Genomic DNA, 57,671 nt, shown 5'->3' with positions numbered 1-57,671 from the left:
GCTGGCCGGGTGCTGGGCGTGTACGCGATGCGGGTGATGACGCCGGTCGGTTCCACGGCCGTGACAGGGCTGGAGCTGATGACCGCGCTCAACCCGCCGACCCGCGCGAGCGAGCCGGACGAGGAGGGCAGGCGGCATTCCGAGCACCGGTCCGGCTCGCTGGCACGCAGCCGATGGACCCGGCGCCGTGCGAGGCGACCGACGGACACCCCGTCCTGGCGACCTGCCCCGGTTCCACGTGCGCGGCCCCGGCGAGAGGCTGTTCGAGGAGGCCTACGACTGGGCGCGGGATCTGACCGACGCCGAGTGCATTGCAGCGCTACCTGGTCGGCATCGACGTGAACCTGGCGTTCGGTGCTGCCGCCAACGGCGCGGTCGTCGGCCTGGCATCGCCCCCCGCGCACACCGCCAGCCCGGTCTTCGACCCAGCGGTGCCCGGTTCCTGGCTGGTCGACCTCTCCCACGTCGACCTGTCCCGGGTGAAGGTCGGCAAGCAGTGGCACCAGCTCGACGGCGATCTGCTGCCCAGCCCCTTCACGCCGACCGGCGAACGCCCGGAGGGTCCGGCCTGGTACGCCACCCCCACCGTGGCGTACGCCGTCGAGCTCGGTTACGACGTCGCCCCGCTTGAGGCATGGGTGCGCCCGGAGTGCGGCCGGTTCCTGGACGGCTGGTACAAGCGGCTGCGCAACGCCTACGTGGACACCATGGCGGACCTCGCCGTGGGCGAGAAGCTCGCCCCGCACCAGTTCCTGGAAGCGATGGACGGCTACAGGCAGCGGGATGCGGAGCTGGCCATCGTGGTGGACGCCATCAAGATGACCGTCAAGGGCAGCATCGGCAAGCTGCAGGAGAAGGCCCGCGCGGCGGCTGGAAGCCAGGGCAGCCCTGGCCCGCCCTCGCCCGCCCCACCTGGCGCCCGGACATCCGCGCGACCGTCATCTCCCGGGCCCGGATCAACATGCACCGCAAGATGCTCAACCTGGCGGCGGCCACCGGCCGCTACCCGGTCGCGGTCCTGTCGGACTGCGCCGTGTACGCCGCCAACGGGCCCAGCCCGCTGGACGTCCTGCCCTACGGAGCCGACGGCAAGACCGTGCCGGGCTCGTTCCGGCTGGGGGTCTCGCCGGGATGGTCAAGCACGAGGGCACCCAGAGCGTCCTGTGGGGCGCGGACGTGCTCGAGCAGCTCGGCACCGACGGCAAGACCGCCAACCTCGCCCGCTACATCAAGACCGGCGAGGTCACCGCCAAGGACACCGGGGAATAAGAGGACACGGGTCGATGGTCACGGTCGCAGAAGAACTCGACAAGGCGGTGCAGGGCGCGTTCACGCGTCCCGTTCCCAAGTCCGCCGGGGCGCGGATGCGGTACCTGGTCAAGCAGCACCAGCGCAGCACCCGGCGCGTCGCCGAACTGCTCGGTATCAGTCAGCGCACCGTCGAGCGGTACGTGAAGAACCAGATCAAAACCCCCCGGCCGGAAGCTCGCCGACCGCCTCGAACGCGAGGTCCGCGCCCGCTGGCAGCCGCAGATCAGGGCCAGGGCGAAGCAGGCCGCGGCCACCACGAACGGCATCATGATCGATGTCCAGGCCCGGTTCGGCTACACCGCCGCCCCCGGCAGCACCGACCAGGCCCGCGTGCGCCACCTCACCCTCGCCCTGCCGCCCCGCCACGCCGCCCGCCTCCTCGAAGCACAGGAAGCCGGTCTCGACGAGGATGACCTCCGTCAGGTCGCGGCCGAGGCACTGGGCGAGGTCTACTTCCGCGACAACGGCCGCCGCGCCCACGGCCTCGAAGTCGAACTCAAAGACCTCGTCGCCCTCGAGTTCGAGCTGTAACCCGGTCAGAGGCGCCGGGAGTAGCAGGAGACCAGGAACAGATGCCGGGGAGAGCTGTGGCAGCAGGGGTGTTACGGACAGCGCCACTGGCCGGGGAGCTGACCTCGTCACTGATCAACCGGGCCGCAGCCCGCTACGGTCTGCCTGCCGCCGGTGTGCTGCGGCTGTGGACCTGCCGCAACTCCCCCGCCCGGATGGACGGCGGCGGCATGCGGGCCGACGCGGAGGTCGTCCTCAACGAGGCCGGGCGGGCTGTGCTCGCCGAGCTGTGCGGGGTGGAACCGGCGGTGCTGGCGCGGGCTCTGCCCGCCTTCACCGTGGACGACCCCAAGATCAGCAAGGGCGGGAGGCCGGCCTGGCGCAGGGGCGCTGGCAGGCGGCGAGCGCGGTGGCGGGAGAAGCGGCGTTCGCCTGCCGGTCGTGCACCGCGCGGCGCACCGGGCAGGCGCTGCGGGCGGTGCGGTATGTGCCGCGCCGGCAGCGGGTGTGCGGGCGGCACGGGCGGTGGCTGCTGGACGCGGACGCCGACCAGCCGCTGGAACACCTCGACCTGCGCGGTGTCCCGAGGTGGTGGCCGCACAGCGGCGGTGGACGGGCGTGGCGCGGCGTGCGGTGCGGGCCGCGGCGGACCCCGGGGAGGTCTTCGCCTAGCGCACGCGGTCGTGGCCCGGTGGTGGGAGGAAGCCCTGCACTGGCATCAGGAGGAGATCTGGCCGCAGCGCCTGCACCGGGTAGCGGGCGGCAACGCGGGAACGGATCTTAAGCGGTGGCGGATCGTGGGCCGGGACGCGGTCGTCTTCCCGGAGGTGGTGGCCGTGGCCGACGCTCTGCTGGATCCGGCCATGGCCGAGCTGGTGTGGAGGGACAGCGGTGCCGGGCGGCCGCGGCCGCTGTCCGCTGACGGGGCGTTCTGCCGCCGGCTGGGCGAGCGGGTGGGACGCAACTGGCTGGGGCCGCTGTCGGCAGTGGACTACGGCGGGCCTCTACTCGCCTGGATGGGCGCTGTCATCCGCCGGCGGCGCGGTGAAGGCGGGCCGCCCGGGTGGAGGGACGATCCGTGGCGGCTGCGGCGCGAACAGCAGCCCGCCACCATGGCCGGAGGCTTGCGCGTCATGACCGCCGAGGCGCATTCGGGTGGCTCGGCGACCCGGTGGCGGGCCGCCGTGTCCGCCGAACACCGTCTCCACATCACCCAGTTGGTCAAGGAGGCCGGCGAGCAGCTGGTGGAGCTGCGCGGCGTGCACAGCGGCACCACCGCCGAAGTGGCCCGCACCCTGCTGGAGCACCTCAGTGAAAGTGCCGCCCTGATCGAGAAGGCCCTTGTGCACACCGCCACCGCGGCCGTCACCGCCGGGGTGGCGCTGGAGGAGGTCGCCGGATGGGCCCGCCTGTCCGCCCACGAGCTGGCGGAGATCGTGGCCGTGGGCAAGGACCACGGCTGACGTGCTCGGCGGCAGGTGTGGCGGGCTCTGCCCACTGCACGGCGCAGCCCGGCCCGCAGGGGCTCGGGCTGTTTTTCGCCTCCCGGGCCCGGATGCGCGTACGGCGCCGTTTCGGGAAGACCGGCGGCGCCTGGCCACTACGCTGTTGCGGAGCCTCGGCAGGCGGCGGGGCGAGGACAGGCACCGAGGGAGCACGTTGAGCAGTCGACCGGGCCCGGCGTCAGCGGGGGCGGACCTTGCCCGGCTGGCGCTCACCTTCCACCACACTCACCAGCTGCTGGACCCTGCCGCGCAGGGGGTGCAGACCTGGGAGGTGCGCATCACCGTGGCCGACACGCAGGTGGGCAGCCTCACGGCCGTACGCGGCCTGTACTGGAAGTCCGACAACCTGCGCGAGCGGATGGCCGACGAACAGTCCTTCCCGGCTCTGGTGGCCACCCAGCTCCTGGACGAGGAGGGCCGGTTCACCTACGAGTTCGAGGAGTTCATCGAGTCGGCCTCCAGCGTCCTCGTCGTCGACGGGCTGCAGCTGGAGGAGGCCTTCGCTGACCCGCTGATCGTCGCCGGGGTGGTGGCCGCCGTCATCGACCGGCTGACGGACAACTACTTCGCCGTGGTCCTGCCCGCCCAGAACGCCTGCCTGGGTGCGGGTTCCGCCCTGCTTGCCGAGGCCGGCGCGCTGCTGAGCGCCCAGGAGTTCTCCGACGAACTTCAGATCATCGACAACGCCCCGGCTGCTCCCGAAGAGGCCGCGCAGCGCGTGCGCAGCCGTCTGCTTTCCCTCGCCCGCCACGGCCAGCCGACGGCGTGGGACGAAGAAGACAGCGAGGGTGACGGCTGGGACGAGGACGGCGAGGAGGACGAGGAACTCACCGCGCGGACGGCTGCGGTGCTGCGGGTGGCGCTCGAGGAGCTGTCTGAGCAGATCTGGCTGGACATCGCCGCCGTGGGCGATGCGCCTCTTGGGCGCGGCGAGGGCCGTGTCCTTGGCTCGCTGCCGCCGATCACCTTTCACCAGGACCAGCAGTGGCGGCGGCAGATGGCCCGCTGTTTCGACGACCTGGCCGCCGACCTCGCCAAGAATGGCACCGTCCGCCCGGGCTGCACCGGCGAGGAGATGGCCCTGCACCTGGGCATCGACCGGGCCAGAGCGCTGACGCGGAACCGGCCGCGCCTGGTGGCGGAAGCAGTGGAGGGTCTGGGTGAGGACCGCCGCGACTTCGACTGGGACTGGTGCTCGACCGTCCTGTTCGAGGACCACGACGTACTGATGCTCTTCGACGCCTCCCTGGACGGGATCGAGGACAGCGGCAACGAGATCAACCAGGCCCTCGGACTCGCCAACCTGGCCGCCGCGGACTGGTTCGATCCCTTCCGCCCGGGCCAGGCCCGCGACCCCGACCGCGGCTTCCGCCATCCCTGACCCCGGCCGCCGCCGCCAGGCCCCGGGCCGCAGAGGGCCGGCAGGAAGGCCGCAGGCTGAGCCCTTCTCGCAAGTCCGGCTCTCCGGCTCGAGCCGGAGGGGGTTCAAGACGGCTACGCTCGGCTGCTGATGTGGCCGGGCGGGGGAGGTGGGGGCAGTGGCCAAACGCGATGTGTGGGTACGCGTCGGGGACGACCTGGTGCGCGGCGACACCATCGTGGGCGTCGCCGTGAGCGATCCGCCCTACGACTGGGAGACGTTCAAGATCATGCTGAAGGTCACGGGACACCGCGACCATCTGTGGCTCGACTCCGGTGTCTGCGACGACGGCCAGGGTGCTGGGCGCGAGCAGGTCAACGCGCTCGCGGATGCCTTCGTCGACACGCTCGCGCGCGGTGCGGCGATGCCGTCCGGCGCCTTGATCAGGTTCGGTTCCGGCGAGGACGACTCGGGATGGGTACTGTCGTCTCTGGGGTAGCGGCGGAACCGGTCCGGGCGCCCGCCCACTCCTGCGGCCCGGGTGGACCCGCGCCACGGTCCGCCCGCCGCGACACGGCGGGCGATTGGGTGGGAAAGTGCAGAGATCTGCACTGACACCGGGACGCCCCAGGCGGCATCCTGTCCCCCGCGCAAAGCAACCGGCCTGTGTGGAATGGCAGTTGCGGTTACCGGTCGGTTCGCCTGCGCGCCATGGCCGGTATGGCGTTGTGTGGAGTGCGTGATCATCGACAGCAGCCAGGACGGCTTATCTGCCGTCGCGGGCAGGGCGTGCCGAGTGCCGGAATCAGGGGCGGTGGAGGCGGAGTTCGCCGGGGCGGACGGCACACTCGTACAACGCCGCTGGGTCGAAGCCGCCGTGGCCGTCCGGTTCGAGCAGCTCCAGCCGGTGACGGCCTTCCCAGTGGTGCCCGGGCGCAGGTGGGGGCCGGGCTGGTGGTGGTCGGCCACCACGGCCGGGCATGTGATGCACGGCTCGCAGGCGATGTGCACGCAGCTGATGGTCCTGGACCGCGATCCGCAGGTGGTGGGGCTGTCGGCGCGGCCGGTGCGGCTGATCTGGCGTGATCCGGACAGCGGGCGGGTTTTGACGTGGGTGCCCCAGCTGTTCGCCCGTTACGCCGACGGGCGCGCCCTGCTCGCCGACTGTCCCGCCACGTCCGAGCCCGCCGGGGAGCGTGCCGCGCGGGCGGCCGCGGTGCTTGCTGCGGCGTGTGAGGCGGTGGGGTTCACCTACCGGCGCCTGGTGCCGCCGGAGAAGGTGGTGGCGGCGAATGTGCGGTGGCTGGCCGGCTACCGCCACCCCCGCCACCGTGACGCAGGCGGTCTGGAGCAGGCGGTGCTCGAGGCGTTCGCCGCCCCGCGGCCGCTGATGGCCGGGGCCGCGGCGGCGGGCGAGGTCCTCACGGCGCTGCCGGTGGTCTACCACGCGCTGTGGAGTGGGCGGCTGACCGCAGACCTGATGCGGCCGTTGGGCGAGCACACCCGTGTCTCCCCCGCCCCGGCCGCAGGCGACAAGCGGCAGGAGCAGCACGCGAGGTGAGCAGGAACGGTGCAACCGCCCCCGGTGGGCGGCATCTTGAGGTGGGCGCACAGGTCACGTTCGAAGACCGCACCTGGCAGGTGGCCGCCCTGGTCGGCGGCCGGGTGCACCTGGTTGCCGACGACGGGGCCACCGCCTGCGTCGTGGCTGCCTATCTGGTGGCCGCGCCTGGCTTCTCGGTGATCGGCATGGCCGCCGTGGCGCCTCCTGCCCCGGCCCTGTGGGAAGCGGTGCCGCTGGCCGCTCAGGAGCGTGCCCTGGCCTGGCAGCGGCACATCCGCGAGGTCGAAACCGGACTGCCTGACGCCCCGGAAAAGTGCGGTGTGCCCCGGCCGGAGTACGACCCGCAGCGCTTCACGCTTGCCGAGCGGGAAGGGGCCAAGGCGCGTGAGCTCACGGCGCTGGGCTGGGCCCGGGTCAGCCGGACCACGGTGCAGCGGATGCGGCTGGTCTACCGGCGGCAGGGGCTGTGGGGGCTGGTCGACAAGCGCCACCTGCGCGCCCCGTCCACTACCGGGCGTACTGACGAGCGGGTGGTGGCCGCTGTGCTGGAGGCCCTGCGCCGACGCCGCGGCCGCAGGAAGACCACCACCCGGCAGGTCATCGAGTTGGCTGAGCAGATCGTGGCGGACACCTACGGGCCGCACCGGGTGAAGCTGCCCGCCCGCTCGTCGCTGTACCGGCTGGTGAAAGCGCTGGCGGATCCGGCCGAGCCGCCGGGCAGTGCGGCGCGCACCGCCACCGGCCCGGCCCGTTGCGGTGGCCCGCCTGCTGTGTTGCGGCCCGCCGAGCGGGTCCACATCGCCACCGCCCGCCTGGGTCTTGAGGCGGTGGGCGAGGACGGGGGTGTGGTGGAGGTGGCGGTGACGGCCGCGCTGGACGGGGCGAGCGGCTGTGTGCTGGCCGCCGTGCTACACCCGTTACAGGCCCAGCCGGTTCAGTTGTCGGTGCTGCTGGCCGAGATGGCCGTGCCCAGGCCGCTGCGCCCGGGCTGGCCGGCCCTGCTGGAGCAGGCCTATGCGGGCGGGCCGCCCGGGCGGCTGATGTCCCTGCCCGCACGGATCGAAGCCGCCGCGGCGCATCCGGCGGCCGTGCCCGAGACGCTCGTCGTCGACCGGTCCCCGGCCGCCGTCACCTCCGCTGTGCTGGCCGTGTGCGAGAGCCTGGGCGTCAGCCTGGAGACGGTGCCGCCCCGGGCGGCGGACGCCCGGGGCGGCGCGGCGCGCACGCTGGGGGTTCTCGCCGGACTGTTCGCACGGCACGCCGCCGCGGCCCGGCCGCCTGCCGCCGTAACAGAAGAGAACGAAGACACCGAAGAGGACGGGGCGTACTGGAGCCTCCTGCAGCTGCAGGACCTGCTGGACGAATGGATCACCGCCTGCTGGCACCACCGCCCCCAGGAGCAGCTGCGCCATCCGCTGCTGCCCCGGGCGTCACTGGCCCCGCAGGAGATGTGGGAGGTGCTGCTGGGCGCGGCCGGGAACGTGCCGCTGCCGCTGGGCGGACAGCACTACGGCGAACTGCTCCCGGCACGCCGGTGCGCGCTCACCGAATCGGGCATCCGGCTGGGCGGGCGCCGCTACGACGATGCGTGCCTGGACGAACACCGCGGCCGCGGCCAGCGGTGGGAGGTCCACCACCACCCCTACGATCTGCGGCAGGTCTTCATCCGGCTGCCCGACGGCCTGCTCCATGCGGTCCCGTGGACGCAGGGCGAGCACACCCTGCGCCCGTTCGACGAGACGGTCCGGCGCCGAACCGGCAGCGTCCTCGCGCGCCGCGGCGCGGGCGCGCAGCCGGGCAGCGAGAGGGCCAGCTGTTTCGGTGAGGCAGGGCGCGTTGGAGACTTCATGGCTGTGCACGGGATCGTCGGTGACGTGGTGCACGATGCCGGGGGGGACGACGCCCGTGGCCAAGTGACCCCAAAGTCCAGCGGGTTCGGGGTGTATGACGCCGGGGCGGAGGCCGAGCAGTGGTGAGCACACCCGGCCGTACGGCACGGGCCGTGGCCGCCCCCGCAGTCCGGCAGGTGAAGCTGGGTGCGTATGTGACGTTCGAGGGCCGCGCCTGGCAGGTGACCGCCGTGGCCGGGGCGTCGGTGCGGCTGGTCGACGAGCACGGGCAGACCGCCTCGGTGCTCGCCTCGTTCCTGTTCGCCGACCCCACGTTCGCGGTAGTCGACTCCCCTACCGCCGGGGTACCGCCGTGGGGGCTGCTGGAGGCGGTGCCCGACCGTGAGCGGGAGCGGGCTCTGGCCTGGCAGCGGCACATCCGCGAGATCGAGACCGGGCTGCCCGGCGGCCCGGGCAGCGGCGGGATACCCCGGCCCGAATACGACCCTGAACGGCGGTCGATGGCCGAGCGGGAGCAGGCCAAGGCCGACGAACTCGCGGCGTTGGGCTGGCCGCGGGTCAGCCGCGCCACCGTGCGCCGCATGCGCGCCCGCTACCACGCGGGCGGCCTCATGGGACTGGTCCCCCGCCGCAAACCGACCCGCGCGACGGGCCGGGCCGATGAGCGGGTGGTGGCCGCCGTGCTGGAGGCGCTGCGCCGCCAGCGCGGCCGCTCCAGGGGCACGCTGAAGGGGCTTAGGGAGCTGACCGGACAGATCCTGGCCGACACCCACGGGCCGGGCGCGGTGGCGCTGCCGACGCCGTCGACGTTCAACCGGCTGGCGCGGGTACTGGCCGACCCGCTGGAGCATCCCGGCCGCCCGGCCCGCACCGCCACCACTACGCCGACGCGGCCCCTCAGGCCGACGGTGGCGCTGCGGCCGGGCGAGCTGGTCCAGGTCGACACCACCCGCCTGGACGTGATGGCTGTCGGCGAGGACGGCCGCCCGGTACGCCCGGAGCTGACCATCGCCCTGGATGTGGCCACGCGGTCGGTGGTGGCGGCCGTGCTGCGCGAGGAGAGCACGAGGGCCGTGGACGCGGCCCTGCTGCTCGCCGAGATGGCCGTGCCCCACCCCGCAAGGCCCGGCTGGCCCGGCCAGCTGCGCCTGGCCCACGCCGCCGTCCCCTACACCCGGCTGCTGGCCCTGGACTCGCGGCTTGAGCAGGCGGCGGCACGCCCTGTGGTGGTGCCCGAGACGATCGTCATCGACCGCGGCAGGGTCTTCGTCTCCGCCGCGTTCCTGGCCGCCTGCGAAACCCTCGGGGTGAGCGTGCAGCCCGCCCCGCCGCGTTCCCCGGCCGCCAAGGGCGCCGTCGAGCGGACGTTCGGAAGTATCAACACGCTGTTCGCACAGCACGTCGCCGGCTACACCGGCTCCCACGTCCTGCAGCGCGGCGGGTCGGTGGAGGACGAAGCACGCTTCACCGTGGCCCAGTTGCAGGAGCTGCTGGACGAGTGGGTCACCGCGTGCTGGCAGCACCGCCCCCACGACGGGCTGCGCCACCCGGTCCTGCCGAAGAAGGCGCTGGCCCCGAACGAGATGTGGGGCGCGCTGCTGGGCGCGTCCGGGTACGTGCCGCTGCCGCTGACCGGCGCCGACTACCTGGAACTGCTGCCCGTGCGCTTCCACCCCGTCACCGGCCGCGGCATCCGCATCAACTACCGCACCTACGACCACGCCTGCCTGAATGAGCACCGCGGCCGCCCCTCCCCCACCGGGCCCGGCGGCAGGTGGGAGGTCCACCTCAACCCGCACGATGTGCGGCAGATCTACATCCGTCTGCCCGACGGCTGCCTGCACGAGGTCCCGTGGATCCACCGCGACCACGTCCACGCCCCGATGGGCGAGACCGCCTGGCGCCACATCCGCGCAGCCGTCAACCGGCGCGCAGGCCGCGAGCGGCACGAAGCCGACCTGGCCGAAGCCGCCGACCAGGTCCTGCGCCATGCTCGCCCCCAGCCCGCTCCCGCCGCTCCCGTCGCAGCAGCAGCGGCGGGAGCGACGGGACCGCAGACGGCGGATGACCACGCGCAGGCCCAGGACAGTCTCGACGCCATCGAAGCGCACGCCCCTGACGCTGACGGCAGGCCCGCCGACAGCGATGAACTCTCCTTGCCGACAGGCCGATTCGCGCTGTACGACGCCTTCAAGGAGGCCGAACACTGGTGACCAGCCCCGACACCACCACACCCGCCGCCGAACAGACATCCCCGGCAACGGTCACCACCTTCGACGCCTTCGCCCACTTCGCCCACGCCGCCCCGCCCGCACCCCCGCAGCCGGGCCAGCCACCATGCTCGCTGGAGGAACGCCTGGCCTACCACTCCCAGTTCGTCACCGTGCGCACCCCCGCCATCGAGAACCTCTCGCGCAGCGTGCGCACCCTGATGATCCTCGGCCGCCACCAGCACGTCACCGCCCGCCCGTCCCTGATCGTCACCGGCCCGGCCACCACCGGCAAAACCACCGCCCTGCTCGAGGTCGGCCGGACCTGCCACCTGGCCCACACCCGCCGCGCCCACCCCCGCGACCACAGCGTGCCCGTCGCCTACGTACTGGTTCCGCCGGGCGCCACGGCCAAGACCCTGGCCGGCGAGTTCGCCCGCTACCTCGGCATCCCCGTCACCACCCGCATGACCACCGCGCAGATCACGACCGCCGTCTGCCACACCTACACCGCGGCCGGGGTAAAGCTGGTGCTGATCGACGAGATCCACCGGCTCAACCCCCGCACGTCCACCGGCGCGGAGGCGGCCGACTGGCTCAAGGACCTCACCGAACGCGTCGCCGCGACGTTCGTGTACGCGGGCATCGACGTCACCGCCAGCACGGTGTTCACCGGGGTGCGCGGGGCGCAGCTGGCCGGGCGGGCCTCTCTGATCGACTGCGGGGCGCTGCCCGCCCGCGCCGGCGGCCGTGAGCCCTTCCGCGAGCTGATCGCCGCTCTGGAACAGGCCCTCGACCTGCACGCACACCGGGCGGGCAGCCTGCCGAAACTGGCGCCGTACCTGCACGAGCGGACCGCCGGACGGATCGGCAGCCTGTCCCGCCTGCTCCGCCAGGCCGCGATCGAGGCCATCCTGGACGGCAGCGAGCGCATCACCAAACCGCTGCTGGACACCATCGCGCTGGACCACCTGGCCGAGGAGCACTACCGGCCCCGCGCCCCAGCGAGCCGCCGTACCCGGCCCAGCAGCCGGTGACCGCCCACGCCCCGAGCAGCCCTGCGGTGCGAGCCCGCACGATGTGGCCGTCCCCGCCCGGCGCGCTGCGCGTACAGCCGCTGCCCCGCGAGTCAACAGCCTCATACCTCACCCGCCTCGCAGCCACCTATCAGCTGACCGTCGACCAGCTCCTCGACGGCCTGCACATCGCCGCCACCGGCACCTTTGCGGCCCCGCCCGCCACCGACATCCACCTCAGCGCCGAAGCCACCCGCCGCCTGTCCGCCTTCACCCGTATCCCGCCCGCACACCTCAACCGCGCACTGCCCCGCCAGCCCCCGCCCGCCAGTATCGGCATGGCCCACGCCGCCCTCGCCCGCTGGCAGCCCCTCCAGCCCGCGGTCCAGCCGCTGGCGGCGTGCACCGCCTGCACCGCGCACCGCAGCCCGCACAAGGCCGTCCCCGCGTGGATCCACCCGGCGCCCGACCTGCCCCGGGCCATCATCTGCACCCGCCACCAGCAGGCCTCCAGCGATCCCCGGCACCCCGCCCCCCTCAACATCCACCCCCTCCCCGAGCTCACCCGAACCCGCCCAGGCGCCCGCCACCGTGCGACCACGGCCTCCCTGAGCTGGGCATCGACGATCACGACGCGCTGGTACGACCACCATCAGCACCTGCACGCGCGTTGGCACACACGCCTGAACCGCCTCACCGATGCCAACCCCCACATCCCCCAAGGCCCGGCCTCCCCAGCTCTGACCTGCCGGAACCTGATCACCTACCCCGAAACCCTCACCCTCGCCGCGGCCCTTGACCGCCTACCCCCGCACCCCCTGACACGCGCGCAGCAGACCGCCTTCCTCCACCACCTCGCGGGCCGCCTCCAACTGCCCCGCTTCGCACCCGCCGACCACGACCTGCTCTGGCAACGCCTGCACGCCCGCTGAATCGCACGCTCCGTCGCCGCCCCGGCCCCAGCACAACGGCCAACGACTCCCGTACCTATAGGCGCGCCAACCACACTGCGCAAAGATCGGCACCACACTCAGCTGACTGCGCAACACAAACAGCCAGCTCAGCCCACGCACCACCGGTCGCCCACGCCCCGACGCCGCACAGTGCTCCCCGCCGGAACAGAAATACCGCCCAGTACAACTGAGCAACAGCAGGTCACAACAAAGATCAATAAGCAGGCTCAACAGCTACGCCACAACGGCACCAGGCCAACCTCCACCGCGAACTCTTCGACACCCCCTGGCCACACGAAGAGGCCCTCGCCCGCATCGACCCGTACTGGAACCCGCCCTGGGGCATGAAATGGCAGCGCCGCTACCAGGCCGCCCGCACACAGCTCACCCCCGGCCACGCCCTCACCCCGAACCAGGGCTTCCCCGGCACACCGGACTGGACCGGACAGTGGCTGTACAGCCAGTGCACCGTCTACGACGACCTCCACCCCCGCCAGCAGCAACTGCTCGCCGACCTGGGCCTCACCCCCGAAGGCGCCCGCACCGCCCGCCCCCGCCGCATCCCCCAAGCCGCAGCCTTCTCGGCCGGTCTCGCCCACGCCCGCGCCTGGGCTCAGGAGCACGGCCACCTCACAGTCACCGGAGACACCTACCACGACGGCTACCCACTGGGCAGATGGCTCCGCCATCAACGCAAACGCGCCGCCCGCGGACGGCTTCCGGAAGACCGTACACACGCTCTCGTCGCCCTTGACCCGTGGTGGAACCCGCCCTGGAACATGCGCTGGCAGCAGTCCCTGCACACCGCGCGCGCCCACACCGCCGACCGGCCACTGAACACCACCGCCGACCTCGACGCGCTGCCCACAGTCACCTCGAAATGGCTGTTCACGCAATGCGCCAGCTACGACAGCCTCGGCCATGAGCAGCGCCAGCTACTGGCCGGCATGGGCCTGACCACTGAACGCGCCCGCGCCCTGGCCCCATCGCCGAAACCTCCCCAGCCATCCCGTCCGGCCCGCCCCCGTCTGAAGAACTCACCCTCGTCCATCGCCGCCGGCCTGCCCTACGCCCGGTCCTGGGCCGCCCAGCACGGCAACCTCACCTCAGCCAGCTACCGCACCGAACACGACGGCTTCCCCCTCGGATGGTGGCTGTACAAACAACGCCGAGCCGCATATACCCACCTGAAACGAACCGGCCAACCCTGGCCCCACCACGACCAACTCGCCGCGCTCGACCCGTGGTGGAACCCACCCTGGCGCGCCACCTGGAACCACAGCCGGCACCAAGCCCACACCCACCACAGCACGGCTCAGTCCTTCCCCAACAACACCACAAAGTGGATCCGCACCCAGCAACGAGCCTGGGACCAGCTCCACCCCCACCAACAACACCTCATGACCACCCTCGGCATCCACGGGCCCACACCCCTATGCCGCTACAACAGCCACCCAAAGAACCTGACCAACCAACCAACAGATCTGATCAACACCAACAAGACCAACGCAGAGCAGGAAACCCGCAGTCCACAGGCCCGCCCAGGCCCGACCCGCAAACAACACCAAACATCTCGCCAGCACACACCACACCGCCGGACCCAACCAGCCAACTGATCAGCCCAGTTCAACGCCCCAGATGCCGATCAGAACGAACGAACCGCGACACCACTGAGTGGTTTCGGGAGACGCCGGATCGACCCGTCCGAGGTGAAGGGCTATAAGCCCCCGGAACCCACCATTGCGGACTGCGGCAATGGCTTGACCATCACTATCTGGGCCAGTCTGCAAGAGACGAGCGGGTGGAACCGATACCACTCTGTAGCGGAGCGGGTGTGCATGGAGGTAGCCAGCGAGACCGGGCTCACGCTGACTCAACTGCAGGAACGGGTGATCACGCCTCTTCGCAGCCTGCTGGCCATCATCAGTCACCGGCGCGTCGAGTGCTTCAATCTGCGGCTCCGGCCGCTCGACGATGATTATCCTGATCAGGCCCGCTTTGGATACCCGATCACGGTTGATCCGGGAGTGATCGACGGAGAGGCCGAAGTTGCGTCGGACCGTCCAGATGAACGGCCGACGTTCACCGCGGATGACACCGACCTGAGCTCGTTCATCCCCGCGTGGCTGACGCTTGCAGAGGTCAACTCGGTGCCTATCTCTGCTGCGGAAGCACACCACACCTCAGGAGTCCTTCAGACAGGGGTTGTGGAGGTCGTCAACGCGGCCGAGACTCTCCACCGGACCACCCACAGCGAGCCTTCCGACTACCCGTTCGCCGACAAGGTGCTCGACATCCTCAAGGAATCGGAGAGGACGAACCGGAAGGAGCGGGATACCGTGTACTCCGCCGTCAAGATGACCCAGCTGCGTCTGGAAACACGGCTGCTGCAGTTGGCCGGAGGGCTGGGCGAGGAGTTCTGTACCTGGTTCTTCCAGAGCGGAACAAAGGACTGGGCGTTCGTGGCATCTGCCATCCGAAACGCGCTCAGTCACGGCTATCCCACCAAGCATCGCCTTGAGCACGACGCAGAAGCCCTCATAGGAGTCCTTCGAGTAACCCAGGCCGTCATCCAGCTCCGGCTGCTCGTCGAGGCAGGCCTCCCCCACGGCAACGCATTGAAAGCTCTTGTCGAGCAAGACCCCACGTTCGCCGCTGTGAGGCACCAGACCGTAGCCAACTGGCCAGCCCTCGCCGCCACCATCCGGTGATCTGCAACAGCAACTCACAACTACCTATAGGCGCACCACTACACCAACGAGATACCCAAGATCATTCCCACACAACTACAGGACCGCAGGCCAACCATCAGAACACCTAATTCGAACGCGCCGCCATGCCCTCCTCACCACCTCTGTACCGGACCGCCCCCCTCGCTCCAAATCCCAACCCAATGACGGGACACCAGACCAGAGCCACCCAGCCCCCTCAAAATCACTGCTCCATCACAGCTAGGCGAGGATGTGCGGTCGCCGCGTGCAGCCGGTGGGCGACTCGCTGGGCGGTGTGCGCGGTGAGAGCCGCGGGCGGTGGGCGGTGCCGCCAGATGATCAGGGGCGGCGTGCAGGGGGCAGTACAGGCGGTGGGGCTGTCATAGGAGACGAGGCGGTCCAGTGCGGGCAGGGTGAGCCACCGGCTGGCCGGCCCGGCGGGTCTGTCTGCGGGCGGGGGTTCGGTGACAGGCGTGCCGTAGTAGTGGCGGCGGGCAGCCTCGAAGTCGGCGGTGACGGAGTAGTCGGCCGTCCGCAGGGCCTGGTGCAGGGCGGCGGGAAGGTGGGGGCGGTGGCAGACCAGGGTCAGGTGGATACCGGTTCGGGCCTGTAGCTGCAGGAGGCGCATCGTGCGGCGGGCGGTGAGGCGGTGGGCGCGCAGGACGGTCAGCCGGGTGACGGGCAGGGCGGCCATCCAGGCGGTGGCTGCTTGCCAGGCGGGCTGACGGCCGCCGGGAAAGCGGCCCGGGAGCAGGGGCGGTTTACCCAGAGCGGCCAGAAGGTCGTGGGCGAGGCCGGTCTCGCTGGTGGTGCCCGGGCCGGGGTGCAGGGTGATCCGGCCGGACGGTGGATGGTGGGCGGCCAGGGCGGTGTGGGTGTGAATCGCGTCGTCGCCTGGGTCGAGGACCACAGTGACGGACGACGGTGGCACGGTGAGCGGCATGGCGGTGTGGTGGTCAGCCAAGGCGGCTGAAGGCCCAGCGCAGCAGTTCCTGGTCGACGCGGGGGCGACCGGTGCGGGCCAGGGCGGTGCGGGTATGGGCGGTCAGCTGGGCCCAAGCCCGGAAGTTGCCATGCGCGGCGTGGCTGTCGGCGAAGGCGATGTCATCGGGGTCTGCGTCGGCCCAGACGCGGGTGGAACAGAGGGATGGCCTCGAGGACCTCGTCGGGGTTGAGGCGGGTGAAGTGCTGCCAGATGAAGATGCGGGAGGAGAGCATCGGTTCGCGGCGCAGCACGGTGTGGCAGCCGTCCCCGCCGACGAAGATGATCGCGAGCTGGGTTGAGGGTTCGTCCCATAGGTAGCGGAAGTACTCGAACGCCTCGCCGTTGAGCCACTGGGCCTCGTCCACGAGGAAGGTGCGAGGGCGTTCAGCCAGAGCGGTTTTCAGCAGGCGGTCGAACTCGCTGGGGTGGCACGGGGGTTCACCGGCCAGGTCGAGAGCGATGAACAGTTCGTAGCGCACCGCGCGGGCGGTGGGCCGGGCCCGGAAGGTGATCTTGCGGACGTCCTCGCCGGGTTCGAGTGCGCGCAGGCAGGTGTTGACGGCGAGGGTCTTGCCGAAGCCAGCGCCGCCGTGGATGCACATCATGGCGCGGGCGGCGACGGTGTCGGTGATGTTCTCCCGTGCGGTGAGCAGGGCGCGGGTGGTGACCACGGAGGCGTCCGGCAGGTCGACGTACTGGTAGGTGGCCGCGGTCACGAGGCGTCTCCGTCTTCAGCGGTCTGTGTAGTGGGTTCGGGTAGGCCGTCGGAGACAGGCTCGGACAGGACGGGAGAAGGCCAGCCGGGCATGGTCCGGGTGGCGAAAGAGGGCGGGGTACGCCAGTCGGCCGGAGGCGCGGCGGGCGGGATGAGGTCCGGCAGCGCCAGCTCCGCGAGGTCGGTGCCGGCGGCCTGGGCAAGTTCGGCCTCGGCCTGCGCAGTGGTCAGCGCACCGAGCCGCCGGGGCGCCTCCGGCTGGTTCACGGCTGCGTAGCGCTCGCGCTGGGAAGCCTCCAGGTCCTTCTTCAGACGGCGGGAGCGAGCGGCCCGCGACCGCCGTACGGCGCTGATCTGTTCGTCGGTGGCCTGGTCGGCCAGGTCCGCAGGACCCAGGTAGCGGCCGGTGGCAGCGTGGTAGACCTCGATGCGGTGGTCGTGGTGGGGCATGAAACGGATGCGGACCTGGATCCCTGCCTGGCCGGTCATCCACGGCCCCACGTAGTCGCGCCTTTTGAAGCGGATGCCGCGAGTGGTCAACGTGCGGGTGCCGGCGTCCTCCAGGGTGAACGTCCACAGATCCGCAGCGGGCACGTCCCGCAGCGGGGTGGGATCGTCCTGCCACGCCTCAAGCGGAGTCCTGCCCCGCAACGGGGCCGGGCGGTGCTCGGTGTTCCACCACAGCGTCCAATCCAGCAGCCGGGCGGTGAAGTCCTCGAAGCCGAGCAGCACTTCGTCCTTCGGACGGGAAGCACGCTTACCGGAGCGCGGCTGACGGGCATAGCCGGGCAGCGCGGCCAGGAACATGCTCTCCACCGCCCGGTTCAGCCCCTCTACGGTGCCCTTGAGGTGGGGGGTGTAGGCGGGCAGGTCCTCCACCGTCACGTCCAGGAGATCGAACGCAGCGGTCACCGTTCGGGACAGAAAGTCCTTGCCACGGTCGACCCGCACTTTCTCGGGCAGGCCACCGAACGGACCGTAGGGGTCCTCTCGCAGGACCGCGGAGCGCAGCGCGGCCAGCACCGACTCCCGCGACGGATGCCCCGGCGTGACCGCGACACCGGTGATCGCGTTCGTCGCGCAGTCGGTGAACCACGTGACCCACGGCCTGCGGGCCTTGCCGTCGACATCGACCAGCACCGCCGCCTGGACGTGATCGGTCTCCCACACCTGGTTGCGCCAGCCCCGCGGCCGGGCCAGGAACACATCGTGCTTGCGCGCCGCCCGCTCCCCTCCCGCAAGCCCGGCCCGCTCCCCCGGCGTCAGATCCCGCTGGATCGCCCGGTGCAGCGTCGGAATCGACGGAGACGGATCCCCCTCGCCCTTGGCCGCGCGAGCGATCAGCTCACGGTGGACCGCCGCGACGTTGCCCTTCCACAAGGCCAGCAGGCGGCGCACTTCCGGGGTGACGGAGAAGCCGTCTTTGCTCTGGGCCCGCGCCCCGGGCTCCGCGGCCGCGGACTCGTCACGCTCGGCAGCGGCAAGCCACCGCCACACCGTGCGCTCGGTCACTTCCAACGACTCCGCCATCAGCCGTACATGTCGGGTCGTCAGTTTCTGGTCCTGTCGCAGGGCGAGCAGCCGGCGCACGGCAGGGCCGCGCAGCGCCGACAGGGAGGAAGAAGGCAGGCCTCCCCGCACGTGCGGACCGTCCTCGTGGCCGCCGGCCTCTTCGCCGCCGGCCTCTTCCGGCCCGGCCGCGCCGGTCACAGCGGACCCATGAGCCGTGCGCAGGCCCGCTCCAGCAACCGGCGGTCCACCACCGCACGGCTCTTGCCGTAGATCTCGGCGGTCAGGTGCGAGGTGAGCTTCGCCCACGTCCGGAAATTGCCGTGGCCCACATGCTCGTCCACCCACACGACATCGTCCTCGCTCACGTCCTCCCACAGCGGGTGGAAGGCCGCCATCGCCGCTGCCACCTCGCCCGGACGAAGACGAGGCACCAACTCCCAGGTCAGCACCCGAGAGGCCAGCGCGGGCACCCGGCGCAGCGCCCGTTCGCTGCCCGCGCCCGCCAGCAGGAGCGCCGTGTCCGTGTCCGGGTGGTCCCACAGCCCGCGCAGAAACTCCAGCGCCGGCCCCGGAAGGCGCTGTGCCTCGTCCAATACCAGCACGCGGGGCTGCCGTAGCGCGTTCACCAGCATCAGGTCGGCCTCCCCCGCCCCGCGCGGCAGACGCCTGCCCAGCTCGAGGGCGTCCGCGAGCACCCGGCGCAGTTCGGGAACCGTCGGGTGCACACCGACGTGGACCCGACGGACCCTGGCCGGGTGCGGCAGCTGGGACAGGGCGTACTGCAACGCGACGGTCTTGCCCTGGCCGGCGTCGCCGTACAAACACACCACCGCCCCGACCGCGGCCGCGTGCGCGACCGTCCGCAGCACCGACCGAACGGCAGGTGTGTGCACCACCTAGGCATCCGGGACCAGGACCGGGACCTGCGCCAGGTGCTTCTGCTCCCGCAGAAACACCTGCCCACCGACGCCTTTCTCGACCACCACGCTCAGGCCCAGCTCGCTGAGGGGATCCGGCCGGCGCGACCCGGCAACCTCAGGCTCCCGCTCAACCATCAACGCCCGGCCCGCCCGGCGGTCCCTACGGATCACCCGGCACAACGTCGACATCGACGGAACTGGCACCTCACCTCCGGCAGCCACCAGCCGACGCCTCAGCTCCGAGACATTGCCCCCCGCCTCACCCAGCAGCTCCCACACCTCGTCCGACACCGCGTATCCCTGCCGGACCGGCTCCTCCACCCGCCCGGAAGCCTTCGCCTGCTCCAGCCAGCGCCAGACCGTACGCTCCGAGACACCCACCGTCTCCGCGACCGCACGCACATGCCGCGTCGACAACTCCCCCGCCTGCTGACGCTCCAGCAGACGACGCACCACCAACGCCCTCGGCAGCACAGCCCTCCGGCCGACTCCTACACCTTGATCCACCCCTGATCACACCGGCCCCGCCCACCCCACCGCATCAGAGCATCACCCACCATCAGATAAAGCCCCACGACAGCGATCCCAGCCATCACACTCTCGCCTTATGACAGTGCCAGCCCTACCTTCAACACCCCACTGACCAGCCCCCATACACCAACCACCAGACCACCAACGGTGTAGGAACCCCGAGATTACCCCTCTGCCAAGCCGTGGCTGGTGACCCATAACGAGTGAGGCCGACTGGCGGTTATGGGAGTTGCAGATCAACAGACCGGGCAAGGCATGGACGGCAGGAATCGGAAGCTGGCGCCGTTAGGGGCAGGATCGATGCCCCTGGCAGGTGGGGTGTGGCGCGTGGCACCGCTGCAAGGTGAGATGACGCAGTCGTTCTTGAGCCGGGTGGCTGCGGGCTATGGCATAGGGCTCAGGGATCTGCTGGCGGCAATCGCTGAGGTGGGCGGGCTGTCGAACGTCACGGGTCAGACGCGGGTGGACAGCGAGGTGTATCTGAACCGGGCAGGCTCGGGATCGGGTGTCCCAGCTGTGCCGAGTCCCGGAGGATCATTTGCGACAGGCACTGCCTGCCTGGGCACAGGAGGAGCCTCGAAAGCGGTTCACCGCAGGCCCAGCAGCGCAGTTTCATCACACCGCGGAGAAGGTTGTGCCCTGGGGGGCGGCATGTCCTGAGTGTGCGGCGCGATCAGCCGGGCGCGCCGAGGGCGCGCGCTTGTACCTAAAGCCGCAGCAGCGGGTGTGCGCGCTGCACCGTCGGTGGCTGATGCAGGTGCCGGGCACGGCCGGCCGGGTAGTGAGGTTGCCGGCGGGGGGGGGCGAGCAGTGGGTGCAGGCTCAGCGTCGTCATGCGAGGTTTCTGCGGCATTCCTCGGTGGCTGCGGAGGCGTTCGAGGTGGCTGCAGCAGTGACTGCCTCGTGGTGGTGGCAGACGTGGCCGCGGGAACACGTGTGGCCTTCTCGGCTGCGGAGCCTGGGCAGTGGACGGATGGATCCGGGGGTGTGGCGAGTCCTGGCGCGGGAGCTGGTGACGTACCCGGAGACGGTTGCGCTCGCCACGCTGCTGGCCGATGACGGGTTCCGGCAGTGCCTGATCGCCGACGCCCGGGGGCACGCTCCGTACCGGCTGGCCGACCTGCCGGTGCTGCTTTCGGCGGTTGCGCGCTGTGTGGGGCGCCCCTGGTACAGGGAACAGCTGGCGGATGAGACGTCGGGACCTTTGTTCGCGTGGGCGTATCAGTGCGTGCGGCCGCCGCGTCGCACCGGGCAGGGAGAGCAGGCGATGTGGGCGGTCGCCCCGGCGCACCGTTTGCGCCCGCTGGTTGACGAGCTCGCCGCGCGGATGTCCGTCAGGGCCGACGGGCAGAAGGCGGAGGGCAAAAGACGGCGGGGACTTAACCGCCAGTCGGATGAGTCCTTCACGACCGGCCTGGCGCATGCGGGCCAGTACGTGCGCGAACACGGGAACCTTGCTGTCCAGAAGGACACCATGGCGGGGTCCTTCCGGCTTGGGGAATGGCTGCACAATGTGCAGGCCAGGGCCTGGGCTCTGTCGTCGGATCGTGTCCAGGCGCTGATGGCCTTGGACCCGTGGTGGAACGTCCCCTGGTCGGTGCAGTGGCAGCGCTCGTACTACCGGGCGCGCGATCACGCCGCCGTGGACGGTCCGCCGGATGCGGCCGCAGGGTTTGCCGGGACCGCCGTGCTGAACGGTGAGTGGCTGTACCTGCAGTGCACCCACTACGACGCCCTTCACCCTGAGCAGCAGCGGCTGCTGGCGGACATCGGCGTCACGGCCGAAGCAGCCCGTACCGCCCGGCCGCGGCGGGCCAGCATGCGGGCACGTTTCGATACAGGACTGGCGCACGCCCGGGCCTATGCCGCCGAGCACGGCCACCTGGCGGTCTCCGGCAAGGGGGGCGGTGCACGAGGGGTATCCGCTGGGCGTCTGGCTGGTGGCCCAGCGCAGTAAGGCGCACCGGGCCGCAAGGCCCACCGAGCGCTCCCGCGCGCTTGCGGCCGTCGACCCGTGGTGGAACCCGCCCTGGCCGCTGTCATGGCAGAGATCCTTCGCGCAGGTCCGTCGGCTGGTGCAGGACGGACACGCACTGGATGCGCAGCGTGGCTTTCCGGGTCTGGAAGCGGAGCTCGCACTGTGGCTGTCGCACCAGTGCGCCGTGTACGGGAGTCTGCAGCGTGATCAGCAGTGCCTGCTGGCAGGTATCAGCATCACGGCTGAGGAAGCCAGCAAAGTACCCATGACGGCAGAGGAGGCCAAGGCTGCCAGCCAGGCCGCAGCACGGTTGGGTGGACCGGCCGGCTTGGCCAGCGCCCGGTCCTTCGCCGCGGCACGCGGGCACTTGGCGCTGCCCTTCGACTATGTGCATGAGGAGTATCCGCTGGGCCGCTGGCTGGTGGCCCAGCGCAGCAAGGAACGCCGCCACCTGCGGGCGACGGGAACCGCCTGGCCGCCCGGGCTGCACCTGACTGAGCTGGACCCCTGGTGGAACCCGCCATGGCACTTCCCGTGGCAGCGCCACTACCAACAGGCCCGCACGCTATGGCAGGAAGGCAGGCTGCTCCTGCCCGGCCAGAACACCCCGCCCGGCATGATGAGGCTTCGCGAAAATCCCCACGGCCGATCTTCGCCTCAGTTCGTCCGCTAGTAAATCGAGTGGGGAGGGTGGGGAGCGAAGAGCGCGTCCTGCCGGTGCTGGTGCGGAAAAGCGGTGCCCTGGGACCTGTTGGGGCTGATAGACAGGGGTATGGATGACAAGGTGATGCCCCCGGTCGAGCGGATGCTCGCGGAACGCGCCTGCGAGCGCGTCATTGTGGACTTCATCCACCGCCTTGACCTCGGCGAGCCAAGTTCGGTGGCCGAGCTGTTCACGCCCGATGGTGTCTGGGACTGGCCTTTCGGGGACCGGCGCATCGAGGGACGCGAGGCCCTGCGCGCCTACTTCGCCTCTCGCCCGGCGGACAGGCTGTCACGCCGTCTGATGACGAACATCCTGGTCACGGTGGAGTCCGAGGCGACAGCACGGGCGGTCTCGTATCTGACGACATACCGGGTCGATGGCTACTCAGGTGGAATGATCGAGCCCAGGCTCCCGGCGAACGTCGGCCACTACGAGGACATCTTCCGGAAGATTGACGGCGTCTGGCTGCTCGCCAGCCGCACGGTCTTCCTTCCCTTCGGCGGCGGAACGGAACGGCTCCCTGCCGCGGGTGCATCACCCGCCTGACGACACCGCTTTGCGGTCCGGCGACCGTCAGGTCGCCGGACCGCGGTGATGGGTGAGGGTCAGCCGAAGCAGGCGCGAAGGACGTGGTCGATCTCGGGGACCAGGTCGCTGATGGTGATGTTGTCGATCCAGCGATGCGGGATGTCGCTGGCTCAGCAGACGTTGTCGGGCTGGTCCACGATGGTTGAGAAGACGAAGGTGCGGGTGCCGTCGCTGTGGCTGGGGGTGACCAACTCGTCGACCTGGGCGAGCGTGGAGGGGCCGGTCATGGGGTCCGCCGCAGCGGGACGATGTCGGTGCGGTGGTGCGGCATCGTCGGACGGGCGGCCTCGGGGGTGGCCAGCAGGGCGACGATGGTGATGGGCTGCTGGCAGTGGGGGCAGTTCCGGGTCGCGGTCGGCTCCAGCGGGTCACGGACTGCCGCGGGCTGCCGGGAGGCGGTGCGAGCCGGTGGCGGCGGAGGGAGCTCGATCCGGGCCGGGAGCGCGGGTGGTGCCTGGCCGAGGCGGCGGGCCCGTTCCTCGTCCAGGGCCCGGTCGCGGCGGTGCTCGGCTTCGCGGCGGCAGACGGCCGAGCAGTAGCGGGTACGGACCGTCGTCCTGGCCTGGAAGGGGTTCTCGCAGACCGGGCAGGTTCGGGTCTCCGTCTGGGCCTCGCGGGCGGCAGTGCGGCATTCGGGCGAGCAGAACATGCGTTTCGGGCTGAGGGTGGTGGTGAACTCCCGCTCGCACTGGGGGCAGGTCCGCTGCGTGGGCAGGTGCGAGCGGGCCTTCTCCCGGCAGGTCGGCGAGCAGTACTTGCGCCGGCTGGTCACGGAATCGACCCTGAACCCGGTCTGGCACTCGGGGCAGCTGCGATCCAACTCGCCCCCAGCGGTGTCGAGTTCATGAGACACGGGCGTTCACTCCCTGGCGAAGGCTGTCGGCGTGGTTCTGGTGGTGGCGGAGCCGGTAGGAAGGGCCGTCGATGCCGACCACCGCGGCCCGGTGCAAGAGCCGGTCCAGCATCGCCGCGGCGACGGTGGCGTCCCCGAACGCCGAGGCCCAGTCCGCGATGCCGACGTTGGTGCTCAGGATCGTGCTCGACTTTAGATACCTCTGATTGATCACCTGGAACAGCGCCGACGCGCCATCCTCAGGCAGCGGGAGGTAGCCAAGTTCATCAATGATCAAAAGCCGGGGACCTGCGAAGAAGCGCATGCAGGTCTTCCAGCGGCCCTCGAGGGCGGCCTTGTGGCATTTGGCCGCCAGCTCGGCTGCGGTGGTGAAATAGACCCGGTGGCCGGCGTCGACCGCGGCCCGGCCGAGCGCGACGGACAGCATGGTCTTGCCCACCCCAGGCGGCCCGACGAACAACACGTTCGACGCGTCGTCCAGGAACCGCAAGGTGGCCAGGTCCCGGATCAGCTTCTCGTCGACCCCGGGCTGGGCCGAGAAGTCGAAGTCCGACAAGGTCCAGGGCTCGGGCAGGCAGGCGAACCGCTCCCGGGCCGCCAGTCGCCGGGACTCGGTGGCCTCGACCTCGATCTCCAGCAGCCGCTCCAGCGCGGCGGTCAGCGACAGGTTCTCGCCCCGGGCCTGGTCCAGCACCCGCGGAAGGGCCTCAAAGGCGTCGTTCAGCTTCAGGTAGGACAGGTGGGCCCGCAGCTGCGAATAGCGACGTGCCTCACTCATGTGGGCCGGTGATGTGCTCACTCGCCGGGTTCCTCCTTGGGTGTTGTCGGAGCGGTCCGCAGCCGGTCGGCCACGGCGGCATAGGTGTCGAGGTTGATCACGACCCGCTCGGCCGAGCCGGCTCTGGGGGCCTGTCCCCGCAGCCGCTCGGCCTCCGCGAGGGCCGCGGGCGAGAGCGGCCGGCGGGTCTTGGTCTTGCATGGGGCCCGGTCGCTGACCTGCGCGAGGACCGCCCGCTCCAGCGCGATCACATGCCCGCTGTCGCGGACCTTCCGCCCGGCCCCGCGCGGGGCGAGCTCGTGGCGGGCGACGACCGCCCGGCCTGCGGTGACGATGTGCAGGTAGTCCTCGCCGAGCCGGTGCCGGACGGTCACCTGGGCTCCCGGCATCCCGGGCGGGACCGAGTAGCGGTTGCCCTCGAAGGAGACCAGGGCCTGCGGGCTGACCGTGCGGACGACCTCCAACTCGGCCGGGAACGGCAGCGCGGGCAGGACGAGCATCGGCTCGGCATCGGCGAGCTCGGCGACGGTCACCTTGACGCCGTCGACGCTGCGGCGGCGCTCATCCATCCGGACGGCGAGCTTGTCGACGCCGGACTGGGCCTGCTCGACCGTCAGCGCGTCTGGGACCGTGCGCCACCACCGCTGTGCCGCCGAGTGGTTGGCCTTCTCCACGACTCCCTTGCGGTTGCCCCGCCGCGGCGGGCAGATCGCCACCTGGACGCCGTAGAACTTCGCGACCCCGGCGAACGCCGGGGTGACCTGGCCGCTGGAGGGGTAGCAGACGGTCGCCATCCGGTCGAACCGCCACTTTCTCGCGGTACCGCCGAGCTTGCGCAGCACGGCGTCGAGGGCCTGGACCAGGTGCGGGAAGTCCTCCGACTCCGCCAGGACCGCCCGCCACCGGCCCGAATGCGCGAGTGCCCCGACCAGCAGGTGCGCGTTCGCCCCGACGCCCCAGGCAGCGGGTGGGTCAGGAAGCTCGATCCAGTCGAACTGGATCTCCTCGCCCGGTGGGTGCTCGATCACCGCCCGGTCCCGGCCCTGCGAGGCGTGGCATGGCTCGCAGTGGGGCCGGACCTCGTAGCGGCGAAGCGCTCGGGTGAAGGTCGAGTAGGCGCCTGCGTAGCCGAGCTGGACGACCTCGTCGAACAGGGTCGAGGCCCACAAGTGCGGGTCGTCGGCGAGGCGTTGACGGCAGTAGTCCAGGAACGGCACGAACGCGTCCGGGGCCTGCCGCCGCTGCTGGGGGACGCGCTCGCCGTTCAGGTAGGCGCGGATCGTCTTGCGGTCACGGCCCAGATGCCGGGCGATCGCTGAGATTGTCCAACCCTGGCGACGCAGCGCGTGCGCATCCACGTCTTCCTCCCACGTGAGCACTCAGCCCTCCGAAGAGGCCGACTCGTTGCCCACGCAGGCTTGCCATCGCTCCACCCGGCCATCCCGACACGCCGACCAAGATCACACGAAGGGTGGGGAGATCAACCGAGCAGGTTTGCCCTACCGCTGAGCACGGTGTGGGGATTTTCAAATATCGCCATCAGGCAACCGGGACGAGGATGAAGATCCGCTGACGGTGTGGCTGCGCCGGCAGTGCGCCCGGCACGATGTCCTGCACCCCGAACAGTAAAACCTCCTCGCAGACGTTGGGATCACCGCCGCCACCGCCCGCACCGTCACCGCGTCCCTCACCGCTGCCACCCCGGGGGAGGTCGGGCTGGCCCATGCCCGCAGCTACGCCGCCGAGCACGGAAACCTGGCCGTGACCGACCGCACCCGCCACAACGGCCACCCCCTGGGAAGCTGGCTTTTACGCCAACGCCAACGCGCCGCCGACGGGCGCATCGAGCCCGTCCGGATCACCGCGCTCAACGCCCTCGACCCTCACTGGAACCCCTCCTGGCCCCTTGCCTGGCAACGCGCCTACCACCGGGCCCGCGCCGCCACCGCCAGCGGCACCCTGACCAGCAGCGAACGCCGCTGGATCAGGACACAGGCACAGCTATGGGACAGCCTCAGCCCCGCCCAGCAGCAACTCCTCGCCCACCTCGGCATGACCGGGCCTGCCACCGTACCCACGCAGGCCCGCACAACGGCACGCCACTACCCGCCAGGCGAGGGCCTGCCCCACGCCCGCGCCTACGCCACCCTGCACGGGCACCTGGCGGTATCCATCCATGCCCACCAGGACGGATTTCCCCTGGGACGCTGGCTCGTGCAGCAGCGCCGCAAAGCCCGCTCAGGCCAGCTGTCCGCCCGCACCCTGCAAGAACTCACCGTCCTGGACCCGTGGTGGAACCCACTCTGGCCCTTCACCTGGCAACGGAACTACCACGTGCACCGCACCCTCGCCGCCGCAGGCGGGCCCGTCCCGGAGGTCTTGCGGCGCTGGGCGGACCGGCAGATCACCCAGTGGGACCGGCTCCACCCGCATCAGCAGGCGCTGCTGACCACCGCCGCATCACTACTGCTCCGGGACACTGACGGGAAGAGCACTCGACGCGTGTGGAGGTCCGGGGCCCGGTCGTCGGCGTAGCGGCGCTCGCCTCTGGGCAGGGACCCCGCTCCCGAGGGCACAGTTTGGCTGTTCAACTGGCCTTCACCACTGCAGCGCTGTCCACCCATCTCGCCAAGATGCTGAAGGCGGCAAGCTGCTCCAGAGCCTCGTTCTCTTCCAGTTCCTCATCCTCTTCGTGGGCGATGGGGTTGCGGATGGCCGCGTAGACGCCCCGCGCAAAGTTTCCGGCACCGTCGTGGCGATTTTTGAACGTATCGCCTCCGTCGTTTTCGCACAGGCGCAGGCGCGGGTGCCCTGGAGTGGGTGGGTTGGTGGAGAAAGCGTCGGAGAGGAGCTTAGCCTCGGAAGCGTCCCGCCGTTCGAGCTTCGCCTGGGCTTGGGCATTAACCGCCCTGGCAGCAGCGCCGACCGCTTCACGGAAGTGGCCGCTGCTCCACAAGCCTTGCACGCTGCCCCAGACCCATGAGTGCAGTGTGGATGCGTCAAGCTGGGGTGCGCCGCTGCCGAGGTTCTCCTGTAGCTCCTGCTCAGCTTCCAGGAGGGCGATCGCGCGGTGCGCTGCTTCGCGATGGCGCCACATCGGTTGCCTCTTGGCCTCTTCCCACTCTACGGATCGCCAGTCAGGGAGCACACGGTCCAAGATCTGCTCCACGATCTGGGCCGCAGCTTGTACTTCAGCCTTTGGGCGATCGAACTTGTAGCCCCAGAAACCAATGGTGTTTGGGGCGTCTGCCGGACCAGGCGGGGGCGGCGGGGACTGCCTCGTGCGGCTGGACAGTGATATCAGCGCGAATGCCGACCACGTACGTGTGTCCCCGCTCGGCCAGGTCGGCGCGGAAGTCGGCGTTCTGGCCATAGCCGGCATCCGCCACCACCACCGGCGGCACAAGCTGCCATGTGGCCAGTTCGTCCAGGGCGTCCAGTGCCAGCCGCCACTTCTCCCGGTGCCCGACGCCCTCGGGGACGCCGGTCCGCCGGCGCCGGACGGCGTCATCCGCCCACTCCCGGGGCAGGAACAGCCGCCAGTTCAGCGGGCACGAGGCCACATCGGAGACCGCGTGCACGCTGACCGCGACCTGGCAGTTGGCCTGCTTGCCCAGAGCACCGCAGTACTGGTGGGCGACACCGACCGACATCCTGCCGTCCTTGGGGAACGACACGTCATCGACCGCCCAGGCGGCGGGGCCGATCCGCGGCACCATCCGCTCGGCGATCCGCCGACGCACCGGCACCGGATCCCAGGTGGACTGGTTCACGAACTGCTGCAGGTTCTGCTCATTGCCGTCCGGCAGCCGCGAGGCCATGGCCTGGATGGACTTGCGCCGACCGTCCATCATCAGCCCCCGCAGATAACAGTCGCCCTTGGCCCGCTGATCCTTCCGCGGCACCGAGGCGAACACATCCGCCACGAATAACGCCAACGACGCCCGAACACGATTGACTTCATGTGAGTCCACACAACCCTCATGCCCCCGAACACGGGCGACACGCAGACCTAACGGAGTCCTACTAGTCGTGTCCAATCCGGACGCGTCAATGATCAGTGGCCGGGCTGGCTGAGCTGGGAGTGCGTTTCAGCGGTCTCTTCGGCTGTCCAGCTCAGCAGGATGGCCAGAGCCTCAACGGATTCGGGCTGGGGCAGGTAGGCGAGCAGGGTGCGGTCCGGTCGGGCTGGCACGGCGAGTGCGTGGTAGTCGAAGCTGAGTGTGCCGACGGTGGGGTGCACGATGCGGGCGACGCCCAGGCGCTTTTCCCGTACGTCGCCAGTAGCCCACAGGACCCGGAAGGGCTCGCTGCGTATGGCGAGTTCACCGACGAGCGCTGCGAGCCGAGTGTCGTCGGGGCGGCGGCCGGTCAGCAGCCGCAGTTGAGCTACGGTCTCGGCGGCGATCGCGTCCCAGTTCGCGTAGCGCGACCGCGCTTCGGGATGCAGGAAGAGGTGGCGGGCAGCGTTGCGGGGCTCGGGCATGCCGGCCACGTCGAAGACGGCCTCGGCGGTTGTGTTGGCCGCGACGATGTTGAGGCGGTCATCGAGGAGCAGGGCGGGGGTGCCGGTCATGGTGTGCAGCAGCCGCACGAGCGGCTCGTCCGGCGACCCGCCGGATCCGTTGCTGGTCTTCCGTGCCGGGGTGGCGCCCCGTACAGAGCGGGCGAGGTTGCGCAGGTGCTCCGTCTCGGTGTCGGAGAGTGACAGAGCCTGGGCGACAGCAGTAAGCACTTGGTCGGACACGTGGGGTGTGCGGCCCTGTTCCAGGCGGACGTAGTAGTCGGGGCTGACCCCGGCGAGCAGCGCCACTTCCTCCCGCCGCAGCCCCGGCACCCGCCGACGTGTGTGGCTCGGCGGCAGCCCTGCCTGCTCGGGCGAGATGCGCCCGCGCCGGAGGCGTAGGAACTCGCCGATCGTCGTCTCCACACCGTCCACGCTACGCCCTCCGCTTCGTGCTTTACCTGGTCCTGCTGGGACCAGGTAAAGCCGGGCCTGGCTCACCGTCGACCACTCGCGCACCGTCGGAGGGGTGATTCCGTGTCCAGCTGCACGAGCGCAGTTGGACACCGACAAGACCAGGAAGGCAGCAGCGGATGCGTGCAGCAGTGGTGCGGAAGTTCGGCGGGCCCGAGGCCCTTGAGGTTGTCGAGGTGACGACCCCCGAGGCGGGCCGCGGAGAGGTGCTGGTCAAGGTGGCCGGGGCATCGGTCAACTTCGCCGACGTCATGGTGCGCGAGGGCCTGAACGTGAAGTACGGAGCTGTCGCTCAGCGTGATCAGTATGGCTTGGGTGCGGACGTGGCGGGCACCGTCGCCGCCATCGGCGAGGGCGTCACGCAGTACGCCGTCGGTGACCGGGTCGTTGGTACCCAGGAGCGTTTGGACCGGGAACTGGGGACCCAGGCTGAGTACGTCCTCCTCAAGGACTGGGAACTCGCTCCCGCCCCGGCCGGAACTGATCTCGTGCAGCTGGCCGCGCTTGGCCTGAACGCGACCACCGCGGACCAGGCGCTGGATGCACTGGCCCTGGAGCCGGGCCAGTGGCTGCTGGTCACCGGCGCGGCCGGCGGTGTCGGCCTCTACACGCTGGAGCTTGCGCGCCTGCGGAGTCTGCGCGTCGTCGCCCAGGCGGGCGCTGGGGACGAGGAGCTGGTGCGCAAGGCAGGCGCGGAGCTGTTCGTCTCACGCGAGGAGGACCTCGTACCCGTGGTCCTCGCGCTCGTGCCGGGTGGTGTGGACGGTGTGATCGATGCGGCCAATATGGCCGCTGGGGCGGCGGACGCGGTCCGGCACGGCGGCGCGTTTGTGTCGTTGCTCAACTCCGCGCCCATGGCCCGCCGTCAGGTGCGGATGACCAATCTGGCCTGGCACACCGATGGTGAGCGCCTGGCCAAGCTAGCGGCGTTCGCCGGCACCGGCCTGCTCACTCTGCGGGTGTCTCAGACCTTCCCGCTGGAGGAGATCGCCCAGGCCCACCGGGCCCTCGCAGAAGGCGGGTTGCGCGGCCGTCTTGTCCTCGTCCCGTAGGTCAAGAGCAGCGGTGGCCGAGCCCCCGTCCCTGAGTCTCATGTGGGGTACGCCGGGTACGGTTCTTCGCGTAACGCATAGGGTCGGGGCATGGCTGAGCCCGACATCTTAGAAGCTGTTGTCTTTTCGATCTTGAGCGGTGGCGGTCGAACGAGGTTCCCGGTCGGGTGATCCTGCCGTGGCCAGGGCATGAAGACGGGGCCTCCTGAACAGCTCGTGGGTGTCGAATCCATAGAGCACCAGGAGGCCCCTGTGCCGCAGTCTCCCGTGTCGGTGATCCGGCAGTCCAACTGGGCTGCTCCATCGTGTGATCGCCTCGCGCACGTGTACGGCAACGCGGTTGACTGGCCCGATCCTCCCGCTCAACCGTGACTGACACCCTCTCACTGGCACGAAGCCGACACATCGCACTGAAGTCGATCCGCGCCGCCCGGCCCGCAGGAACGACCTGCGCGGGCCAACTACTCGATGCGGCCTACCAGGCTGCCCGGCTGATGGCCCGGCACAGCCCGGTCGCCTTGGAATTTGAGAAGCGGAGCCTGAAAGAGATCGAATACCTGAACTTTCGCGACGGATACACTTACGAGCAAGGCCTGTTCGGAGACGTGTCGGCCTACCGCGACGCGAAAGACGTGGTCAACGCAGCCCTGGAGAAACGGAGCCCGAACTGCAGTGGTGACTGACCGAACGTGCGAACCGCGCCGACGGCGGAAGTCTGCGGGGGTCGCCCGCACACCAGGCCTCTCCGCTCGGCAACTCTCCCCTCGGCGTCGTCGTGCCGGGCGCTGACAACCAGGACAAGGCCACCCGGCACGGCGATGCCCTTCTCTCCTTCGGCCTGGAGTCAACTCACCTGCAGGCGTTGCACGCGTTGCTGAGTGAACTCAGCGTCACCGCGGCGGCGGCGCGTCTGGAGCGCACCCAGCCGACGTTGTCGAAGTCGCTGCGGCGACTGCGCCGGCACTTCGGCGACCCGTTGCTGGAACGGGCCGGCAATTCCTACCGGCTGACCGCGTTCGCGGAGCGGTTACGTCCCCTGGTCGCAGCCGCGGTCACGGCCGTCGACCGGACCTTCGCCGCAGAGACGACCTTCTCGCCGGAAACGTCGACCCGGACCTTCACCATCGTTTCGTCCGATCACGGGATCGCCACGGCGGGGGCCGAGTTGTTACTCCGGGTCCGCAGCCTCGCGCCCGGTGTGGGCCTGCGCTTCATGCCGGTCAGCGCCGAACTGCTGGAGCACGAGGACAAGTACCTGCGGAACGTCGACGGTGTCCTGCTGCCGCATGGATATCTCACACGTGCGTCCTCTCTGGACGTCCACACGGACAGGTGGGTGTGTGTGGTCTCCGCGGACAACCAGTTCGTCGGCGACAGGCTGACCAGACAGGACCTGGAACGGCTGCCGTGGATTGCCACCTTCGCGGACCAGGCCGGCCGGCCGCCCGCCTGGCGGCAGCTGGAGTTGCTCGGGATCATCCGTCGGGTCGTCGCGGTCGCGGAGTCCTTCCTCGTCGTGCCCCGGCTCGTTCGCGGCACGGACGCGATCGGGGTCGTGCCCGGCCGGGTCGCGGCGACCGAAGGCGCCGGCATCCGGGTGCTGGAGTTCCCCTTCGAGGTGGTGCCGCTGATCGAGGCGTTCTGGTGGCATCCGGTGCACGACGCCGACCCGGGGCATCGGTGGCTGCGCGGTGTTCTGGGCGGCCAGCGGGTATAGCTCCAGGGCATGCGGCCCATGCGCGATATGCCGTACGTTCCGGGCAGGACGGAGTGCAGTGTGGAAGGTGCAAACTTCCCACCACTCCCGATCGGAGCGCCCTCCGGTGGATCATCTCGTCGTCGACGTCCACGCGCACCTGTGGGCTGCGGAGGTCGAAACGATGGCTCGCACGTTGCCCGGGCACGCCGAGCGAATCGCGCTCGACCTGCGGCGGCTCGGCCCCCTGTCCGCGAAGACCGCCGCCGACCGGTTCGTGAACGAACTGCCGCTGCTTGTCGACGTCAATCGCCGGTTGGCCGCGATGACGGCCGCCGGGGTCGACGTTCAGGTCGTCTCCGTCACCCCGACCCAGTACCACCACTGGATCACCGATCCTGGCGCGGCCCGCGATCTTGCCCGCCTCACCCACGAAGCCGTCGCCGGACACTGCGTCCGTCGCTCTGGCCGGCTCACCGGGCTCGGGGTGGTGCCACAGCAATTTCCCGAGTGGACAGTCGAAGCGTTGGACGACGCGCTGACGCGTGGCTTGCGCGGTGTCGAGATCGCCACGCACGCGCCCGATCCCTGTGGTGGTCCGCCGATCGAGCTGTCCGACCGCCGATACGACGACCTGTGGGCGCGCGCCGCGGAACGCGGCGCGGTGATCTTCGTGCACCCGGGGGGGTGCACGCTCGACGAGCGGCTCGCACACTGGTACCTGGCCAACAGCGTCGGCCAGCTCGTCGAGCACGCCGTCGCCCTCTCACATCTCATCGTCGGTGGGGTCCTGGAGCGGTTTCCGGGCCTCACCGTGCTCGCCGCGCACGGCGGCGGCCACCTGCCCGCCATGACCAGCCGCGCCGACCACGCCTGGCACGCGCGGCGGGAGGCCCGTACGACGCAACTCCCGCCGAGTGAGTATCTGTCCCGGCTGTACGTCGACAGCCTGGTTTACGAGCCCGCCGCGCTGCGACGGCTCGTGGACGCGCTCGGGACGGAACGCGTGCTGCTCGGTTCGGACTTCCCGTTCGACATGGGCGTGCCCGACCCCGCCGAGCGGCTTCGCGCCGTCGGCTTGGACGTCGTGGCCACCGCGGCCATCGCGGGCGGCACCGCCGCGCGCATCGGGCTCGTGCCCGCCTCTGCCAGCCAGTCCGACAGGTAAGGAGACCACATGACGACCTCGGCCACGATGCCGGCCGTTGCCCGGCTGCGCTGGTCGTCGCCCGACACCGCCGACCAGTTCACCGTCCACAACCCGGCTACCGGCCAGGCCATCGCCACCATTCAGGGCGCCGGTCCGGAGCAGGTCGACGCCGCCGTGCGAGCCGCGCACGCGGGTCAGTCGGCCTGGCGCCGCCGCTCGCACGCCGAGCGCGGCGCCGTCCTGCGTCGGATCGCCGACACGATCCGCGACCACGCCGCGGAGATCGCCGCCATCGAGACCAGTGACAACGGCAAGCCGACGAGCCAGGCGGCGGGGTTCGACCTGGTCGCGTCCGCCGCGATCTTCGACCTGTTCGCCGGGCTGATCACGACGCCGCCGAGCGCCGCGGTGCACAACGGGCCGCTGCTCGATGTCACGACCCTTGAGCCCTATGGCGTCATCGGGGCGATCGTGCCGTTCAACTGGCCACCTATCCACACCGCCGGCAAGCTCGCCCCTGCGCTCGCCGTCGGTAACGCCGTCGTGCTCAAACCACCGGAACAAGCACCGCTGTCGGTGCTCCGGCTGATCGAGCTGATCGAGGAGATCGTCCCCGATGACGTTGTCCACCTCGTGCCAGGCCGAGGCCCGGTCGGCGCCGCGCTCGCCGCGCACCCGCTCGTCAGGAAGATCTCCTTCACCGGCGCTCCGGCCACGGGCGTGTCCGTGCTGAAGACGGCGGCAGACAACCTCACCCCGGCATTGCTCGAACTCGGCGGCAAGAACCCGTTCGTCGTCTTCGACGACGCCGACCTCGACTCGGTCGTACCGTGGCTCATCGAGGGCGGCTACTTCAACCAGGGCGAGGCGTGCACCGCCGCCTCACGCCTGCTCGTGCAGGACACCATCTACGACGAAGTGGCCGACCGCGTGGCGCGGGCCGTACGGAGACTGACCGTGGGCGACGGCGCTGATCCCGCCACCCACGTCGGGCCACTCGTGACGTCCGAACAGCAACGCCGGGTGCTGGACTACCTGGACATCGGCCGCACCGAGGGGGCTGTGATCCTCGCGCAGGCCGAATTGCCCACGGACCCGCGGTTGGCCGACGGGTACTATGTTCCGCCGACACTACTGACGCAGGTCACGCCGGCAATGCGGGTGGCGAACGAGGAGATCTTCGGACCGGTCGTCACGATGATCCGGTTCAGTGACGAGGACGAGGCCGTCCACATCGCCAACGGCACCCCTTTCGGACTCGTCGCGGGTGTGTTCAGCGGGAACCACCAGCGCGCGCTGCGGATCGGCAACGCGGTCCGCGCGGGTCTGGTCTTCATCAACCACTACAACAGGGCTGCTGTCGGGGTTCCGTTCGGCGGCACGGGAGCCAGCGGCTACGGCCGCGAGCACGCCCGCGAGACCCTGCACGAGTTCGGCTACAGCAAGAGTCTGCGCATTCCCAACGGACTCGGGCCGATACCCCGATGGCAGCCGTCGCTCGACGTCACCGCGGCCCCGGACCGAAAGGAACGCCGTTGACCACTGGAACCTGGGTGGACGTGCACGCACACTTCACCCCACCGGCCACTGAAGAGCAGCGGCACACCGCGTGGACCGCCATGCGCGAGTTGTGCTTCCTCGCACCCCAGCCGTACCACTGGACCGTCGAAGGTGCCCTGCGGTCGATGGACCGGACAGGGGTGGCGATGCAACTTCTCAGCGCGGTGCCGCAGACCCACGACGCGCTACGCACCTCGAACGATTACGGCGCCGAACTCGTGACCGAGCACCCCGGTCGCTTCGGCCTGCTGGCGGCGCTGCCCACCGACGACCCGCAAGCCGCGCTTACCGAGATCACCCGGGCGGAGGCGGCTTTGCGGCCGGACGGCTGGGCGGTGAGCACGACCTACAACGGCATCAACCTGTCCGATCGGGTGCTGGAGCCGGTATGGGAGGAGCTGAACCGGCGTAGCGCGGTCGTGTTCGTACACCCTGACACGACGAAGCGGCCCGAACTCGGGCTGCCCACCCCGCTGGTGGAGGTCGCGTTCGACACGACACGCACGATCGTCGCCATGCTGTACCAGGGCATGTTCCGCCGCTATCCGGACGTCCGCTTCGTCCTCGCGCACTGTGGCGGCGCACTGCCCGGCCTCTCCGGCCGGCTCCGGCTGCTCGGAACGGAGGCATGGGTGCCTGCCGGGGATCAGTTCACCCCGGAGGAGATCGCCGAGCAGTTGAGCCGCCTCTACCTCGACACCGCCGCGTCCGGCACTGACGCCAACCTGGCGGCGGCCTTGACGATGGTTCCCGTCGACCACATCGTCTATGGCGGAGACGCAGGCGTGCCGTGCAGCGACGACCGCACGCTCAGCGCGAACATCACCGCCCTGCGGAAGTCCTCGATAATCACCTCTGCCCAGGCCGAGCTGATCGGGCGGCGGGCGCTCGAGCTTTTCCCGGCCATTGCACGCCGTTCGGCCGACCGGGTGGCCGGACTTTAGTACTGCAACGGCACGAAGTGCCGTTGCAGTACTACGAAGCTGTTGTCTTTTCGATCTTGAGCGGTGGCGATGGACGAGGGTTCCCGGTCGGGTGATCCTGCCGTGGCGAGAGCATGAAGACGGGGCCTCCTGAACAGCTCGTGGGTGTCAAATCCATAGAGCACCAGGAGGCCCCTGTGCCGCAGTCTCCCGTGTCGGTGATCCGGCAGTCCAACAGGGCTGCTCCATCGTGTGATCGCCTCGCGCACGTGTACGGCAACGCGGTCGACCGGTCCGAGCGGCAGCGCCGGTACCCGACGGACATGACGGACGGAGAGTGGGCGGCCATCCGGCCGCTGCTCCCGACGCCGGACTGGATGCGCGGCCGGGGCGGGCAACCGGAGGCGTATTGCCATCGAAAAGACCGTTCTCAAGCCCGGAAAGACAACAACTTCTCAGACCCGTAGCTGGCGCATCACTTATAGGTGCCGCCTTGCTCGCTTTTTCCGTTCCGACCGCGCAGGCCGTGCCGCCGCCGAATCCCGGGCCACCGGAGGTGACACTGTCGGTCGACGACAGCCCGTCCCCCGATGCGGTCATCACCTGCACTCTCTATTAGGACTCCGTTAGGTCTTTCCTGTCGGGCCTGTTCAGGAGCATGGTGGGTGTGTGGATGCACATGAAGTGAACCGGGTGCGGGTGAAGTTGGCGTTGTTTGTGGCTGATGTGTTCGCGTCGGTGCCGCGGAAGGATCAGCGGGCCAAGGGTGACTGCTACTTACGGGGGCTGATGCTGGACGGTCGCCGCAAGTCGATCCAGGCGATGGCTTCGCGGCTGCCGGACGGCAATGAGCAGAACCTGCAGCAGTTCGTGAACCAGTCCACGTGGGATCCGGTGCCGGTGCAGCGGCGGATCTGCGAGCGGATGCTTCCGCTCATCACCCCGACGGCCTGGGTGATCGACGATGTGTCGGTACCCAAAGACGGAAGAATGTCGGTGGCTGTGGCCCGGCAGTACTGCGGGGCCCTGGGGAAACGGGCGAACTGCCAGGTCGCGGTCAGCGTCCACGCCGCCACCGATACCGCCTCCTGCCCGCTGCAGTGGCGGCTGTTCCTGCCCAAGGAGTGGGCGGCGGACACCGCCCGCAGGACCCTCACCCGCGTCCCGCCCGAGGCCGGGCACCGCGAGAAGTGGCGGCTGGCTCTGGACATGCTCGACACTCTGGCCGACTGGAGAATGAGGCCGCCGGTCGTCGTGGCCGACGCCGCCTACGGCACCAACGCACACCTGCGGGCCGCCCTGGCAGACCGCGAAATCCACTACGTGCTTGCCGAACCGCGCGGACGTGACCGCCCACCCGTTCGAGGCGAAGCCCGAGACCCCGGACCGCAAAGGCATCGTCGGCCGCCGGCCTCAGCCCCGCTACCGTCAGCCCGCACCCTCGGTGGCAGCCCTCGCCGCCGATCTCGGACAGGAAGCGTTCACCTCCCTCACCTGGCGGCAGGGCTCACGCGGCGAGTTACGTTCCCGCGTCGCCGCCGTGCGCGTCCGCCCGGCCGGCAACGCCGCCGAACGTCCCATCCGAGCCGCCGCCTCGGCCGAACAGGGCTGGTGGGACGGCATCCTGCCCGACTACTGGCTGCTGGTCGAATGGCCCGAAGAGGCCGAGGCTCCCACCGACTACTGGCTGTCCAACCTGCCGGCCGACACCCCGATCGCCGACCTGGTCCGCCTGGCCAAGGTCTCCGCTGGCGCATCGAGCACGACTACCGCGAACTCAAACACGCCCTGGGCCTGGACCACTTCGAAGGCCGCTCCTGGCCCGGCCGGCACCACCACGTCACCCTCGTGACCGCCACCCACGCCTTCCTGACCGAACAACGCCTGGCCCCAAAAGTCCCCGGGCCCAGCTCACTCTCTACCAGACCCTCGACGCCCTCCAAGACACCTTGAGGTGCTGGACCGGCATCTGCGCCACCTGCCACCACCCCCTGCCCAGCAGGACACACACAGCACCAAGATCGAAAGAGACCTAACGGAGTCCTACTATGCCTCGAAGCCCAACCACAGCGGTAGCAAGGTCACCGGCACGGGCGGCATCTCTTCCTGTGCCGGCGGAACTCCGGCCAGCTGCAACAGCGAAGTCGACGTCGAGTTTTACAACAACTACTCCAACCAGTGGATGACCGGCGGGTCAGGACCGCGTCAGACCAAGTGCCCGCCCCCACTGCGCTCAAGTTCGGCCTCGGCGACCTGCACGGACAAACCCGGCGACCCGAATACCGGATGGCGAACCGTGACGGTTGGAACCATCGTCTCCCCCAACGGTAGCCACGACTCCGGAACTGCCTACAGCTCCGTCCTGTACGTGCCCTGCGTGTGAGCATGACGTGAGACAGACCTGTGCTCGCCCTGCCCGGCTGCGGCGGGCACAGCACTCTCGAGAGGGGCTTCAGCAGCCATGAACAGTGCCCGTGACAACGTCGTCTGGCGCGAGTGCCGCGCCCTGAGCCGATGTCTGCTGCCCCTGATCGACCAGGAAACCTGGCGGCGTGATCGTCGCCATGACGACTTCCGCGAACGCGGCCTGGACGTGCCCCAGGGGGAGCGATTGCTCGGGACCTTCGCAGCGCTCACCATGCACACCGTCATCCTGGACGCCGCAGCGGCCGGACGCCCGTCCACCGTCGAAGCCCTGCACGCCACGGCACTGCGCACCGTCGCCCATACCGTCATGAATAAGCGCGACTACGAGTTCCTGGCTGCGGCGCCCGCGCAGGCGGACGACGACATGGAGGAACACGACGTCGCCGCCTTTCGGCTGCTCGCCTACCAGACCGGCCGCGCGGCTCATGTGTTTGCCTACCTCGGCAGCCAGGTACGTGCCACCTTCGACACCCTGGCCAGCCGTAGCCGGACAACAACCGCAACCTGCGGCGACCTCCGGCAGTGGGCGAGCCAGGCGAAACTCCTTCCGTAAGCGAGTGAACGCGTCGGCCGCCGGCGCGGACACCGACCTCGTCCAGGGCGAAAGAGCCGGCGCAGGGGCGGCACTGTCGTTCAACGCGGTCACGGGGGAACATGATCAGTTGGAGATCGCACCCGAGTAGGCGCCACTTGAAATGAGTCGCGGCTGATCTTCCCCGAGTTACCCGGTACGGCGCGTGATCAGGGCCTCCAGACCGTCGAGGATCCGCACAAACCGACTGGAAGACATACCTCCCCGGGGTGACTTACCGCGGGACCTGCTGAGACACGTTCCGCGTCCGCGGATTGTTCCTGTCGTGTGATCTACCTGGTCATAAAGGCGTGGGTGCGAGGCGGACGGTCCAGGGGCATAGCCGGATGCGCAGGGCCGGGGCCGGCGGGGGCGGCGGGGGTTTCGGCTCGCGCCAGTCGGCTACCGGTTTCGTCAGCCGGCGCGTCATCAGGGCCATGGCGGTCCAGGCCAGAGCTGAGGGGATGCCTGGGCCGGCGCGCCGCATTATCCACGCAGCACCGCGTTCGACGGCCCCCCGGCGCGGCGACGCGACTGCGCCCCGGGGGGCCGCGCCTTGCGGCTGATGTCCGAGGTAGGAGCCCGGGGCCTTCAAGTACCGCGCGCCCGCGTCGTGCCCTTTTCCGCTCGACCGCCGACGTACGCTGCGGCGGTCGAGCGGTACCTCACCGCAGCTCAGGCCGAAGCCCGTCAACGGTCCAAGGAGAAGAAGACCCCCGCCGCCGGCTCGGGGAACAACGGAACAGCGGTTAGCGGTAGCGATTTGATGCCTCTCACAAATGACCGAATGCGAGAGTTCTGCGAAAACCCCGGAGACAATCACGTTTCCCCAGGTCGCCACTCGCAGAAGTCCTCTCGAAACCGGCGCGTTGTGCGAGGCACTTCTGAGAGACTGCCGCCGTGGATCTCACGCCCGATCAGGCAGCATTGGCGGTAGAACGCCACGACTGCCCCAACTGTGACGCCCCCGCCGGCAGCGCCTGCCGCACCCGGGGCGGGAAGACGGCCGCGAAGTACCACACCCCGCGCTTCGTCCTCGTGCCCGCGCTGCGCGAGGAACTCGAGGTGCCGGTGCCCGCCGACCGCGGACCCGGCCGCGCTTGGAAGCAGGGCCCGGCGCTCGCGGTCGTGCCCGCGCCCCGCACCCAGCAGCCGGTGCGGATCGGGTACGCGAGGACGTCGACCGCGCGGCAGGAGCTGGCGAGCCAACTCGAAGCCCTCCGACGGGCGGAGTGTCACAAGATCTTCCACGAGCAGATCAGCACCCGCGTCAAAGTCCGGCCCGAGCTGGAGAAGGCCCTCGCGCTGGCCCACCAGTTCAAGGAGGCCGCGCCCGAGACCCCGGTCATCCTCACCGTCCACGAACTCAAGCGGCTCGCCCGCAACGCCGCCGAGCTCATGGCGCTCTCCGCCGAGCTCCAGGCCGGAGGCATCCAGCTCGAGCTCCTCACCTGCCCGCTCACCGGCATCTACGACCCCAACGGCATGGGCGCCATGTTCTTCGCCGTCCTCGCCGTCGCCGGACAGATCGAGCGCAACTACATCCGGGAGAAGACCCTCGAAGGCCAGGTCACCGCCGCATCCAAGGGCAACCACGGCGGACGGCCCAAGGTCATCGACGACGACATGCTCACCTTCGCCATCGCGCTGAAGGACAAAGGCGTCCCCGTCCCGGAGATCGCAAAGAAGCTCACCATCAAGACCGGCAAGAACGCGGGCCAGTCCCCCTCGGTCGCCTCCCTCTACCGCGCCCTCGCCGAAGCCGAGCAGACCGCCGCGGACGACGGCGTGTCGCTCCGGCCGAAGCCTGTCCGCATCCGCCGGCCCGAGGACCCGCTGACGGCCGAGGAGGCGGATCTTCGCGAACGCCTTCAGAGGCAGGTTCTCCAGCGTCCAGAGGGCGAGTAGCCAGCAAGATCAATCTCACCGATCACTACGGGACGCAGGTGCGGGTGAGGGATGCGACGGGACAACCTCAGGGCTGCCATCTATGACTCAGGATGTTGAGTAACGGGTCGTCCACTGGTCAGCATCACGACAGCCTTCCAGGCCGCGAAGCCGAACATCAGCCGCGTGGTATGGCGTCGCCAGTTGCCCTACGCCACTTGGTGCCGAACGGTGGCCAGCTTCAAGTGCCTGCCGGCGAAGCGCGGTGACGGGCTTGACCTTCTCCGACCCTCGCTGCCGCTCATCTTCCTCGTCTCCAATCCCTGCACGCCGTGGTACATACGCTCCTCATACGCCATGCCGTATCCCCTCCCGTTTGATCGCAGCGGCCGACGACTCTCACCCTGCCGGAGCGGGGCGTGTGCCGGTAGGGAGCGAAGGGGCGCCCGCGCGTGGGGGAGGCGCTCCAGATGTGACACAGAACGGTCGGCGACTGAACGCAGTTGTTGCCGGAGCCGCTGCTGGATGCAGTTGGCGGCGCTTTCTACATCGGTACAGTCGTTGGCGCCGAGATTGATCACGGCCCTGAGCTGACCACACACGCGCGAACAGCTCGCGCCCGTCCACGATCCCCCGAGTCCCGACGCGGGCTCCTGCACACCAGAAATCCTAGGTCAGCCATACAGCACGCCGGTTTCCTTCTCGTACTCTTCGATCGCGGTGAAGGCGGGGAGCAGCGCGGGCATCATCGCCGTGAACAGGTTCGACTTCACGTTGCCGTAGTCGTCCACAACGGGCGCGATGGCCGGCGTCCAGTCCGCAGCGAAATGGATGACGCCTTGGATCACCGTCCGGTGCTGAGTGTCCAGCCACCGGGGGCACTCCGGCAGGCGCGGCGCAGCGGCACGGATGCGCTGGTACTCGGCCTTCTTCAGCGCCGGGATGAACAACACCAGCCGATGCGGAGGCAGAAGCTGGAACGCCTCGGCCAGCTCCCACATCGTGCCCTCACTGGTGCCCAGGGTCAGCGCGGTCAGCCGGGACTTCCGCATCAGCTCGCGCACCGGCTCCTGCCAGCCCTCGTGCGGCAGGTACATGCGCACCGCGCCCACATGCGGCAGCCGCTCACCCGGTGCGCCGACCGCGACCAACGGCCCGACCGGCCGCAAGATCTCGGCGAGGTGCTCCTCTGCCGAAGCTCCGGACACCAGGAACCCGGTAATTGCACCACCCCCCATGCCCGGCAGCGGCACTTCGTGCAGGGCCGTCTGCTGCTCGTCTTCCCTGAACGAGCGCAGGTAAAGCACGTAGGAACCGGCCTTGAGGTGTCGATGATCCGGAACGAAGCGGGACCGGTGCCGCCGCGCCCGCAGGAAGGTCTTGCGGCCCTGCGTGAACACGAAACCGCCGAGGATCATCGTCCACAGCGTGAGGAACATCTGCCACCACGCGAGGTCGAGGGGTTCCATCATCACGGACAGTCCGCCGAGCGTCAGGGTCAGCCCGACCAGACAGCATAACCAGGCCGCGACCCACAGCAGCGATCCCAGCCACGCGTCCCTGCGGATCGGCCTCGACAGGAGCTCCCGCGCTTGCCGGGTGCGGGCGAGCTTCAGCGTCTTGCCGCCGTAAAGGACGCTGAACAACCCGGTGACACCGATGAGGAACCCGTTGGGCTCCACCCAGTCCGGGGTGATGTCAGGCCGCTGCAGCACCAGCGTGGGAACGGTCGTGAGGGCGACACCGGCCAGCATCATCACGTAGCCGAGGACCCGCAGCCTCGTATGCGGAGGCCGGGTCGGACCATCCACGCCGGTCGCGGGTTCCTGTGCGGGATCTCCCTGGGCGGGGTCACGGAACTCCCAGCGGCCGCTCCAGCTCAGCCGCTTGCCCTGCTGCGGCAGCCACATCACCAGGCCGCCGAGCACCGTGGACAGCGGAACCACGTACCGCCACCACCTGTCCCACCACTGCGGGAACCGGTCGGGCACCAGCAACGGGATGGCAATGAAAAGCCCGAACAGCAGTAGCGGGAACACGGTTTGGCACAGCATCCCGACGAGCTGCTGGCGCGTCCTCCGTCCGCTCAGTCCGGACATCGCCAGCATGCCCGTGGCCCAGATCAGCAGGAACCGTAGTACCGACTCAGGCGATAAATTCATGCACACACTGTGCTGGAAGATCTGTGGCCGGTCATCATCCTGGCCGCCCCCAAGGCCGTTCCCGGGGAGTGTCCGGGACGGCCTGTTATGCGGGCTGGAGTTCGAGGTGGATGGCGAAGACGCCGAGGGCTTCCTTGGCCGGGGGATAGATGCTGCGGCAGGCGGCCAGTAACTGGTCGCGGGTCATGCCTGCTTTGCCGATGGCGGCGTCATCCTCCGCTTCGAGCATCGCCTCAAAAGAGGCGCATTCGGTCATGGCCCTGTTCTCGTATAGCTACGGTGAAAGGACAAGTAGCTCAGCGTAATTTCAGGGCCTCTGCTTCGGTGCGGGGCTCGGGAATCTCTCCGCGGTTCAGGGCGGCGAAGTCGGCATGGGCCTGTTTGACGGCTTCGGGGTACGCCTCGTGGCGCTCTGGCGTCAGCTGACGCGCTCTTGGGTATAGCGGGCGGCAGTGCGGATAGCCCGCGCGTACGGAGCGTCGAAGGCCCGGGTCTGCGCGTCGAGGTCCTGGAAGGGCACCAGCGCCTGGTGACGGCTGTTGACCGACTGTATCCAGGCCGACCAGGCGTCGTGGACGTCCTCTTCAGTGACCTGCTCCCCCTTAGCCCTCAAGAGCACGGCGTAGATACGGAACAAATCGTCAGAATCCTCAGGAGGTTCGGCTTCAGCCGGAAGGCAGGAACGGATCAGTTCGGCGAGCTGGTCGAGGTAGGTCACATCGTCAGTGTGCCAACGAAGACGAGCAGATGCGCTACGGCGAACACCACGGGGATCACGCGCTCGGATGTGCCCAGTTCCGCATAACGCTTGCGCCAGCCGTGAACGGGGTCGCGTCGCAGCTGATCCCACTCGTCGGTGAAGATCTTGGCAGGGAGACCTTCCTCCAGCTTGATGATGACCTTGAACTTCGCGGTGTTCAGGTCCCGGTAGCTACGCAGTTGCATCCACCACGTCGCAGAGAGCGTCACGCCGACCAGAAGCAGCGACGCCGACACCCACCACGGAGCGTTGGACAGCTTCGGAAAGCCGAGACCGATCAAGGCGACGAACGTGGTCTGCACGGTCAAGAAGAACGCGTTGGCGGTTCCGCGGCGCACCGATACCCGGTCGGCCATCTCGACGGCGAGTTTGTACAGTTCCAGCACCTCAGCCCGCTGCTCTGGGTCAGATAACGCCACTGCCCCTCCTCCGGTGGCCGGGGCTGCTTGCTAGCCCTGGTCCCCCCACTCCGTCACGCGACCGCCCAGGATGCATCGCCACGGGCACAGATCTAGGCCCAAACAAAGAAAGTGGCGCAAAGTAGCCAGGCCGACTGCCGCCAGATGGCAACTCGCTAGCCTGCGCTGTGCCACTCGACCTTGCTCTCACCTGCGAATCGGGCAGCTATCCCGACATCCCGCTGAATCTTTCCCGGCGTCGGGGTAGGCCAGCCACGCGGCGTCGGATACCTTTCCGCACTCTTCGAACGAGATCGCAGCCTCAGCCGCAGCGTCCCCTGGCTCTGCCCTCCGGCACGAAGTCCTTGAACTACCCGGCCCTGTCGCTGCGGATGCTCTCGGCAATTGCGAACCACCACCGCCCAACTCCGCCTGGGTCGCCGCCGAACGCCGCTCAGAAGGAGCGCTGTCGAAGCGTTGTCCGTCTCTCGTGCACTGAGGTGCATGCCTAGCCTCGCGCTTTCACGCGGCAGGGCGTCCAGTGGTTGATCAGAAACGCGGAGAGTGCTCCTGACCTGCAACGATGGGACGTGTTTAGGGTCCAGGTCGTCGCGTGAAAGAAGCACTCTCCAGGTGAAGAAGCGTATCGGGTCCTATCCGCGTGTTCGTACCGAAGGCGGTGGTCGCGGGGTGGTCTCCCAGGCCGGCGGTGTGCTGCTGGTCGAGACGGTTCGCAGGACCGGCCTGGATCAGGCGATATCTGCGGCGTTGGCGCCGTGGCGCAGGCCGCGGGCGGTGCATGGTCCGGGCAAGATCCTGCTGGATGTGGTGCTCGCCGTGGCGCTGGGAGGGGACTGCCTGGCCGATGTGGGCATGTTGCGGGCCGAGCCGGCCGTGTTCGGTCCGGTGGCCTCCGACCCCACGGTCTCCCGGCTGATCAGCACGCTGTCGTCGGGCGGACAGCGGGTCCTGACCGCGTTGCGTTCCGCCCGTGCTGAAGTACGCCAACACGTGCGGCGGTTGGCCGGGGAAGCCGCGCCGGACGCGGGCGGGCAGGTGATCGTGGATATCGACGGGGTCCTCGTCCTGGCGCACTCCGAGAAGCAGGACGCCGCCGCGACCTGGAAGAAGACGTTCGGACACCACCCGCTGATGGGCTTCGTCGATCATGGCCGGGGCGGGTCCGGCGAGCCGGTCGTGGGTCTGTTGCGGCCCGGCAATGCGGGCTCCAACACCGCCGCGGACCACAGCGAGGCCACCAAGCTGGCCCTGGCCCAGCTGCCGAAACGGCTACGACGCGGGCGGCAGACGCTGATCCGTACCGACTCCGGCGGTGGCACCCACGAGTTCGTCGCCTGGCTCGCCCAGCGTGGAAGGTGGCTGTCGTACTCGGTCGGCATGACCATCACCGATGCCATCCACCAAGCCGTCCTGAAGGTCCCGGCCTCGGCGTGGACACCGGCCGTGGAAGCCGACGGCGAGATCCGCGACGGCGCCTGGGTCGCCGAACTCGCCGGTGACTGCCTGACGGGCTGGCCGAAGGGACTACGGCTGATTGTGCTCAAGGAACGGCCGCACCCCGGTGCCCAGTTGCGCTTCACCGACGCCGCCGGCATGCGCCTTACCTGCTTCGCCACCAACACGGCCGACGAGGCGATCGCCACCCTCGAACTGCGCCACCGCCAGCGGGCACGCGCCGAGGACCGCATCCGCGCCGCCCGCGCCACCGGCCTGCGCAACCTCCCCCTCCACGACGCCGCGCAGAACCAGATCTGGCTGGAGATCGTCCAGATCGCCCTCGACCTGCTGGCCTGGATGCCCGTGCTTGCCCTGACCGGCAAGGCCCGCCTGTGGGAGCCCCGCCGCCTGCGGCTTCGGCTGTTCTCCACCGCCGCCCAGCTCATCACCACCGGACGCCGCCGCATCCTCCGCCTGGCCAAGCACTGTCCCTGGACCGACGTGATCACCGAAGCCCTGGAACGACTCCACGCCCTCCCGAACCCCGTCTGACCAGCGTCTTCCCGCCCCTGCGAGCAGCACCAGCCCACCGGAGCAGTGGAACCCGGCGCCCACCCGACGCGAAAACCGGGCCATCAGCCTGCCCAGACTCCGAAAACCCCGACCAACACCCACCACAAAGGGGCCGCCAGCAAGCTGACGGACCCCTCATGCAAGATCGAGGCTAACTTGCCTTACGTTGTTCCAGCTCGTTGATCTGTAGAGATGCTTGACAGCACTAGATAATGGGCGATGTCGTCAACGATGCGGGGCGGGCCGCGATCACCCGTCTGGTCCAAAACCGTGAGGTCGACCTGGACGCCTACACAGGACCGGTCTACTTCGTGATGCACGGCGTGCGGAGCGAAGACCGAGCCCGCGAACTCGCGGCCGCACTCCACGCCGCTCTGTACGGAGACCTGGGCCCTCTCAACCGCGCTGGCGCTTCCGCCTCCTGACCCGGGCCTTGACTGGCGCAGCCGTTGACGCTGAGATCCGGCATCCCGCGAAGCGCAACGAGACTGATCGACCCGAAGGCGGTGGCCACCACCGCCGCCCAGTTCTTGCGGTCTTCAGAGGCATGTCCGCCCCCACAGTGCTGCCCCAGCGAGGGAAAGCCATAGCCCACCCCGGCCCGAAGGGGGCCGAGCACTCCACGCCGGGCGCAGGCTATGCAGCGTGGGCTGCAACTCTCCGGCGCCGGGGTGGACCGCCATGCCATACACAGTGCCTCACAGGCAATGCCGGGCCGACAAGGCAACGTCACGACAGACCACCCGTATGGAGTAAATCACGGCGTCGGGGCAGATGGCGCATGGTCACCGAGACGCAGGCGCCGGGGAACTCGAGGGATGTCGCACATAATCACTCGAATGGGCCAAAGCGCGCCGCCTCCGGATGCGCCCGCCAGATTTTTATTGCTGAATCGACTACGGAATGATCGATTTCACGCATGCGATCATCCAACACACTAAGCCAATCTCGCGCGATACACCCATCCCGCCAGAATGGGGAGAACACTTTAATCGCGAGTCAGGGTTTCGGATCGATGTTGGCCAACGTTACTCGATGTCAGTGTTCCTGGACTCTCGATTCACCGTCGGTGGTGACGCTATTCGTTGCTTCCTAAGAATCCCTGACCAGCTGCTGCCGCGCTGTATCAGCTGCCTTGGCGAGGAGTGGAGTGTCCATACGGAAACCAAAGAAGAGGATAGGTTCGGCATCATCATCATCTACACCTCGAAAAGAAAAGCGCTGACTGCCGGGGAGGGGCAGGTTTGGAAGAATGGAGAGGTCAGCTTTCGAGTAGCGACACTGTACGATGGAATCACGCAAGCCGGAAATCTATCGTATGGGGTAGATGCCAAGATGGAGCAGAATGGGAACTTGACGGTCACCGTCAACGTGAAATACGCCGACCCCCGCACGTAAAAATGAGCGATGGCCTGGGCCGTTGACAAACCCGGTGTTGTGCTCCTGCCCGCCTGCTAGTGAGCTGATCATCGACGCCGTCGCCCGGCACGTCGCTGAGCACGACCCCGCCGCTCGCCGTCTGGGTTGATCACAGCGGCCTACGGCACGTTTCCGGCGTATTCCGGTTGGCCTCCTGGTTCGCCCAGGACGCCACCAGCCGCCGCGTCGTCCAAGCGTTCCTGCGCTGGAGCATGGACCACCCGGACATGCCCCGGTTGAAGGTGCCCACGATCCCCTGATCCGCAAGATCATGACCAGCGACAGTCTCCCGCTCATGGAACGGATCGCGGCAGCCCTGATCCTCCTCTATGCCCAGCCCGTCCGTCGGCTCGTCCGGCTCGCCGTCCACGACGTCCAGCACGACGGTGACCAGGTCACACTCCTCCTCGGCGACCCGCCCACGCCAGTTCCAGAGCCCCTTGCCGACCTACTGCTCGGCTACATACGTGACGAACGCCCGAACAGGCCAGGTGGCACTCTTCCCACCAGCGACTGGCTCTTCCCCGGACGCAGGGCAGGACAGCCCATGGACCCGCCACCCTCGGCAAGCGACTCACCGCTGCAGGCGTCCCCACCCTCCACGGCCGGACCGCCACCCTGCAGCAACTCGTTCTTCAGGCACCGCCGTCGGTCGTCGCGGGGATGCTCGGCTACCACACAGTCCACACCGAGGCCGTTGCCGCCCAAGCCGCAGGCATCTGGAAGAAGTACGCCCCGGTGACCACACTCGGTGACCCCACAGCCTGTCAGCTACTGGAACACCGACCACTCGATCACAGACTCCTACCGATACTGGACCCCTTGTGCGTCAATGACGGGAACTGGTCTGTCCTTCTCCTATCGTTCTGGACAAGCATGGTCACACGCACGCTGACCTCTCGGTGCCTTTCCGGGTACCCGATGATTGGAGTCAGCAGTGACCACGACAGCGCATGCTGTGTCGCAGATAGAACAAACCGAAGCCGCACTCGGTTGCGTGGCCTATTCCTGGACGCCGGAAGTCCATGACTTCTACGGCGACCCGGAAGCCATCCTGCACAAGATGGACGGCCTGGACATGGAGCTTTCCGACCGCCGGATCTTCGTGCTGCTCACGGAAAGCGCGGGACAGGCGCAAGTCCGCTGTGCGCCGTGAGGCGCTTCGTTGTATCCCCGACCCAATCGGGAGGAACTTGGAGGAATGTTTCTGGGTCACCTGACTTACCTGGACGCGAAAGCGCGAGGGGACAAGAGCATGTCAGGAAAGCGGCGGCCGTCTGGAGACGTTCAGGGCGGGGTGCCGCAAGGCCCGCACGATAAGGCCAAGGCTGGATTGCTTGAAGTTCAATCTCCGGTGGTGAAAGTGCGCACCCGTCGGAATAACGTCTGAAACCGACGTCGCGTCATGCCCGGCCATGAACCGTGAAGCCGAGGCAACCTCCATGGCGCGAAACGCCGCCCAACGAGGGTGGTCAAGGAGATGAGTGAACGGCCTACGTCGTGCTCGATACGTACAGCGAAGACGTACCACGGGATCGCCTACGGGGCGCGAGCCCTATGGCGACGGAGGTGCCGTAGTAGTCGCAGGAGTAACGACCTGCCAAGGAGGCCGGGAAAACCGGGACCACAGGGCGAAGGGCACCAGGTGATCGAGATGTTCGGCGAAGGGAAGCATGCGCAATGCAGAGTGCTGAAACGGTGCTGAGCGTCCTCCGCAAGCGCGGTGAGAGAGGTTTGCCGGTCGAAAGACTCTACCGGCAGTTATTCAACACGGAGTTGTTTCTGCTGGCCTACGGGCGCATCTATGCCAACAAGGGAGCGATGACTCCCGGGGCCACCAGGGAAACCGTGGATGGCATGTCCCTGGAGAAGATCCAGAGGATCATCGAATCGCTCCGCTGCGAGCGCTATCGATGGTCCCCGGCGAGACGCGTATACATCGAGAAGAAGGGATCAGCCAAGAAGCGTCCGCTAGGACTGCCGACTTGGTCGGACAAGCTCGTGGCCGAGGTAGTGCGCATGCTTCTAGAGGCGTACTACGACGTCCAGTTCTCCGACCGCTCCCACGGCTTCCGTCCCGGCCGGGGCTGTCACACCGCACTGAGTGAGGTGGAACGGTATTGGACGGGAACCCATTGGTTCGTCGAGGGCGATATCTCCGACTGCTTCGGCAGCCTTGACCATAGTGTCATGCTGTCGATCCTGTCGGAGAAAGTCCACGATGGCCGTTTCCTCCGGCTGATCGGGCACATGCTCAAGGCTGGATATCTGGAGGATTGGCGCTGGAATGCGACACTCAGCGGTGCTCCGCAAGGTGGAGTGGCCAGCCCGATCCTGTCGAACATCTACCTTGATCGGCTCGATCAGTTCGTTGAACAGTCGCTGCTGCCCGAATACAACCACGGCCAGCGTCGACAACCGAACCGGGAATACCGGCGGTTGGAGCACTGGATCCAAGGGGCGAGACGGCGCGGTTGCCGAAAATCGGTGCGGGAGCTCGAACCCCGGCGCCGAGCGTTGCCGAGCCAAGACCCCAATGATCCAGACTATCGACGGCTTCGGTATGTGCGCTATGCCGACGACTGGCTGCTGGGATTCGCCGGGCCCAGGCACGAAGCAGAGGAGATCAAGTCAAAGATTCGGGCGTTCCTGCGAGAGGAACTCGAGCTGGAACTTTCTGAGGCCAAGACGTTGATCACGCACGCCACCAGCCAGGCGGCGCACTTCCTCGGCTACGACATCAAATCCCAATACTCCAACGACAAGATCACCCGTAATCGACGGGCAGTCAATGGATCCATTGGGCTGTTTGTGCCCAGGCAGGCGATCAGGCAGCGATGCGCGCTCTACATGAGCAAGGGAAAACCGGCGCTGAGAGGTTCGGTCATGCGTGACGATGACTTCACCATCGTTGCGAAGTACCAGTCCGAGTTTCAAGGTGTCGTCCAGTACTACCTTCTGGCCCAGGACGTCTTTCGCCTGGGCAAGCTCCGATGGGTCATGGAGACTTCGATGCTCAAGACCTTGGCCGGGAAACATCGCAGCACGGTCACGAAGACGGCTCGAAAGTACAAGAGCATGATCGAGACGCCGGAAGGACCGCGCACCTGTTTCCAGGTCACTGTCGAACGCGATCGAGGGAGGAAACCACTGGTCGCCCGATTCGGGGGGATCCCGCTCAAACGACAGCGCACAGCGACCCTCACCGACCTCAAGCCCGTCATGGCCAGCAGCAAGCGCAACGAGCTGATTCATCGACTCCTCGCCGAATGCTGTGAGCTCTGCGAGTCACGGACACACCTGGAAGTGCACCATGTCCGCAAACTCGCCGACCTCAACCGCCCAGGACGGCGCGAGAAACCGGCATGGGTCCGCCTCATGGCGATGCGACGGCGGAAAACCTTGGTGATCTGCCGCCGCTGTCATGAAGACATCCATTCCGGGCGGCCCACTGCGCTCAAACGGACGTGATCACTGGAGAGCGGAATGCGGGGAAACTCGCCCGTTCCGTTCGGGAAGGGGCCGTCGGAAAAGGACCCGAGCCACGGGCACCTCGTCGGCGGCCTACTTCACTCTTCGAGCGGGCCGAGGACGGCCAGTACACGGTCTCCACCTGGTCGGGCGACTCGCTCGACGGGCTCGGCGGCAGTCTCGCCGACACCATCCTGGCCAACCGGGGCATCCACTGTGTCGGTGAGCAGACCCGCGCCGTGCTGGCTCCCCTCGGGATGCAGGTGCAGGGGACCGTCCCGGCGCCCGCCAGCCACCGGGCCGCCTTCGCGCACACCGTGCGTGGCCACGGCGAGGGGACGTTCACCCGGGCCACGTGTGCCCTCCTGTGTTGACGGCGTAGCGCCGAGACCTCCGGACGGCCGTCCCAGACACGCCGGGGACGGCCGTCCCCGTGCCGAAGACGCCAGGCTCGCCTCCGCGAGCGGTCCGAGCAAGCCCGAGAGAGGCCATGGATGAGCACCGGTACTCAGCCCGCTGCACGGCGGGACTTCGCCGGGCTGTGGGCCTCCTATGGCCTCAGCAGCCTGGCGGACGGTCTTGTGGTCATCGTCCTGCCGCTGACGGCTCTCGACCTCACCTCGTCGCCGGGGCTGGTGGCCGGGGTGAAGTGGGCGCAGACGCTGCCGTACGTGCTGTGCACGCTGGCTATCGGCATACTCATCGACCGGGCAGAGCGCAGCCGCCTGATCCTGCGGGCGCATGTGCTGCGAGCGGTGGCCCTGGTCCTGTTGGCGCTCGCCCTGGCGGGAGACGTGGCGCCGCTGCCCCTCCTGTACGTCGTGGCCTTCCTGCTCGGCACGGCCGAACTCGTGGCGGATCTGACCACGACCTCTGTCCTGCCCGCGATGGTGCCGCAGGACCGGCTCGACGGCGCCAACGCTCGGCTGGAAAGCGCCCGTTCCTCACTGAACGAGTTCGTCGGCCCGCCGCTGGGCGGCTTGCTCGTCGCCATCGGCGCCATCACCGCCACGCTGAGCATGGCGGGCCTCTACCTTGTGGCGGCCGGAGCGGTGCTCTTGCTCCTGCGCGGCTCCTACGACCCCCGCGACCGCACCGAGGCCGACGGGGAACGCCGGGAGGAGACAGCGACGGCCGCGCGGCCCCGGCTGCGGGATGAACTCACCGAAGGCTTGCACTACCTGCGGCGGCAGCCGGTGCTGTGGAATCTTGCGATCATGGTCTGCGTGATGGCAGCGACCTGGAGTGCGTGGAGCGCGGTCCTGGTGCTGTACGCCGTGACGCCCGGACCCATGGGTCTGAGCGGCACGGGATACGGGCTGTTGCTGACCACGCTCGCCCTCGGCGGCGTGCTGGGCTCGCTGACCGCCGGCCGGGTCCGCAAGGTGCTGGGCACGCGCAATCTCCTCGCCATCGACGTGGTCACGGGAATCGTCATGCTCGCGGTGCCAGCGCTGACGGCACAGGTGTGGAGTGTCGCGGCGGTGACGTTCCTGGGAGGCGTCGGCAGCGGGCTGTGGAACGTCACGGTGGTCACGCTACGCCAGCAGCTGATCCCCGACGCGCTGCTCGGCCGGGTGAGCAGCGCCAGCCGCCTCATCGGCTGGGGCGGCATGCCCCTGGGTGCCGCGCTGGCCGGTGTGCTGTCGCAGCTCGTTGGGCCCCGGCTGGTCTTCGCCCTGGGCGCCCTGGCCTGCGCGCTGCTGCTCTTCCCCTTCTTCCGGACGATCCGCGAGGAGACCATCGAGGAAGCGAAGCGGCAGCGTGCCGCCCACCGGCAGTGACGCACCGGGAGGAATGCGCCACGCTGCCCCTTCCTCCTCGCCCCCGCCCCGCCGGGGCCGACCGCCCCAGGACGGCGCCAGGTCCCTCACGACACGCCCGCCGGACGGGCGGCGTCCTCGGCCGCCCGGCGCGGGCCGGGAACCACAGCGCACAGCGGCAGCTCCAGACGCTTGTCCATGTCCAGACGGAACGTGCCGTACGGGTTAATGTTCGACCAGAACAGGACGGTCAGAGCCCGCCGGTCCTCTGCGGTGAGCCTGCCCGCCCACTCCGGCTCGGCCAGGGCCTGTTGCAGCAGCAGGGTGCTGACGTGTTCTCTGAACTTTCTCGTCGACGGAGTCCCACTCGGTCCACTGCTGCAGTAGGTGACCAGTCGTGAATGAAGCCTCAAGCGATCCTTGAAACGTACTGCGCTTCACGTAGTTCCTTGAGTTGGGTGAAGGCTTCATCAGGCGGTGGAGCACCCTCGTCTCGTCGGAGCGCACCCAGACAGTCCAACGCGTGCTCCACGAGCGGCCGAATGTAGCGGACGGGGTGGGCGTGGCGGGTCATCGTGCTCCAGTCATCGACCATGGCCAAGACGTCCACGAGCCGAGCACGAACGGCGCTGTACGGAATGCACGGTTCCCGTGTTGGGTGAGTAGCTCGCCTGTCTAGTCTGGCACTTCCTCGCTCTATGGGCATGGACATGCCCGAGCGATGAACGCCACTGGCGCTGGAAGCGTCGAGGTGTCCCCCGTTCAGGCGTCAAGCCGGAGGGCGAGGGTTTCTGCGTAGCTGAGGGCGACGGTGGCCTGCTGGAGGTTGCCTTCGGCGGTATATCGGCGTGCCATGTCTACCGTCGTCACTACGCTCGCCAGTGGGCTTTCTTCGTCGGTGTCATGGCCTGCGAGTCGGGTGCTCAGCACCTGGTGCGCCTGCTCAAGAAGATCAGCCCAGGTTCTCTCCGGGATCCCGGGCCGTAGGCCCGTCAACCTGGTGAGCCACAGGCCGGCGTGGGATTGCAGAAGTTGTTCGGTGGTGCGGTATTCGATGACCGTTCCGCAATCCAGTGCGAGATCAGGGGTGTCCGTGCATGCACCGGGCCACGAGGCAAGCGCCTCGGTGTGCGCGGGGCACAGATGGAGGAGCCAAGCCGGTCCGTCGCCAGTGTCGGGGCCCTGACGCAGCGTCGTGCCGGATGTGGAGCAGTCCAGGACGGTTCGTAGTCCGGTGACCTCTCTTCCTGCGCCCGGCCGACGGCCCACCGGCGCGTCGGACTCCCGAGGGACAACGTGCCGGTAGGCACCCAGGTACGGAAGCGAGCAGGAGATCTCGTACGGCAACGACTCGGCCAGATGCAGGACGGGCTCCAACAGGTGGTCCCAGAACGGGTCCATGCCCTCTTCGGAGGCCACGGTCAGCCGGCACCCGTCGGCTTCCTCCCTGCTTCTGCGTCGACCGTCGACTTCCTGGTGCGTGACGTTGTAGTAGGCCCCCTTCAAGCCCGCCAGCAGCAGTTCGCGCTGCTCCTCGCCGAACTGCTGCTCCTTGGCACCGCGGGCCGCACGCAGCCGGCTCGACGGGATGGAGAACGCCTCCTGCAGCTGGCCGAGGGTGGGCTCGGTGGATGCGAGCTGCTTCACCACGCTCCGGTTCAGCGGGGGTCGGCCGGAAACGAGCCGGTCCAGGACCGTGATACCGAGCAGCGCACTCGCGCTTGCGTACCACCAGGTGATCTCGCTGATCTGCCGCTCGTACTGGGCAGCAGGCTCGCTCACCTCGTCCACGGCCGCAACGTGGTAGCGAAACCCGCCGTCCTCCGTGTAGCCCTCGGCCACCTCCAACCGGGTCATGGCACGGCTGGCCTGGACGCGAGCCGCCTCCCACTCCTGCTCCAGATCCACACACGCTCGGTTCAATGAACGCAGCGTCTCCCACTCCACCTCGCTCAACGGCCCAAGATCCTGCAGATCAGGAAAACGCAGCGATCCCACCCTGTCCCCTCCCAATCCGAGCCCGGAGCGATGAACCTACTCCGTACAGCCCGCCCGTGGATCCCGCCGAAGCGTCTGCGACCGATATGAGCGGGCGCTGTCGATGTGAGGTCGCCCCGCCTCGTCCCCCGACCTCGGTCTGGTCCACGCGGTGGTGTGCTCCCGGCGCGCCGAGCCTTCGGCAGCAGGCACATCACCGTCCTGAGGAAGAATGCCTGGCAGCGATCACGAAGGGGGCGTCGTGCGGCTGACGATCGACACCGAGACGGACACTTACGAGCAGGCGATTGCGGCGGTACAGGCCGCCTACGGACTGCGTCCCGTCACCCCTGACGACTGGCCGGAACCACCACCGGTCGACCCACGTCCCGGCCCGCAGGACCTGGGCGACGATGACATCGGGGACGGCTGGAGTGAGCAGGCGCTCTTCCGGATGATCGCCTCCCTGATACCCGGGGCCCGCACGGTGCTGCGACGGATCACCGACCTGGGCGGCACCGCCTCGTTCGACGAAGTGCAGCAGTACTTCGCCGACCATCCGACCACCCCGATCACGAAGGCGAAGATCGGCGGGACCCTCACCAGCATCCCGGCGGTACAGCGCCGCGTCGGCCCGGCCGGCTCGGCCCGGCTGCTCCAGCGGGACGAGCGGGCCCGGCTCTATCACATCGACCCGGCACTGGTGGAAGGGCTCCGGCGGGCCTTCGCGATCGCCGATGCCCGCCCCGACCTGCTGCGCGGTGAACCCACCGCACCCGTCACCTGACCCGGGCCGCACCACTGGCAGGAGAACGTCTCGCCAGCGATCCCAAGTAGCCGGGTTCATCCATACCGATGGCTTCCTCAGTGGGCGGACCGCAAAGGGTCCTGTCGTGTGAGGCAGACGAGAACGCCCACCAGGACGATGGCTGCCGTGATGAGCGGGGCGATCAGGGAGTTCGCGGGGTACAGGATCCAGGCCCATGGCTCGGGGCGACCGCCGCTTCTCCAGCCGGCCGCCGCGCACAGCAGGGGCACGATGACGACGGTGACAGCCGCGATGCGGTGGCCGAGGAAGGGAAACAGCAGCAGCGCCAGGCCGACGTATCCAGCGATGTTGCGCCCCAGCACCAAGGCGACGCTGTCGGCCCCCAGGGCGTAGCAGAGGGCTGCCACCCCCGCCCCGGTGACGGCGACCGCCGAGCCGAGCGCGGCGTCCCACCTCCGAACGGGACGGCAGGCGACGCCTTCGGTGCGCAGGTCGCCGCGTCCCATGCCGTGGAGCAGCATCACCGCCGGCAGCAGCGTGATGAGATGGCCGACGAGGAAGTGTCCGGACTGGCCGGTCAGCACGGGCACAGGGAGTTCGGCGTCGCCCATGAGCAGTCCCACCGCATTGGTCACGACGACGGACACACTCAGCGCGGGAACGGCGCGGGCCTTCAGCCACCAGTTCATCCGTGGCTCCCGTTGACGCCCAGCTGGGGGGTTACGTTGCAGGATCTCATGGCGCGGATGTTGCGCTCGTACCAGTCGAGCTGGACCTGTCGGGACTGCTTGAGGACGTGCTGGGCCAGGGCGAGTTCCGGCGGTGCGACCCGGTTGGTGAGGGTCCGGGGCGAGGCGCCGGCGGTCAGGGAAAGCCACGCTCCGACGGGGCCGTAGGCGTCAGCGGCCGGGTAGGGTTCCCCGTTGTCCGCGCAGGCAGGAGATTGTGGAAGAAGCCCTGCCGCCACACCTGTGGGCACACCGCGGGCACTGATGCCGGGACCGATGGCCAGCTTGGTCTCGTCAGAGCCGGGTCGGTCGGCCATGGTCAGGGTTGCGGGCACCGCGACGCCGGCCTGGCGGAGTCTTGCGACGGCCTTGCGGGACTCGGTGCGGACCATGCCCTCTTGGTCGTCCATCTCGGGCCACAGGCAGATGCGGGGCCGACCGTGGTCGCACACCAGGTCGCCGGTCGGGCGGGAGGTCACCGGGTCGGCCCCCATGCCGTGGGCGGAGGCAACACCGCCCACGAACCCTCCGGCGAGCAGCGCGGCCGCGGCGACGACGGCGGGAGCGGACTTCCGGTACTGGATCAGCACGGCAGCGGACAGACAGACCCCGGTACCGAACGCTCCCGCACTGACCAGCGCCCATACGTCCAGGCTCTGATCGAGCACACAGCAGTCCTGAAGTCCTCCACCTACGAGGTGGCGGATCCACACGATGCTCCAGGAGACCGGGTAGGCGTTGGCGACGAAGCTCGCGATCAGCGTGACCGGCACCGCGACGATCGGAGCCCATAGACGGCCCAGAACGAAACCGACCAGGGTGTTGGCCGCGAGCAGCACCGCTTCGACCGCGAGGATGCCGGGATCCGGCATGCCGAAGCCGACGTCGGCGGCGGCCGCGGAGACGAGAAGGGCCGCGGTCATCCCGACCAGACCCATCACGAACACCGGCAGCAAGAGGGGGAAGGCGATGGCCAGCGGCGAGCGGACCGCGTTCTGGTCGGAGATGCGTGCGCGCCTGAGCCGGCTTCCCTCCCAGGCACCGGCTCCGGCACACGCGGGGCCCACGAAGGACAGGGCCAGGCTCGCGGTGCTGGTGGCGGAGAGCCAGTAGTGGGGTGTGACCCACTCGGACAAGTTGTCACCGAGGGCGATGACGATGAAGCCGGCCAGAAACGGCAGAAGACGGGTGCCGGACGAGACGCGGACGACGGTACAGAGCAGCACGGGTCAGATCTCCTCGCCCACGAGCTGGGTGTAGGCGGCTTCCGCGCGCTCGCGAGGACCTTGGGCGTTGCCGGCATTGTCGGCCATGGCATGGAATTCGGCGGTGGTGCCGTGGAAGCGCACCGTGCCCCGGTCCAGGACGACCACGTGCTGGTAGAGGTCGGCGA

Annotated in this window: 52 protein-coding genes and 3 pseudogenes (2 of these 55 only partly in view); 33 read left to right on the top strand and 22 right to left on the bottom strand. The window is 69.0% G+C overall.

Going from position 1 to position 57,671, the window contains the following annotated elements; translation table 11 throughout:
• From tap to KHP12_RS05545, 12 genes and pseudogenes are all read left to right on the top strand, one after another.
• A pseudogene (gene tap / locus KHP12_RS05600) lies at positions 1–1,269 on the top strand (telomere-associated protein Tap) (it extends 969 nt beyond the left edge of the window).
• A 14-nt stretch (positions 1,270–1,283) separates the two neighbouring features.
• Positions 1,284–1,842: pseudogene (gene tpg, locus KHP12_RS05595) on the top strand (telomere-protecting terminal protein Tpg).
• A 56-nt stretch (positions 1,843–1,898) separates the two neighbouring features.
• Positions 1,899–3,284 (top strand): DNA-binding protein, encoded by a 1,386-nt coding sequence (locus tag KHP12_RS05590; protein WP_308289286.1) that lies wholly within the window; start codon positions 1,899–1,901, stop codon positions 3,282–3,284.
• A 196-nt stretch (positions 3,285–3,480) separates the two neighbouring features.
• Positions 3,481–4,707 (top strand): hypothetical protein, encoded by a 1,227-nt coding sequence (locus KHP12_RS05585; RefSeq protein ID WP_211831598.1) that lies wholly within the window; start codon positions 3,481–3,483, stop codon positions 4,705–4,707.
• Between the two features lie 157 nt (positions 4,708–4,864).
• Positions 4,865–5,185: a hypothetical protein gene (locus tag KHP12_RS05580; RefSeq protein ID WP_211831596.1), complete on the top strand. Its 321-nt coding sequence runs from the start codon at positions 4,865–4,867 to the stop codon at positions 5,183–5,185.
• Positions 5,186–5,425: 240 nt separating this feature from the next.
• Positions 5,426–6,247 carry a TnsA-like heteromeric transposase endonuclease subunit gene (locus KHP12_RS05575; protein ID WP_308016582.1) on the top strand — a complete coding sequence of 274 codons (822 nt, stop codon included), beginning with the start codon at positions 5,426–5,428 and terminating at the stop codon, positions 6,245–6,247.
• Positions 6,244–8,226, top strand: coding sequence for a Mu transposase C-terminal domain-containing protein (locus KHP12_RS52790; protein WP_211831593.1), 1,983 nt, complete (start codon positions 6,244–6,246; stop codon positions 8,224–8,226). Before KHP12_RS05575 ends, KHP12_RS52790 begins: the two co-directional genes overlap by 4 nt.
• On the top strand, positions 8,220–10,313 hold the full coding sequence (locus KHP12_RS05565; RefSeq protein ID WP_211831592.1) for a TnsB C-terminal domain-containing protein: 2,094 nt from the start codon (positions 8,220–8,222) through the stop codon (positions 10,311–10,313). The genes KHP12_RS52790 and KHP12_RS05565 overlap by 7 nt, the downstream gene beginning before the upstream one ends.
• Entirely contained in the window at positions 10,310–11,347 is a 1,038-nt protein-coding gene (locus KHP12_RS05560; protein WP_211831591.1) for a TniB family NTP-binding protein, read from the top strand. Before KHP12_RS05565 ends, KHP12_RS05560 begins: the two co-directional genes overlap by 4 nt.
• A gap of 26 nt (positions 11,348–11,373) precedes the next feature.
• The gene (locus KHP12_RS05555; RefSeq protein WP_308016583.1) at positions 11,374–12,258 is read left to right on the top strand and encodes a TniQ family protein; all 885 of its coding nucleotides are present in this window, start codon (positions 11,374–11,376) and stop codon (positions 12,256–12,258) included.
• Between the two features lie 365 nt (positions 12,259–12,623).
• Entirely contained in the window at positions 12,624–13,895 is a 1,272-nt protein-coding gene (locus KHP12_RS05550; RefSeq protein ID WP_211831590.1) for a helicase associated domain-containing protein, read from the top strand.
• A gap of 222 nt (positions 13,896–14,117) precedes the next feature.
• Positions 14,118–14,990, top strand: coding sequence for a HEPN domain-containing protein (locus KHP12_RS05545; protein WP_211831588.1), 873 nt, complete (start codon positions 14,118–14,120; stop codon positions 14,988–14,990).
• 223 nt (positions 14,991–15,213) lie between these two features.
• Here the strand turns inward: KHP12_RS05545 and KHP12_RS05540 are convergent, their stop codons facing one another.
• From KHP12_RS05540 to KHP12_RS05520, 5 genes are all read right to left on the bottom strand, one after another.
• On the bottom strand, positions 15,214–15,933 hold the full coding sequence (locus KHP12_RS05540; RefSeq protein WP_246643033.1) for a hypothetical protein: 720 nt from the start codon (positions 15,931–15,933) through the stop codon (positions 15,214–15,216).
• Between the two features lie 161 nt (positions 15,934–16,094).
• Positions 16,095–16,691, bottom strand: coding sequence for an AAA family ATPase (locus KHP12_RS50615; protein ID WP_308016585.1), 597 nt, complete (start codon positions 16,689–16,691; stop codon positions 16,095–16,097).
• Positions 16,688–18,280 (bottom strand): TnsB C-terminal domain-containing protein, encoded by a 1,593-nt coding sequence (locus KHP12_RS05530; protein WP_211831639.1) that lies wholly within the window; start codon positions 18,278–18,280, stop codon positions 16,688–16,690. The genes KHP12_RS50615 and KHP12_RS05530 overlap by 4 nt, the downstream gene beginning before the upstream one ends.
• A gap of 116 nt (positions 18,281–18,396) precedes the next feature.
• On the bottom strand, positions 18,397–19,098 hold the full coding sequence (locus tag KHP12_RS05525) for an AAA family ATPase (protein ID WP_086884592.1): 702 nt from the start codon (positions 19,096–19,098) through the stop codon (positions 18,397–18,399).
• On the bottom strand, positions 19,099–19,596 hold the full coding sequence (locus tag KHP12_RS05520) for a helix-turn-helix domain-containing protein (RefSeq protein WP_086884593.1): 498 nt from the start codon (positions 19,594–19,596) through the stop codon (positions 19,099–19,101).
• 1,069 nt (positions 19,597–20,665) lie between these two features.
• Here KHP12_RS05520 and KHP12_RS05515 point away from each other — a divergent pair.
• The 3 genes from KHP12_RS05515 (at position 20,666) to KHP12_RS05505 (ending at position 22,883) form a co-directional block, all read left to right on the top strand.
• Positions 20,666–21,610: a helicase associated domain-containing protein gene (locus tag KHP12_RS05515; protein WP_211831586.1), complete on the top strand. Its 945-nt coding sequence runs from the start codon at positions 20,666–20,668 to the stop codon at positions 21,608–21,610.
• Positions 21,561–22,304, top strand: coding sequence for a helicase associated domain-containing protein (locus KHP12_RS05510; protein ID WP_211831584.1), 744 nt, complete (start codon positions 21,561–21,563; stop codon positions 22,302–22,304). Before KHP12_RS05515 ends, KHP12_RS05510 begins: the two co-directional genes overlap by 50 nt.
• Before the next feature lie 99 nt (positions 22,305–22,403).
• Positions 22,404–22,883: a nuclear transport factor 2 family protein gene (locus tag KHP12_RS05505; RefSeq protein ID WP_198277445.1), complete on the top strand. Its 480-nt coding sequence runs from the start codon at positions 22,404–22,406 to the stop codon at positions 22,881–22,883.
• A gap of 265 nt (positions 22,884–23,148) precedes the next feature.
• On the opposite strand, the gene KHP12_RS05500 is transcribed toward KHP12_RS05505, so the two are convergent.
• From KHP12_RS05500 to KHP12_RS05485, 4 genes are all read right to left on the bottom strand, one after another.
• A complete protein-coding gene (locus KHP12_RS05500; RefSeq protein ID WP_211831582.1) occupies positions 23,149–23,697 on the bottom strand; it encodes a hypothetical protein in 549 nt (182 codons plus the stop codon).
• A 70-nt stretch (positions 23,698–23,767) separates the two neighbouring features.
• Complete coding sequence (gene istB, locus KHP12_RS05495; protein WP_198277442.1) at positions 23,768–24,556, bottom strand: IS21-like element helper ATPase IstB; 789 nt, start codon at positions 24,554–24,556, stop codon at positions 23,768–23,770.
• Positions 24,557–24,573: 17 nt separating this feature from the next.
• Positions 24,574–25,914: an IS21 family transposase gene (gene istA / locus KHP12_RS05490; protein WP_308016587.1), complete on the bottom strand. Its 1,341-nt coding sequence runs from the start codon at positions 25,912–25,914 to the stop codon at positions 24,574–24,576.
• 181 nt (positions 25,915–26,095) lie between these two features.
• Positions 26,096–26,281: a hypothetical protein gene (locus KHP12_RS05485; RefSeq protein ID WP_211831579.1), complete on the bottom strand. Its 186-nt coding sequence runs from the start codon at positions 26,279–26,281 to the stop codon at positions 26,096–26,098.
• A 36-nt stretch (positions 26,282–26,317) separates the two neighbouring features.
• Here KHP12_RS05485 and KHP12_RS05480 point away from each other — a divergent pair, with 36 nt between their 5' ends.
• Positions 26,318–27,091 carry a helicase associated domain-containing protein gene (locus tag KHP12_RS05480; RefSeq protein WP_086884595.1) on the top strand — a complete coding sequence of 258 codons (774 nt, stop codon included), beginning with the start codon at positions 26,318–26,320 and terminating at the stop codon, positions 27,089–27,091.
• A 52-nt stretch (positions 27,092–27,143) separates the two neighbouring features.
• Here KHP12_RS05480 and KHP12_RS05475 read toward each other — a convergent pair whose 3' ends face one another.
• From KHP12_RS05475 to KHP12_RS05465, 3 genes and pseudogenes are all read right to left on the bottom strand, one after another.
• Positions 27,144–27,725 carry a TIGR02391 family protein gene (locus tag KHP12_RS05475; protein WP_086884596.1) on the bottom strand — a complete coding sequence of 194 codons (582 nt, stop codon included), beginning with the start codon at positions 27,723–27,725 and terminating at the stop codon, positions 27,144–27,146.
• Positions 27,726–27,792: 67 nt separating this feature from the next.
• Positions 27,793–28,530: pseudogene (locus KHP12_RS05470) on the bottom strand (IS701 family transposase); the annotation flags it as partial.
• Positions 28,531–28,613: 83 nt separating this feature from the next.
• The gene (locus KHP12_RS05465) at positions 28,614–29,486 is read right to left on the bottom strand and encodes a helix-turn-helix transcriptional regulator (RefSeq protein WP_086882324.1); all 873 of its coding nucleotides are present in this window, start codon (positions 29,484–29,486) and stop codon (positions 28,614–28,616) included.
• A 167-nt stretch (positions 29,487–29,653) separates the two neighbouring features.
• On the opposite strand from KHP12_RS05465, the gene KHP12_RS05460 reads away from it, so the two are divergent.
• The 9 genes from KHP12_RS05460 to KHP12_RS05420 all read left to right on the top strand — a co-directional run bounded on the left by KHP12_RS05460 (position 29,654) and on the right by KHP12_RS05420 (position 40,821).
• Positions 29,654–30,586, top strand: a complete 933-nt coding sequence (locus tag KHP12_RS05460) for a quinone oxidoreductase family protein (RefSeq protein ID WP_211831578.1) — start codon at positions 29,654–29,656, stop codon at positions 30,584–30,586.
• 368 nt (positions 30,587–30,954) lie between these two features.
• Positions 30,955–31,269: a Clp protease/crotonase-like domain-containing protein gene (locus KHP12_RS05455; RefSeq protein WP_143678035.1), complete on the top strand. Its 315-nt coding sequence runs from the start codon at positions 30,955–30,957 to the stop codon at positions 31,267–31,269.
• Between the two features lie 92 nt (positions 31,270–31,361).
• Complete coding sequence (locus KHP12_RS05450; protein WP_086882309.1) at positions 31,362–32,303, top strand: LysR family transcriptional regulator; 942 nt, start codon at positions 31,362–31,364, stop codon at positions 32,301–32,303.
• Positions 32,304–32,409: 106 nt separating this feature from the next.
• On the top strand, positions 32,410–33,450 hold the full coding sequence (locus tag KHP12_RS05445) for an amidohydrolase family protein (RefSeq protein WP_308016588.1): 1,041 nt from the start codon (positions 32,410–32,412) through the stop codon (positions 33,448–33,450).
• 9 nt (positions 33,451–33,459) lie between these two features.
• Positions 33,460–34,971, top strand: coding sequence for an aldehyde dehydrogenase family protein (locus KHP12_RS05440; protein WP_244202861.1), 1,512 nt, complete (start codon positions 33,460–33,462; stop codon positions 34,969–34,971).
• A complete protein-coding gene (locus tag KHP12_RS05435; RefSeq protein WP_086882310.1) occupies positions 34,917–35,936 on the top strand; it encodes an amidohydrolase family protein in 1,020 nt (339 codons plus the stop codon). Before KHP12_RS05440 ends, KHP12_RS05435 begins: the two co-directional genes overlap by 55 nt.
• Before the next feature lie 717 nt (positions 35,937–36,653).
• A complete protein-coding gene (locus KHP12_RS05430) occupies positions 36,654–37,868 on the top strand; it encodes an IS701 family transposase (protein WP_420878072.1) in 1,215 nt (404 codons plus the stop codon).
• Between the two features lie 508 nt (positions 37,869–38,376).
• Positions 38,377–38,895 carry a hypothetical protein gene (locus tag KHP12_RS05425; protein WP_086882311.1) on the top strand — a complete coding sequence of 173 codons (519 nt, stop codon included), beginning with the start codon at positions 38,377–38,379 and terminating at the stop codon, positions 38,893–38,895.
• 918 nt (positions 38,896–39,813) lie between these two features.
• Positions 39,814–40,821 (top strand): recombinase family protein, encoded by a 1,008-nt coding sequence (locus tag KHP12_RS05420; RefSeq protein ID WP_086882312.1) that lies wholly within the window; start codon positions 39,814–39,816, stop codon positions 40,819–40,821.
• A 653-nt stretch (positions 40,822–41,474) separates the two neighbouring features.
• Here the strand turns inward: KHP12_RS05420 and KHP12_RS05415 are convergent.
• The 4 genes from KHP12_RS05415 to KHP12_RS05400 form a co-directional block, all read right to left on the bottom strand.
• Entirely contained in the window at positions 41,475–42,962 is a 1,488-nt protein-coding gene (locus tag KHP12_RS05415) for a hypothetical protein (protein WP_086882313.1), read from the bottom strand.
• Positions 42,963–43,047: 85 nt separating this feature from the next.
• Complete coding sequence (locus tag KHP12_RS05410; protein WP_244202862.1) at positions 43,048–43,218, bottom strand: ASCH domain-containing protein; 171 nt, start codon at positions 43,216–43,218, stop codon at positions 43,048–43,050.
• 162 nt (positions 43,219–43,380) lie between these two features.
• A complete protein-coding gene (locus tag KHP12_RS05405; protein WP_211831577.1) occupies positions 43,381–43,680 on the bottom strand; it encodes a DUF7701 domain-containing protein in 300 nt (99 codons plus the stop codon).
• A complete protein-coding gene (locus tag KHP12_RS05400) occupies positions 43,677–44,141 on the bottom strand; it encodes a RipA family octameric membrane protein (RefSeq protein ID WP_086882315.1) in 465 nt (154 codons plus the stop codon). The genes KHP12_RS05405 and KHP12_RS05400 overlap by 4 nt, the downstream gene beginning before the upstream one ends.
• 612 nt (positions 44,142–44,753) lie before the next feature.
• Between KHP12_RS05400 and KHP12_RS05395 the strand changes: the two genes are divergently transcribed.
• The 3 genes from KHP12_RS05395 to KHP12_RS05385 all read left to right on the top strand — a co-directional run bounded on the left by KHP12_RS05395 (position 44,754) and on the right by KHP12_RS05385 (position 47,549).
• A complete protein-coding gene (locus KHP12_RS05395) occupies positions 44,754–46,130 on the top strand; it encodes an IS1380 family transposase (RefSeq protein ID WP_211831576.1) in 1,377 nt (458 codons plus the stop codon).
• 233 nt (positions 46,131–46,363) lie between these two features.
• Positions 46,364–46,576, top strand: coding sequence for a hypothetical protein (locus KHP12_RS05390; RefSeq protein WP_244202863.1), 213 nt, complete (start codon positions 46,364–46,366; stop codon positions 46,574–46,576).
• Positions 46,577–47,054: 478 nt separating this feature from the next.
• Complete coding sequence (locus KHP12_RS05385) at positions 47,055–47,549, top strand: hypothetical protein (RefSeq protein WP_211831575.1); 495 nt, start codon at positions 47,055–47,057, stop codon at positions 47,547–47,549.
• A 130-nt stretch (positions 47,550–47,679) separates the two neighbouring features.
• On the opposite strand, the gene KHP12_RS05380 is transcribed toward KHP12_RS05385, so the two are convergent.
• Positions 47,680–47,952 carry a hypothetical protein gene (locus KHP12_RS05380; protein ID WP_086882317.1) on the bottom strand — a complete coding sequence of 91 codons (273 nt, stop codon included), beginning with the start codon at positions 47,950–47,952 and terminating at the stop codon, positions 47,680–47,682.
• Positions 47,953–48,507: 555 nt separating this feature from the next.
• On the opposite strand from KHP12_RS05380, the gene KHP12_RS05375 reads away from it, so the two are divergent.
• The 4 genes from KHP12_RS05375 (at position 48,508) to KHP12_RS05360 (ending at position 52,825) form a co-directional block, all read left to right on the top strand.
• Positions 48,508–48,726 (top strand): hypothetical protein, encoded by a 219-nt coding sequence (locus KHP12_RS05375; protein WP_211831568.1) that lies wholly within the window; start codon positions 48,508–48,510, stop codon positions 48,724–48,726.
• A 524-nt stretch (positions 48,727–49,250) separates the two neighbouring features.
• On the top strand, positions 49,251–51,041 hold the full coding sequence (locus KHP12_RS05370) for a reverse transcriptase/maturase family protein (protein WP_086882058.1): 1,791 nt from the start codon (positions 49,251–49,253) through the stop codon (positions 51,039–51,041).
• Positions 51,038–51,415, top strand: coding sequence for a hypothetical protein (locus KHP12_RS05365; RefSeq protein ID WP_211831563.1), 378 nt, complete (start codon positions 51,038–51,040; stop codon positions 51,413–51,415). The genes KHP12_RS05370 and KHP12_RS05365 overlap by 4 nt, the downstream gene beginning before the upstream one ends.
• 120 nt (positions 51,416–51,535) lie before the next feature.
• Positions 51,536–52,825 (top strand): MFS transporter, encoded by a 1,290-nt coding sequence (locus tag KHP12_RS05360; RefSeq protein WP_211831561.1) that lies wholly within the window; start codon positions 51,536–51,538, stop codon positions 52,823–52,825.
• A gap of 86 nt (positions 52,826–52,911) precedes the next feature.
• Here KHP12_RS05360 and KHP12_RS05355 read toward each other — a convergent pair whose 3' ends face one another.
• On the bottom strand, positions 52,912–53,217 hold the full coding sequence (locus KHP12_RS05355; protein WP_208653033.1) for a Tn3 family transposase: 306 nt from the start codon (positions 53,215–53,217) through the stop codon (positions 52,912–52,914).
• 349 nt (positions 53,218–53,566) lie between these two features.
• Positions 53,567–54,802, bottom strand: a complete 1,236-nt coding sequence (locus KHP12_RS50610; protein ID WP_246643034.1) for a hypothetical protein — start codon at positions 54,800–54,802, stop codon at positions 53,567–53,569.
• Between the two features lie 211 nt (positions 54,803–55,013).
• Between KHP12_RS50610 and KHP12_RS05345 the strand changes: the two genes are divergently transcribed.
• Entirely contained in the window at positions 55,014–55,568 is a 555-nt protein-coding gene (locus tag KHP12_RS05345) for a hypothetical protein (protein WP_245009985.1), read from the top strand.
• A gap of 77 nt (positions 55,569–55,645) precedes the next feature.
• Here KHP12_RS05345 and KHP12_RS05340 read toward each other — a convergent pair whose 3' ends face one another.
• The 3 genes in view from KHP12_RS05340 to KHP12_RS05330 are tightly spaced (at most 3 nt apart) and all read right to left on the bottom strand, a layout consistent with a single transcriptional unit that may run on beyond the window.
• Positions 55,646–56,239, bottom strand: a complete 594-nt coding sequence (locus KHP12_RS05340; RefSeq protein ID WP_211831558.1) for a hypothetical protein — start codon at positions 56,237–56,239, stop codon at positions 55,646–55,648.
• A complete protein-coding gene (locus tag KHP12_RS05335) occupies positions 56,236–57,504 on the bottom strand; it encodes a DUF7224 domain-containing protein (RefSeq protein WP_086882322.1) in 1,269 nt (422 codons plus the stop codon). The genes KHP12_RS05340 and KHP12_RS05335 overlap by 4 nt, the downstream gene beginning before the upstream one ends.
• A 3-nt stretch (positions 57,505–57,507) precedes the next feature.
• Positions 57,508–57,671 carry the final stretch of an ATP-binding cassette domain-containing protein gene (locus KHP12_RS05330; protein WP_086882323.1) on the bottom strand. It continues 589 nt past the right edge of the window, so only the last 164 of its 753 coding nucleotides appear in the window; its start codon lies beyond the right edge, outside the window — the gene reads right to left on this strand; its stop codon occupies positions 57,508–57,510.

Source organism: Streptomyces asiaticus, from assembly GCF_018138715.1.
Lineage (GTDB): Bacteria > Actinomycetota > Actinomycetes > Streptomycetales > Streptomycetaceae > Streptomyces > Streptomyces asiaticus.
The sequence above is the reverse complement of the archived record's forward strand: the minus strand, read 5'-3'. Positions and strand labels throughout refer to the sequence as shown.

Excerpts from the sequence above, each read along its gene's own strand:
- istB (WP_198277442.1), bottom strand. The coding sequence starts at position 24,556 with ATGAGTGAGGCACGTCGCTATTCGCAGCTGCGGGCCCACCTGTCCTAC.
- KHP12_RS05505 (WP_198277445.1), top strand. The coding sequence starts at position 22,404 with ATGGATGACAAGGTGATGCCCCCGGTCGAGCGGATGCTCGCGGAACGC.
- KHP12_RS05390 (WP_244202863.1), top strand. The coding sequence starts at position 46,364 with ATGGGCGATGTCGTCAACGATGCGGGGCGGGCCGCGATCACCCGTCTG.
- KHP12_RS05485 (WP_211831579.1), bottom strand. The coding sequence starts at position 26,281 with ATGGGCCAGCCCGACCTCCCCCGGGGTGGCAGCGGTGAGGGACGCGGT.
- KHP12_RS05370 (WP_086882058.1), top strand. The coding sequence starts at position 49,251 with ATGCAGAGTGCTGAAACGGTGCTGAGCGTCCTCCGCAAGCGCGGTGAG.
- KHP12_RS05435 (WP_086882310.1), top strand. The coding sequence starts at position 34,917 with ATGGCAGCCGTCGCTCGACGTCACCGCGGCCCCGGACCGAAAGGAACG.
- KHP12_RS05440 (WP_244202861.1), top strand. The coding sequence starts at position 33,460 with ATGACGACCTCGGCCACGATGCCGGCCGTTGCCCGGCTGCGCTGGTCG.
- KHP12_RS05410 (WP_244202862.1), bottom strand. The coding sequence starts at position 43,218 with ATGACCGAATGCGCCTCTTTTGAGGCGATGCTCGAAGCGGAGGATGAC.
- KHP12_RS05340 (WP_211831558.1), bottom strand. The coding sequence starts at position 56,239 with ATGAACTGGTGGCTGAAGGCCCGCGCCGTTCCCGCGCTGAGTGTGTCC.
- KHP12_RS05385 (WP_211831575.1), top strand. The coding sequence starts at position 47,055 with ATGATCGATTTCACGCATGCGATCATCCAACACACTAAGCCAATCTCG.
- KHP12_RS05460 (WP_211831578.1), top strand. The coding sequence starts at position 29,654 with ATGCGTGCAGCAGTGGTGCGGAAGTTCGGCGGGCCCGAGGCCCTTGAG.
- KHP12_RS05360 (WP_211831561.1), top strand. The coding sequence starts at position 51,536 with ATGAGCACCGGTACTCAGCCCGCTGCACGGCGGGACTTCGCCGGGCTG.
- KHP12_RS05545 (WP_211831588.1), top strand. The coding sequence starts at position 14,118 with ATGGAGGTAGCCAGCGAGACCGGGCTCACGCTGACTCAACTGCAGGAA.
- KHP12_RS05415 (WP_086882313.1), bottom strand. The coding sequence starts at position 42,962 with ATGAATTTATCGCCTGAGTCGGTACTACGGTTCCTGCTGATCTGGGCC.
- KHP12_RS05425 (WP_086882311.1), top strand. The coding sequence starts at position 38,377 with ATGAACAGTGCCCGTGACAACGTCGTCTGGCGCGAGTGCCGCGCCCTG.
- KHP12_RS05540 (WP_246643033.1), bottom strand. The coding sequence starts at position 15,933 with ATGCCGCTCACCGTGCCACCGTCGTCCGTCACTGTGGTCCTCGACCCA.
- KHP12_RS05550 (WP_211831590.1), top strand. The coding sequence starts at position 12,624 with ATGAAATGGCAGCGCCGCTACCAGGCCGCCCGCACACAGCTCACCCCC.
- KHP12_RS05345 (WP_245009985.1), top strand. The coding sequence starts at position 55,014 with ATGCCTGGCAGCGATCACGAAGGGGGCGTCGTGCGGCTGACGATCGAC.